This is a genomic window from Sedimentitalea nanhaiensis DSM 24252 (genome assembly GCF_000473225.1).
In the GTDB taxonomy this organism is placed as follows: domain Bacteria; phylum Pseudomonadota; class Alphaproteobacteria; order Rhodobacterales; family Rhodobacteraceae; genus Sedimentitalea; species Sedimentitalea nanhaiensis.
The window spans coordinates 2,028,409-2,074,433 of record NZ_KI421509.1 but is presented as its reverse complement, the minus strand read 5'-3'; the positions used below and the strand labels follow the sequence as shown (position 1 = coordinate 2,074,433).

Here is a 46,025-nt window from a genome sequence, read left to right as displayed (position 1 = left end):
CCGCGCTACTCGACCGCCTTACCCACCGCTGCCACATCCTGGAGACCGGCAATGACAGCTATCGGTTCAAGGCCAGCTCGGAGACAGCGAAAAAGAAACGAAAGGAGACAGCAGCATTGACGCCATCATGACGCAAAGAACATAACAGCTGGGTGGGTCAAGTCTCGGTGACAATGCCGGGTCAGTTCTCAGCGACAATCAACAGCCGGAAGATCTGTCTGTTGCAATCATCATGGAAGCCTTTGCGGTTCAAGCGATTGCTTGCCAGCAAGGCGCCGGAATTCCAAAAAACATCGTAAATCCAATGGGGGGTGCACTAGCGCGGGGTCATCCGATTGGCGCGTCTGGGGCACTGATAGCGGTAGATCTCATCAGAGCATTGGATACCAAACCTGGATACGGGCTTGCGGCGATTGCTGCTGCGGGGGGGGGTGGGAAGTGCCCTCATTTTGAGATCTGATCCTGCCCCCATTTGACCGGACGCTCAGGCGGTACCAATCGCGCGGTTATCCTCCATTTTCCGGACGGCGCGATTGTTTGTGACGTCATCGTCTCCCGACACGGCCACGGCTCCTCCTTCCAGCATCACACGCCGCCAACGATACAGCAGGTTCGGCGCCACGCCATTGCGACGCGCCACGACCGAGATGCTGGCAGTCTCGTCCAGCATCTCCTCTGCGATCCGCAGCGTCGCGGACGACGACCGGCGACGCCTGCGGCCGCCATCGGTGATGATTTCATAGTCAGACATGAGCACGTGCTCAGGATGACCAGCCCCTGAACTTTGATCCAGCCGCGACCGGAGCCCGTTTGGTGTTTATGCCGGTTGGCGCAGTTTGAGCAATCGCCTGGCGCGCGGAGCTTTCATTTCGCGCAGCGGGGTCGGGCGATTGCGGTGGTCAGTGTCCGCGCGTAGTAGGCCGGGGTCCGGTCATTCAAGGCCGAATGCGGGCGCTCGGTGTTGTAGTCGTTGGCCCAGGCGGTGATCACAATCCGCGCATGGGCCAGGTTTCGAAACATGGTTTCGTTGAGCAACTCATCGCGCATCCGCCCGTTGAAACTTTCCACGAAGCCGTTCTGCATCGGCTTGCCCGGTGCGATGTAGTGCCACTGGACCCGATGCGCGGCAGCGAAGGTTAAGATTGCGTTACAGGTCAGTTCGGCGCCGTTGTCGCTGACAATCATGCCGGGCTTTCCGCGGCACGCGATCAGGGCCGTCAGTTCACGCACCACACGGCGCCCCGAGATCGAGGTATCCGGGATCGCCGCGAGACATTCCCGAGTGACATCATCAACCACGTTGAGAACCCGAAAGCGCTGGCCGTTGGCGAACTGGTCGTGAACGAAATCCAGCGACCAACGCGCATTGGGCCGCGCCTCGACCGGGATCGGGGCACGCGTCCCGATAGCCTTGCGCCGTGCCTTTCGTTTGCGGACCGTCAGACCTTCCTCTCGGTAGAGCCGATAGATCCGGTTAATGCCGGACGGCTCGCCCTCGCGGCGCAGCAGCACGAAGAGCCGCCGGTAGCCGAACCTTCGACGCTCGTTGGCCAACTCACGCAACCGCCCGCGCAGTTCCGTTTCCGGCGCGCGTTGAGACGGGTAGCGGACCATCTTGCGATCCGCTCCGACAATCCGGCAGGCCCGCCGCTCCGACAGACCGTGATCGGCCCGAAGGTATGCGACCGCTTCGCGCTTCACGGCGGGCCCTACCATTTTTTGAGACCAGATCCTTCATGGCAGCCAGATCAGGCATCTGTTCGGCCAGGAGCTTCTTCAGCCTGGCATTCTCATCTTCGAGCGTCTTCAGCCGCTTCGCCTCCGACACAGTCATGCCGCCGAACCTGGCTTTCCAGTTGTAAAAGGTGCCTTCCGACATGCCGTGTTTGCGGCACAGGTCCGCGCACTGCACGCCTGCCTCGTGCTCGGCCAAGATGCCGATGATATGTTCGTCCGTGAAACTCGTTCGCTTCATTGTCCGTCCTCAAGTTGGGGCGGACTCTCATCGACGGTGGAGAAAAAATCCCGTGGCAGGTCAAGGGCTATCCCAAGGCCTCCATGGCTATGCCTGAGTGTGCGGTCGAAAACGGGGCCAGTTCAAGACCGTTCCATATCAGAACAACCACAGCCACGATCTAAATCAGCACACCAATCAGGCCATTTGTATTATCGCGTTCCATCGTTTTTCCTCTCCCCCAATGGCCGGTTTCAAGCGTCAGCCCCCTGCGCATCCCGATCTTGGCGGCCTTCGGGAAACGCCAATTGAGGGGATGGAAACGAGTGTCTGCGTCAGCACCAATGGGACAGTCCAGGGCGGTTCGATGTTGTCACAGGCAACCGATCCATTCGATCCATCCTAGACATTGACGTGTTCGTGACGTCTAAAATGCACCTATGAAACAGAAACAAAACTCAGCCTACACGGCTCCTGCTTTGGAAAAGGGACTCGATATTCTCGAGCTACTTTCAGAGCGCGATACCGGTCTGACCCAATCCGAGATCGCGAGGGCACTCGGGCGCTCAGTTGGCGAGATCTTTCGAATGCTGATGGTGTTGCAGGACCGTGGATATGTTTCGCAAGACCCGCTCTCCGACCGTTACAGTCTGACGACGTTTATCTTTGAAGTCGCTCATAGAATTCCGATCGTAGGCAGGATGACCGCCATCGCCGGTCCGGCAATGCGAGAACTGTCGGGCAAGATAAATCAATCGGCACATCTTGCGATTTTAAGCGAGGGGGCGGTGTTGGTTGTTGGGCAGACCACCTCGCCGGGGAACAACGTCTTGTCCGTTCGGCTGGGCGCCCGAATTGATCTGTGGCGGGCCTCATCGGGACGCGTCATTCTGGCATTTCAGCCTGAAAAAGAGGTCAAGCGGTTGATGAAGGATGTGCCGGTGCCGCCGGGCACATCGGCCAGCCAAATTCTTGATGAATTGAGCGCAATCAGGGCCGCTGGCATCGAGGTGCGTGACAGTTTCGTTGTCAAAGGGGTCGTCAATATTTCAGCACCGATTATCGACCATTCAGGTCTAGCAATCGGTGCGTTGACGGTGCCGCATATTGAACGGTTTGACGAAACGATCACCTTTGAGAAATGCAAAGCGGAAGTGATCGTGACGGCTGTCCGGCTCAGCAAAAGCCTTGGCGGGCAGCTTCCCGAGATCAACTGAGGTCCAGCGGTGTGGCGGGTGCCTTCATGCTGTCAAAGCACGCTTCGACAAGCGCCATGGTCTGATAGGCATCCTCGACACCTGAAAACAGGTGATCATCCTCGCCCGCATCGAATCGCTGCACATTGCGCATCGTGCCCATGAAGCTTTCAATGAACCAACTGCCCTCGAGCGGGATCTGCTCCCATTTGCCACCGTTTTTGCAATACCAAAGCTCGTCATCCTCGCCATTGGGATAGTCGAAACAGACGCCGAGCTTGATCATCATCACGCCCTCGGTGCCCTCGATCCGGAACCATGCGGATTGAAATTTGCGCCCGGCCTGATGGTTATGATTGATCGACATAACACTGCGCAGCGTGTCGCCATAGTCCAGAATGACCGAGGTGCGTGTCTGGGCAAAATCGGCTGCACGCGGGTCACGCATCGAGCGGGCAAACACGCCTACAGGGTTGCCTGCCAGCGCACGAATTGTGTCGAGATAGTGGATTGAATGGACGGCGATTTCGACCCGCTCCATCGGAATCAGGAAGGGAAAGAGCGTCCACGGGGTGAAGATGTTCAGGTGAACCTCGATTTCCAGAAGTTCGCCGATCTGTCCGGTTTCAATTGCCTGCCGCGCGGCCATCATCATGGGAGAAAACCGAAGCTGAAAGTTCACGGCTGCTTTCAGTCCTTTCTTGCGGCAAATTTTCCCGATTTCGCGGGCCTGTTCCAGATCAGTACCCATAGGCTTTTGAATCAGCGTAGCGGTCCCGTCGGGCATGCCGCGCAGGATACCGGCAATGGCGTGCGGCGGCACGGCGATGTCATAGATCACATCTGTCCCATTGGCGGCTACTGCATCAGCAACGCTGTCATAAACGGTTGCAATGTCATGATCTTCGGCAAGCCTCTGCGCCTTTGCACTGTCCAGATCGGTGACACCGGATACGCTGAGACCCGCCTTGGCATAGGCGGGCATATGGGCGTCACGGACGATACCGCCAGCGCCGATAACTACGATCGGTTTTGGGGCAGTTGGCGCGGGCCAGCTTTGGGTTAGGTCTTCCATGTCGAAGACTCCTTCATTTCGACCATCAGGATGTGTTCGCAGTACATGACCGTGCTGCCATCCTGCTTTTTGGTCTCGGTGATTTCCACGATTTTCCCATACCCTTTACGTTTGGGATCGGGGGCCATTTCGCCAATGGTAACAACGGTGTGGATCGTATCACCGATATGCACGGGCTTAGGGAAGCGCAGGCGCTCATACCCATAGGTAAAGGCGCGCGGGTTGATCTGGGTTGCGGTCAGCCCAACCCCAATAGCAAAGGTCATGGTGCCATGTGCAATGCGTTGGCCAAAAGGCTGCGTGGCACAGAATTCCGCATCCATATGGTGCGGGAAAAAGTCCCCGGTATGCCCGGCATGCACAACAAAATCGGTTTCTGTGATCGTGCGTCCCGCCGTCACGCGTCGGTCTCCAGGTGAGTAATCCTCGTAAAATTGTTCTTTTTCCATAAGTTACGCGCCTTCGGATGTGCTTGTATTTTAAATATACAAAATATTTTGACATATGAAAAGAGATAGTGCTACGATTTCCGCACGGGGATGGGGAGTTACGTGGCAGATATCGGAACACATAAACGCGCACTTGCTGGCTTGCCTGATGAGCATGCAGAGGTTCCTGTCTGGAATGCCGAGAACTGGTACTTCGAAGACTTCCCGGTCGGAGATAAAATCCGTTCGGTTCGGCGCACGATTTCCGAAGGGGAGGCGATGTTGTTCAACAGCCTCGTCATGGACCACCATCCTTATGTGAGTGACGAGACCTTTGCGACCGAAGAAAGTGTCTTTGGCAAACGGTTGGTGGCCGGTGCAATGGTGTTCTCCTATGGGCTCGGCCTCGTGGCCACAAATTGCCTGAATTCGTTTTCCTATGGCTATGACCGGCTGCGTTTCATCAAGCCGGTGTTCATTGGGGATACGATCTACACGATCCGCGAGAACCTGGCGAAAGAACCCAAAGACGAAAAGATGGGAAAAGTGCGTGTCAGCTATTCCGTCTACAAGGGCGAGGGTGAGCTGGTTCTTTATTGCGAACATCTGATGACCGCACTGTTGCGCGATGCAGAGAAAGCCTGACATGACCGAGAAAATCACCTTGCGTGGAATGACATGGAACCACAGCCGAGGCGTTGATCCGATGTTGGCGACATCTGCGAAATTCGTCAGGGATCACCCAAGTGTAGAGATCATTTGGGACAGGCGTTCGCTACAGGCTTTTGCAGACCGGCCCATTGGTGAAATGGCTGCTGAATACGATCTGATGGTCATTGATCACCCCCATGTTGGTGAGGTCGCCGGGGCTGGCCAACTGGTGGCGCTGGATCAACTTGGGCGCACGGAGGAGTTGGCAAGCCTGGCTGAGCAATCTGTCGGGGCGTCGCATCCGTCATATAATTTCAATGGTCACCAGTGGGCACTGGCAATTGATGCGGCCACACCGGTAGCGTCGTTCCGACCCGATCTGCTGGAAGCCGCCCCGAGCCGTTGGAGCGAGGTGATGGAACTTGCCTTATCCGGCAAGGTTGCGCTGGCACTGATCCCGATCAACGCGTTGATGACTTTCTTTGGGCTGGCCCGCAATCAGGGCATGCCGGTGGCCGAGGGGCCCGATGCGCTGATGGATCGTGATGAGGCTACAGCGGTACTGGACATGTTCATGGAGCTGTCCGCACATGTTGATCCCCGATGCCTTGAGCTTGATCCGATCGGTGTGCTGGAGTGGATGGGGCGCACAGCGGATGCCCCGGCCTATTGTCCCTTTGGATATGGCTATACCAACTACAGTCGGGATGGGTATTGTCGCTTTCCGATCACTTTTGCAGATGCGCCCGGAGTGGGTGACAACGGCCCCCGCGGCACTGTGATCGGTGGCACGGGCATTGCGATATCGAGCCAATGCAATCGTATCGACATCGCTGCCGACTATGCGTTCTGGATTGCGGGCGACGCCTGTCAGACCGGTCTGTTCTTTGAAAGCGGTGGTCAGCCCGGTAATGCGGTGGCCTGGGAGGCCGACAGCACAAATGCGGCCTGCCGCAATTTCTTTCGCAACACCCGTGAGACGCTTGAAACCGCGTGGGTTCGTCCGCGCTATGATGGATATATGGGGTTTCAGGACCGCGGCGGAGACATCCTGCATACCTGCCTGCGCGGAGAGTCGACGATTTCAGATACGTTGGACACCCTTGATGAAGCCTATCGCGAGAGTCGATCATGAATGTTCTACCTCAGTCCGAACGCCCTCTTGACGGGCTCGTTGTCGTTGATTTCAGCCAATTCCTGTCTGGCCCTCTGTGTGGGTTGAAGCTGGCTGATCTGGGCGCACGTGTCATCAAGGTCGAGCGGCCCGGTGTGGGCGATCTGTGTCGCAGCCTTTATCTGTCCGATACGGATATCGACGGAACCAATTCGCTGTTCCATGCGATCAATCGCAACAAGGAAAGCGTCACCGCCGATCTGCGTGATGCCGATGACCGGGCGGTACTTGTCGAGCTGATCAAGAGCGCGGATGTCTTCATTCAAAACTTCCGCCCCGGTGTGATCGAGCGTCAGGGGTTTGGCTATGATGATGTGCAAAAGATCAATCCCCTTATCATTTATGGCAGCATCTCCGGTTATGGCGAGGAAGGCCCGTGGAAGGATCTGCCCGGTCAGGATCTTCTGGCGCAGGCGCGCTCGGGGCTGCTTTGGCTGACAGGAAATGCGGATCATGCCCCGATGCCAATGGGATTGGCGGTGGCAGATATGCTGGCCGGAAATGCGCTGACACAGGGTATTCTGGCGGCCCTTGTCGGGCGTGGCATTCATGGGCGGGGGGCTTTGATTCAGACCAGCCTTTTGGAAGCGATGATCGACTTTCAGTTCGAAGTCCTCTCCACGCATCTTAACGATGGTCAGCGTCTGCCCCAGCGCAGCGGCATCAATGGCGCTCATGCCTATCTGGGGGCACCTTACGGAGTTTACGAAACGAAGGACGGCTTCATGGCACTAGCCATGACCCCCTCGCTTAAGGTGTTGGCGGACCTCCTGGAGATTTCTGACCTCGAACCCTATTTCGACGACCCAAAACTGATGATGACCAAACGGGATGAGATCAAGTCGATCCTTGCCGCGCAGTTGGTCGCGCGCACGACCGCCGAATGGCTGTCGGTCCTTCAGCCGGCGGACATCTGGTGCTCAGAGGTTCTCGACTGGGTCAGCCTGCGCGAGACCGAGGCTTACAAACGCCTTGATCTGGAACAGACGATTTTACGAAACGGGTCTGTTCCTCTCGAGACCCTTCGCGCCCCGATCCGCTACAACGGCGCGACCCTGAAATCCGAGCGCGCTGCACCGGGGCTTGGTGCAAATCGAGATGCGATCTTCAGCGAATTGATCGCATCTCAAAAGCCGGACCACGAAAACGAGAGCCCGATCAGCACGCCTGGCGCAGAGGAAGCACGCACGTAGTTGCGCAAGATATACAATGAGGATGATGATGAAATGACGAAGTTATCAGCGTGGTTGGTCGCCGGTGTTGTGCAGGCGGGCCTTGTCCTTCCGGCATTAGCCGCGGATATCGAACTGCGCCTGGCGCATGTGACGAGCGAATCCAGCCCCATCCAGGCCGCCGCGCTGGAATATGCCAGGCGCGTTAGCGAGCGCACAAACGGCGCGGTGGAAATCTCGGTGTTCGCGGGCGCACAGCTTGGATCGAACGCGGAAGTCTATGAACAGGTTAATTTGGGTGCACCTATCATCCAAATTGCTGATCCAGGATATTTGTCTGACTATGCGCCGGATTTCGGCGTTTTGGCTGGCCCCTATCTGATGAGCGATCCCAATGATTTCAGCAAACTGCTGGAGTCTGATCTGTACGCAGGGATGAAAGACAAAGTTCGCGAAAGCGGTAACTTCGAAGTTCTCACCATGAATTGGCTCTACGGCGCGCGCCACATTATTTCAAACCGGCCGGTGAAGGATATGAACTCGACAGATGGTCTGGCCATCCGGGTTCCGCCAAACACGATGTGGATCGAAACCTTCAAGGCAATGGGCGCAGACGGCATCCAGATTGCGTGGTCTGAAGTCTACACCGGGCTTTCATCGGGAGTTGTCGATGCTGCTGAAGCCCCGCTTTCTGCCATCGTGGGCGCGAAACTGTATGAAAATGCCAAGCACATCTCTCTGACCGGACATTTCAACGCCTTTATCGGACCGATCATGAATGCGGAGCTCTTCGCGTCCTATCCGGAAAACGTTCAGGCAGCCCTGATCGAAGAGTCAGTGGCCGCAGGCGAGTTCATGACCAAGATGGTTATGGAAAGCGATGGCGAGTATCGGGACCAGCTCGAGGCCGAAGGGGTCGCATTTCACGAAGATGTCGACATTGCCGGCTTCCAGGCCGCAACCACAAGCGTTTACGAGCAATTCCCGGGCTGGACTCCAGGTCTTTATGACCAAGTGCGTGCGATCCTAGACAAGTAGTCCCGAAAACCGGTGCAAGCGATTGTGGTTCTAGCGTCGCGTCAGCCTTCAGACAATTGAGATCCCAGATGACCCGAGCACAACTTGCAAAAACCCTGGCGAGCACAGAAGACCTAACCGCTTGCGTTGCCCTTTTGGTTGTGCTTGCCAGTGTTATCTGGGGTATCGTTTCACGCCTGTTGCCCATTGAATCGGCAGTCTGGTCAACCGAGCTTTCCGGGCTGGCGTTTTCATGGGTTGCCTTCATTGGCGCATCTGCTGCGTTTCGGCGCGGTATGCATGTCAGCGTTCCCGTGCTGACCGATCTATTGCCCGAAAAACAGCGTCGCGGGTTGTCAGTTCTGATGAAATGCGTGCTGGTGATCTTTCTGGCCTACGCGACGTTTCTTTCGCTGACGATGGTCGGAAAGTCCTTCAATCGTCCATCGCCAGTTCTGCGCATCCCGTTTTCCTACGTTTATCTCGCACCTGCACTTTGTTTTCTTTCGATGTCCCTGACTTTGATCACTCAGATCATGCGGGACTTCGGCTTTATTGGTTCGAGCACCGCGGCGGATGAGAGCGAAAACCTGTGATGGAGTGGTTCCCGATCATCGTTTTTCTGGTGCTTCTTGCGCTTAACCTTCAGGTGGCATTTGCCATTGCGATCGCAAGCCTGTCCTTCTTCATGATGTCGTCGGGCGTACCGCAAGAGCTGTTCATTCAGCGTTTTGTGGCTGTTACCCACTCTTTCCCGCTTTTGGCCGTACCGTTTTTCATCCTGGCCGGTGTTATCATGAATGCGAGCGGTATCACCAATCGCCTGATGCTGCTGGCGGATGCCTTTGTCGGCCATATGGTCGGAGGGCTCGCGCAAGTGAACATCATGCTCAGCACCCTCATGGGCGGGATGAGCGGATCGGCCAATGCCGATGCGGCCATGCAAAGCAAAATCTTAGTGCCGGAAATGACAAAACGAGGCTATGAGGCACCGTTTTCGGCTGCGGTGACCGCCTGTTCCTCGATCATATCTGTGATCATACCGCCCGGGATCGGACTGATCCTGTACGGCTTTCTGGGAAACGTCTCTATCGGCAGGCTGTTCGCGGCGGGCTTTCTACCGGGATTTGTACTCTGCGTTGGGTTGATGCTTGTCGCGGGCCGTATTTCTACTCTGCGGGGCTACCGCCCCATGCGCGACCAACGGGCAAGCTGGCCCGAGCGCGGGTCGGCTTTCGTACACGCCTTCTGGGCGCTCCTCATGCCGATTGGAATCATTGGCGGCATTCGTTTTGGCTTTTTTACCCCAACCGAAGCCGGAGCCGCTGCTGTTATCTACGCGACAATTGTTGGAATTGCCTACCGTGAACTCAAGCTGCGGGAGAGCGCAAAAATCCTGCTGGAGGCTGCGATGGCCACCGCAGTGGTTATGCTCGTGATCGCTGCAGCCGCCTCGCTGGGCTACTACTTCGCGTGGCACCAGATCCCGGACAAGATTTCCAAAGGCTTGCTTGCGATCACTGAGAACCCGATTCTTTTGCTGCTGGTGATCAATCTGCTGCTTCTGGTCCTGGGAGCATTTATTGAGGGGGGGGGCCGCGCTGATCATCCTGACGCCGATCCTTGTTCCGGCGATCAGTGCGGTTGGCATCGACCCAGTCCATTTCGGGATCGTCATGGTCCTTAACCTGACCATCGCGGGGCTAACGCCACCACTGGGTACGCTGATGTTCATCACATGCGGTATTACCGGCGTTTCGATCAGTGACTTCACGAAAGCACTCCTCCCGTTTCTTGCAATGATCGTCGCGGTTCTGCTGCTGCTAACCTACCTACCGTTTCTATCACTGGCTCTGCCAAACCTGATTTTTGGAGTTCAGTGAGATGAGAAATGCAATTGCCATCCCACACAGTCATTCCAAACCATCTGATGGGACTCGATCTATAGCCGGATATCCTTGGGTAAAATATTCATACGATACCGGAGTTTCATCCAACACAATCAAAAAAGGGAGTTACCTATGAAGTCCTCAATTCTTAGATATCTGGCAATGGGTGCGGGGCTGCACCTCGCAATGACCAGTGCGCCCGCAACGGCTGGTGAATTCGATGGTTACACGCTGCGCGTGAAGTTGATCGGCGGCGCGCAGTATGAGCCGCTCTATTCGCGCATTGCAGAGTGGGAAGCGATGACGGGCGCAGAAGTGGACGTGCTGTCGCGCAAGAACCACTTCGAGCTGGATCGCGAGATTAAACAGGACATTGCTGCGGGCACCCTGGATTGGTGCGTGGGGTCCAATCACACCAGCTTTGCACCACAATATGGGTCGATCTACATAGACCTCAATGGTGTTATCAGTGAAGATGTGCTGGCTGAGTTTCAGGAACTGGCGCTGAAAAATTCAACCATAAATGGCCGTCTGCTGCAACTGCCGCGCCACTCCGACATCTCAAACCTGTACTACATCAAGTCGCTCTATGAAGATGAAGACAAAAAGGCAGCCTTCAAGGCAGAGTACGGCTATGATCTGGTGCCGCCCGAAACCTGGGACCAGGTCAAGGATCAGGCGATCTTTTTTGCCAATGCGCCAACCTTCTATGGCACGCAGTTTGTGGGCAAGGACGAGGCGATCACCGGTCGCTTCTATGAACTGCTTGTCGCCAATGGCGGCGCGCTGTTTGATGACGACTGGAACCCCATTTTCAACTCAGAAGCTGGCGTCGAGGCTGTGAATTTTTTCAAGGATCTCTATGATGCCAAAGCGGTTCCTGCTGGCGCGTTGAACTATCTCTGGGATGACACCGGGCTTGGCTTTGCTTCTGGCACGGTGGCAATGGACCTTGATTGGGCCGGCTGGGCTTCGTTTTTCAACGACCCCGAGAATTCCAAAGTTGCCGGCGACGTCGGTCTGATCCGTGCGCCAAAAGGCTCGGCAGGCATCCGCACCGGTTGGTCCGGAAGCCACACGTTCTCTATCACCGAAACATGTGACAACAAAGATGCCGCCGCATCTTTCATCACCTTCCTGACCAACCACGACAGCCAGATGATCGAGGCCACAGCCGGTCTTCTTCCTACACGAACCAAGGTCTGGGATGATGCCAAAGCGAAATTTGCCGCGGGCGGCAATGATTTCCTGGTTCAGGTATTTGAAACCTATGCGGTTTCGATGAGCGAAGATGCCTTCACACCGCCGCTGATCACGCCGTGGATTGAGGTCTCTAACGAGATCTGGCCGCAGCTTCAGGCTGCGATCCTGGGTGAGAAGACACCACAAGAAGCTCTTGATGAGGCTGCTGAAGCCGCGCGGATCGTCATGGAAGACGCGGGCTATCTCTAGGAACCTTCCTGGGCTGGCGTGGGCTGCAAGGCCTGCGCCAGTTCTGAAGCTATAATAAAGGCTGCCACATCATGGCCACCAATCGCCCACCGTTTTGGCAACGGGAACAATACACGCCATATCTGCTGCTGCTTCCGGCATTGCTGACGCTAGCCTTTGTCGTCGTGCTGCCATTGCTGTTCTCGCTCTACACCAGCTTTACGGGCTACCGGTTAATCCGGCCAGAAAGCCTTTGGCAATGGGTCGGGTTGCGCAACTACAAACGCATCTTTGCCGACGGTGATTTCTGGATCGCCTTCGGTCGTACGATCGTCTTTCTGACCATTGCGCTGAACCTTGAATTTCTGCTGGGTCTGGGCATTGCGCTTCTGATCAACAGGATCACATGGGGCCAGCGCACGCTGCGCACGATCATGATGTTCCCGATGATGTTTTCTCCGATCCTCGTTGGCTATCAGTTCAAATTCGTTTTCAATGACAATATCGGCATTCTGAACAATGCCCTTCAGTCTCTTGGGCTTAGCGACGGTGCCATTCCCTGGCTGGTCGACAAGTATCTTGCCAATTTCTCGATCATCTTCGCCGAAGTCTGGATGAGCACATCGGTGTTCGCCATTCTCCTTCTCGCTGGCCTGTTTGCCATGCCTCGCGATCCGCTTGAGGCCGCAAAGGTCGACGGCTGCAACCCGTGGCAAGTGTTTCGCCACATAACGCTGCCGTTCCTGATGCCCTTTGTGTTCATCGCGATGACAATCCGCTCGCTGGATGTGGCGCGAGCCTATGACATCGTGGATGTGATGACCGGGGGCGGTCCAGCCGGCCGCACCGAACTGCTATGGACCATGATTGCGCGCACTGGCTACGACAACGCCCGTATGGGACAGGCCAATGCGATGGCTTATGTGTCGATCCTGCTGTCCATCGCTTTCACCTATTATTTCTTCACCAAGCTGCTCGCAGCTCGCAAATACATGGGAGGGGCCGATTGATGGATGGATCCTTGCGCAAAAAAATCGGCTCGGTTGCCACATGGGGGCTGACCTTCATTCTGATGGTGGTCATTTGCGTGCCGGGCCTGTGGGTCGTGCTGACCGCCTTCCGCCCCAATGGCGAGGTGCTGGCCAAGCCCCCGGTCTGGATCCCCGAGGATCCGAACTTGAACAATTTTGCCAAGATCTTTGGGTTTGGAGCCGATCAGGTCGCCATTCCGGTCCCGGCTTATTTCACAAACTCGCTGATCATCGCTTTGACCAGTACGGCGATTGCCCTTTTGATCGGCATGTCCGGTGGGTACGCTTTTGCCCGTTACCGCTTCAGTTTCAAGAATGGCTTGTTTCTGGGGCTGATGTTGTCGCGCACCGTGCCGGGCATCGCCCTGTCTCTGCCCATTTTCATGATCTGGAGCCGCATAGGGTTGATCGACACCAAGCTGGGTCTGATCATTGTCTATGTCGCGCTGAACGTGCCCTTTACCATCTGGTTGATCGACGGCTTCTTTCGGCAAATCCCCAAAGAGATGTCTGAAGCCGCTCAGGTCGATGGCTGCACACGTTGGCAGGCATTTTGGAAGATTGAATTTCCTCTGGCCAAATCCGGGATCGCCAGTGCGGGTATCTTTGCCTTCCTGACGTCGTGGAATGAATACGCGCTGGCGTCGAACCTCACGCGGTCCACGGACAGCAAAACTCTTCCGGTAGGTCTGATGGACTTTACCGCACAATTTACAATCGACTGGGCAGGTATGTCAGCCATGGCGGTGATCATCATCATCCCCGCGTTGATCCTTACTTTCCTCGTTCAGAAACACCTCATCGCCGGCCTTACATTTGGCGGCGTCAAAGGATAAGACATGGCTGAAATTTCCTTAAAAAATGTCGTAAAGCGCTATGGCAAGGTCGAGGTGGTGCATGGCATCAATCTGGACATCGAGCATAACGAATTTGTGGTGCTGGTCGGGCCTTCGGGCTGTGGCAAGTCGACCACCCTTCGTATGATTGCGGGGCTTGAGGATATTTCGGACGGGACCGTTTCGATCGGCCCCGAGGTGGTCAATGATCTGCCGCCGCGCAAACGCAACATCTCGATGGTGTTTCAGAATTACGCGCTTTATCCGCACATGTCGGTGCGTGAAAATTTGGGCTTTGGGCTGAAGATCGCGAAGCATCCAGATGACATCGTTGCCGAACGGGTAAACGAAGCCGCCGAGATCCTTGGGCTGGGCGAGTTGATGGAGCGCGCACCAGCCGAACTGTCTGGCGGACAGCGCCAGCGGGTTGCGATGGGGCGCGCCATCGTCCGCCACCCCGAGGCCTTCTTGTTTGATGAACCCCTGTCAAATCTGGACGCTAAACTGCGCGTGCAGATGCGCACCGAGATCAAGAAGCTGCACCAAAAGGTTAAAACCACTGTCGTCTATGTGACCCACGATCAGGTTGAAGCCATGACACTGGCCGACCGGATTGTCGTTATGAAAGATGGCTACATCGAACAGGTCGGCACCCCGATGGAAGTGTTCAATCACCCGGTGAATACCTTTGTCGCCAGCTTCATCGGCTCTCCGCCGATGAACTTGTTGAACGCGACGATTAAGGGCGATCAGGTTGTCTTTTCTGATGGAACGGCGCTGCCAGTTCCGACCCGTCTTGCCGATCTGGTCCGAGACGGGCAAGAGGTCGTTTTTGGCCTGCGTCCTGATGACTTGACACCCGTTGGGCACGGAATTGCAGAGAGTGGCAAGAACGCAAAACTGACCCTTAAAATTGCGCTGTCAGAACTGCTTGGAACCGAAACCATTCTTTACACAAGCATCTCAGGCCAAGAAGCGCAGGGCAAGATGTTTGGCCCCCGCAATGTCGAACCCGGCGAGGTGCTGGAGTTCGAGGTCGCCATTGAAAAAGTGCATCTGTTTGACGCCGTCACCGGCAAGTCCGTGCGGAAACAGTGATGGCCGAGATCGTCAAAGCCGAGGTGTTGATGGTCGACCTTGTTCCCAAGGTCATGCGTTCCGATGCGATTCAGTCTTTTGTGTCGCAAGAAACGCCCATAGTCAGATTGACGGATGCCGACGGGCATGCCGGAACCGGATATTCCTACACCATCGGCTCGGGTGGTCCTGCGGTTGTCAGCCTTTTGCGTGACACCCTGCTGCCGCAGATCATTGGCTGCAACGCCGATGAAATCGAGAGTATTTGGCGCGATCTTCTTTTTACCACTCACGCAACGGCGGTCGGGGCAATCACATCACTCGCCCTGGCCGCAATTGATACCGCGCTATGGGATTTGCGCAGCTTGCGGGTTGGGCTTCCGTTGTGGCAGCTGGCCGGGGGCGCAAAGCCGTCGGTCCCGCTTTATTCCACCGAGGGGGGGTGGTTGCATATTACGACGGATGCTTTGGTGGCAGACGCGCTTGCGATGCAGGAAACGGGCTTTGCCGGGTCCAAAATCAAGATCGGCAAACCGTCATTGGCTGAAGATCGTGCGCGAATAAAGGCTGTGCGCGCGGCTGTTGGCCCGGACTATCAGATCCTTGTCGATGCCAACCAGTCTTTCACCCTGTCCGAAGCACGGCGACGCGCGGACATGCTGGCCGAGTTTGATGTCGGCTGGTTCGAAGAACCCATGCCCGCAGACGATATCGGTGCACACCGTCAGTTGACTGCAACCTCTCGCGTGCCGATCGCGGTGGGCGAAAGCATGTATTCCCTCGGTCAATTCAAAGACTATCTGGCGATGGGCGCTTGCACCATTGTGCAGGCCGATGTGGCGCGTGTGGGCGGGATCACCCCATGGCTCAAGATCGCGCATCTGGCCGAGGCATTCAACGTCTCGATCTGCCCGCATTTCTTGATGGAGCTGCATGTCAGCCTCACTTGCGCCGTCCCCAATGCGCCGATGCTGGAATACATCCCGCAACTGGATGACATCACAACTTCACGGCTTGATATCCGGAATGGGCGCGCGCATGCGCCGATGGTCCCGGGGTTGGGCATCGCCTGGGACTGGGACGCGATCACTGCGCGCACGATCGCAGGCCTAAGCGCAACAATCGAAGGATAGATCATGGAGCGCATGGCAATGGTCATTGGGATCAAACCCGAGCATATCCCGGAATATAAGCGGCTTCATGCAAACACCTGGCCCGAGATACTTGACGGGATCACTGCCAGCAATATCCGCAACTATTCAATTTATCTGCGCGAGCCAGAAAACCTGCTTTTCGGCTATTGGGAGTACCACGGCGAGGATTTCGAAGCGGATGCCGCCAAGATGGCCGCCGACCCTAAAACCCAGGCTTGGTGGGCTATTTGTATGCCTATGCAATCCCCGCTGGGCACCCGAAAAGAGGGTGAATGGTGGGCAATGATGGAAGAGGTGTTTCACCATGACGGATAATCGGTTGCCACAACTTAAAAGCTGTTACACAGGCGTCATACACGACGTTTTACGGGCCATGGGGCGCAAGAATTTTACCCTGCCGCCACGCATCACGCCGCTGCAACCCGACATGACGCTATGCGGCCCCGCATGGACCATCGAGGGGCGCGTCGATGAAATGGCTGACCCCCACGAGACGCTGCTGGCGTGGACCGGGCTGTTGTCCAAGGCGAAACCCGACCATATCTGGACTGCCCAACCGCACACCCATTTGATGGCCCAGATGGGCGAGCTGTCCGCCGAAACGCTGCAGTCCAAGGGCATCTTGGGGTGTGTTCTCGACGGCGCATTGCGGGATGCGAATTTCATCTTGAATCTTGGGTTTCCATGTTGGCGCACCCATCACACGCCGCGTGACGTCGTTGGGGTCTGGCTGCCCACGGCAACTGAGGTCGACATCATGATCGGCGATGTTCTGATCCGCTCTGGAGATTGGCTACATGGAGACCGTGATGGAATGGTGTGCATCCCTTCGGAAATCCTTGAGGATGTCATCGACCAGTCCCTGATTGCCATGCAAACCGAAAACCTTGTGCGCAAAGCCATCCTTGAAGGGATGGACCCGCAGAAGGCCTATCTTAAATACGGGAAATTCTGATCCATGCCCGCAATTGATCCTCGCCTGATCGTTCTGAACACCGAAGATACAGTCGCCGTTGCGCGCTGCGCGATTGCGGCGGGCGAGGTGCTGCAAATCGGGACCGAAACGATCACGCTCGGGCAGGCGGTTACGATGGGTCACAAGCTGGCGCGCGCACCAATGCAGGCCGGTGATAAAGTGCTGAAATACGGTGTGCCGATTGGCTCTGCGACACAAGCGATTGCCGTCGGAGAGCACGTTCATCTGCATAATATTAAAAGTGACTACACACCGACCTATGCGCTGACGGATACGGGGGAAATCGCATGAGCATGCAAGGATTTATACGCTCGGACGGGCGCAAAGGCATTCGCAATCAGGTGGTCGTCGCCTATCTGGTGGAATGCGCCCATCATGTCGCGCGGGAAATTGCGTGGCCCAATCGCGATCAGGCGCATGTCATTGGCTTTCCCGGCTGTTTTCCCAATGAATACGCCCAAAAAATGATGGAACGGCTATGCACCCATCCCAATGTGGGCGCGGTGCTGTTGGTGTCTTTGGGCTGTGAAAGCTTCAATCGGATGCAGCTTGAAAAAATCGTACGAGACAGCGGCCGCCCGGTCGAGACGCTGGTGATCCAGAAAACCGGCGGCACGTTGAGCGCGATCAAACGCGGGCAGGCTTTTGTGATGCAAGCGATAGCCGATCTTGCGGACACCCCCCGTGTTCCGTTGGACCTGTCCGATCTGATCGTCGGCACAGTGTGTGGCGGATCTGACGGGACCAGCGGCATCTCGGGCAACCCGGCCACCGGGCGGGCATTCGACCGGCTTGTCGCCGCCGGGGCCACATGCATCTTTGAGGAAACAGGCGAGTTGATCGGTTGTGAGGACATCATGTCCAGCCGTGCGGCCACCCCTGAACTGTCGGTAGAGTTGCGCGCTTCGGTCGAGAAGGCCGCGCGTTACTACGCCGCGCTAGGTTTTGGCAGTTTCGCCTCGGGCAATGCCGATGGCGGGCTGTCCACGATCGAGGAAAAGTCGATGGGTGCATATGCCAAATCCGGTGCATCTCCCATATCCGGGCTAATCAAGCCGGGGGATATTCCAACGAAGGGCGGGCTTTACCTGATGGATGTGGTCCCCGACGGCCCCGTGCAATTCGGCTTTCCCAACATCTCGGACAATGCCGAGATCGTCGAGATGATGGCCTCGGGGGCGCATATGACGATCTTCGTCACCGGGCGTGGGTCGGTGGTCGGTTCGGCCATCTCACCGGTCATCAAAGTTGCGGCCAACCCCGAGATGTATGACCGCCTGCACGAGGACATGGATATCAACGCAGGCCGGATCATTTCTGGTGACGCCGATATTGACGCGGTTGGCAATGAGATCGTGGCGATGGTTGAAAGTGTCGCTGCAGGCCAGCCTACAAAATCCGAACAGCTTGGGCATCAGGAGTTCATTCTGACTTACAAGACATTTGAACCGATTGGTCCGGCATGTTTGCCGGCCTGAAGAAGGATACGAAATGGGACGACTTGAAGGAAAAACCTGCCTTGTAACCGCTGCCGGTCAGGGGATCGGGCGCGCCTCAGCGCTGGCAATGCAATCCGAGGGCGCAAAGGTATTTGCAAGCGATGTGAACGAAACCGCACTGGGCGAACTGGCAGAGCTGGGTTGTCAGACACTGAAGCTTGATGTAACCGATCCGACCTCGATCGGGGACGCTCTTAAGGCCACTGGGGGTGTTGATGTGCTTTTCAACTGCGCTGGGTTTGTGGCCAATGGCACAATTCTGGACTGCGACGAGGATCAATGGGCCTTTTCAAACGATCTAAATGTCACCGCCATGTACCGGATGTGCCGGGCGTTTTTACCGGCCATGTTAGAGCGCGGCGAAGGCTCGATCATCAACATGTCCTCGGTGGCGTCCTCTGTCATCGCAGCGCCAAACCGGTTCGTCTATGGCACGACCAAGGCGGCGGTGATTGGCATGACGAAAGCAATTGCCGCGGACTTCGTTACGCAGGGCGTGCGCTGCAATGCGATCTGTCCTGGGACAGTGGAAAGCCCGTCGCTTGAACAGCGTTTGAAAGATACCGGTGACTATGAAGTAGCCCGCGCGGCCTTTATAGCGCGACAGCCCATCGGACGTATCGGAAAAGCCGAAGAGATCGCAGCCCTAGCGGTCTATCTGGCGTCAAACGAAAGTGCATACACAACCGGTCAGGCCCATGTCATCGATGGCGGTTGGGCCAATACATAAGGACTAAAACAATGAAACTTCTTCGATTTGGCCCTGAAGGCGCCGAAAAACCCGGTATTCTGGATGCCAAAGGTGTGATCCGGGATCTGTCATCTGTGGTAGATGATATTGCGGGCGATACACTCTCGGATCAGGGACTGGCCGCTATTGCAGCGGCTGATCTGACCCGGTTGCCCCAAGTGCCCGCAGACACACGTCTGGGGCCCTGTGTCTCCGGCACCGGAAAATTCATCTGTATCGGTCTGAACTATGCCGATCACGCCGCTGAAAGCGGTATGGATGTGCCACCCGAGCCAGTGATGTTCATGAAAGCCACCAGCGCAATCTGCGGTCCGGACGATCCGATCATCATCCCGCGCGGATCCGAGAAAACCGACTGGGAGGTTGAGCTGGCAGTTATCATCGGAAAGCGCGCGAAATATGTCTCAGAGGCGGACGCGCTGGATTATGTGGCCGGATATGCCGTGACCAACGATGTGTCGGAACGCGCCTTTCAAATCGAGCGTGAGGGCCAGTGGACCAAAGGAAAAAGTTGCGACAACTACGGTCAGATCGGCCCGTGGCTGGTCACCAAAGACGAGGTCGCGGATCCTCAGAACCTGTCGATGTGGCTGACCGTGAACGGCAAAAAAATGCAGGACGGGTCCACCGCAACCATGGTCTATGGCGTCGCGCATCTGGTGAGTTACCTCAGCCAGTTCATGTCCTTGCAGCCAGGCGATGTGATCTCGACCGGTACGCCTCCGGGTGTTGGCATGGGGCAGACCCCGCCGCAATACCTGCGTCCTGGTGACGTCGTTGAACTGGGCATTGAGGGGCTTGGTCGACAGAAACAACAGGCGATTACCGACCCGGAATAGGAGCCAACCTGATGGTCAGACTTATCGACACGCATCAGCATCTTATCTATCCCGATATTGCCGGATATGGCTGGACCGCTGATATTCCCCCCTTGGCGAACAAGACATTTTCGCTGGAACGTTACGCCGAATTGACGGTCGGCCGCGACGTCGCGGGCGCATTGTTCATGGAAACGGGTGTTGATGATGCTGACTATCAGGCCGAGACCCGCCATGTTGCCGATCTCGCCAGCCAAGAGGGCAGCGGTATCCTCGGCCTGATCGCCTCGTGCCGACCGGAAGAAGATGTCGGGTTTTCCGACTGGCTGGATGAATGCGAGGAACTGGGGGTCGTGGGTTACCGCCGTATCCTGCATGTCATGCCCGATGAATTGTCAACGGCAGCCACCTTCCGCGCCAATATTCGCAAGTTGGGTGATCACGGTAAGCCATTTGACCTGTGTATGCTGCCCAAGCAACTCCAGCTTGGTGCAGATCTGGCGCGCGCCTGTGACAATACCACGATTGTCCTGAACCACTGCGGTGTGCCCGATATTGCCGGCGGAGGGCTGGACCCATGGCGTGAGGATATCGCGGCACTGGCCGAACTCCCAAACGTCTATTGCAAGCTGTCAGGGCTACTGGCCTATTGTGCGCCGGGCGAGGCCACACAGGTGGCAATTCAGCCCTATGTCGATCACGTGCTCGACACCTTCGGCCCGTCACGCATGGTCTGGGGCAGCGACTGGCCGGTTGTCGAACTGGCCAATGGCTTGCCGGACTGGCTGGATGTGACACAATCACTGCTCGGCACATTGTCAGCAGACGAAGCCAGCGCCATCGGGAATGGCAACGCAAGCGAACTTTTCGGAGTGCCTGTTAGCTGAATACCCAGCTTTGAAGCCAATCAAGTTTGCGCCATTTGACCGGTTAGCATATTCATAAGGCGTCAAGCCAGCGTGGCTTCAGGACCTGTACCCCTTGGGGTGCGATGTGCTGGGTGCCGCATGGGGGTCAAAATACTTGGGGAGGATCGGTGTCTGCAGAGGTCTCGTCGGCTGGTGGTGGCGCGCCGGGATCGTCGGCATCGAATGGCGCCGCCGTGCAGTCTCTGGGCTGCGAGCCGTTCATGGCAGCCCACGCCTTGACCAGCGTCCCGCCGACCGGGAAGTGTTCGCGGTCTGATGAATGGGCGGTGTCGCGACTGTTGCGGATCGGGTGGCGGAATCGACCGGTTGCAAGCATTCTGCGCGACAAGGCCGCGATGTGTGGGGCGGATTTGACGGCGCTCGAGTCTGTGACTGTCAGCATCGGTCAGGCCGACCCCGCGCCGTGACATCTGCCGCGTCGGTGATCTCGTCCAGCGCTGCCTGAAGGTGCAGACGCAGTGCTTCGATTTCGTCTTCGGATGCCTTGCGCGGCACCGGCTGTTTCCATTCGCGGCACATCAAAACGCCTTTGGTGAAAGGTGCCGGCAGTGTGAGGCGGTCCCAAGTCGGCAAGGTGATTTGGCGGCGGGCAGAATAGCTGACAACAAAAATGCGCTTTCCAGAGGCGCGCGCCCAGACCAACGGGACAGTCGACGCAATGCGGGCCGGGCCTCGGGGTCCATCGGTGGCGATGCCGATGGAATAGCCGTCACGGATTTTGCCCAGCACCTGACGTGATAGGGCAACGTGGCGTTTGTGACTGGACATTGGCACAGTATCGAACCCAAAGCGGCCCAGTAGCCGCCCCACCATGCTACCGGCCCGTGCCGAGGACGTCAGCGAGCAGAAGGGGCCGAGGGTGCTGTCAAACATGTAGGGCGACATCATCAGACGCTGATGCCAAAGGGCCATGATGACTGGTTCGCCGGTCCGTACGGCATCGTCCATGTCCTCAAAACCGATGCGCTCCCAAGTCGAGCTGCGGTGGGCAAAGCGGATATAGGCGGCAAAGACGCCTTCGATGGTATTGTTGAACCACGCACTGTCGGCGATCTTTTTGCGCAAACTCACCCAGATTACTCCTGTCGATTTCGCAACTCATACGCAATTGAACCGTGAACGGGAATGGGCCGGGATATTTTCCTGCCGGCTTCACCGGGGCTGGTCGTCGCAAGGAGCCAGATTCCCTCTTGCCCCGCCGCCTGCGCTGGCTTAGGAAAGCCCCGGTCCTAGGGGTATAGCTCAGCTGGTAGAGCGGCGGTCTCCAAAACCGTAGGTCGCGGGTTCGAACCCTGCTGCCCCTGCCAGGACCGATACAGACGTGATCGGTCTGGCCAAGTGGCGCTTGCCGGGCTTGAATTCACCCGCAGGGACCGTTATGTGCCAGCCATCCGCAAGCAGAAAGAATGTGCGCATGGCCACAACCAACCCGATACAGTTCATCCAGCAGGTCCGCGGCGAAGTCGCGAAAGTCGTCTGGCCGACCCGTCGCGAGGTGTTTCTGACCACGGTGATGGTCTTTGTCATGGCGGCCTTGACCGGACTGTTCTTTGCGCTGGTGGACATCCTGATTCGCAGCGGATTGCAGGGCGTGCTGACTCTGTTCGGCTAACCGGAGCGCAAGTGGGCCGCCACAATTCGGCGTGAGGCCCCTTGCACAATTGGCGATTGGCGGTTAGGTGACGCCCAACCTTGGATAATGGCGTGCGGCGATTCGTGTTGCGCGCCGATTTTTATTACGGGGTAGGCGGGACAACCGTTTGAAAGATTTAGAGATATCGGCGAACGCGTAGTGGCGGGCCGGGCAGGACAAGGACGGCAAGCTTCATGGCGAAACGGTGGTACTCGGTCAGTGTTCTCTCGAACTTCGAGAAAAAGATCGCCGAACAAATCCGTACTTCGGCCGCCGAGCACGGTCTCGAGGACGAGATAGACGAAGTTCTGGTGCCGACCGAAGAGGTGATTGAGGTCCGTCGGGGCAAGAAGGTTACGACCGAGCGCCGGTTCATGCCGGGGTACGTTCTGGTGCATATGGAAATGTCGGATCAGGGCTATCACCTGATCAACTCGATCAATCGGGTCACCGGCTTTCTGGGGCCGCAGGGTCGGCCGATGCCGATGCGGGATGCTGAACTGAACGCGATTATGAATCGTGTGCAGGAAGGCGAAGAGGCACCGCGCACCCTGGTCCACTATGAAGTGGGCGAGAAGGTCAAGGTCAACGATGGCCCGTTTGAAGATTTCGACGGCATGATCGAGCAAGTGGACGACGACAACCAGCGCCTGAAGGTGTCGGTGTCGATCTTCGGCCGCGAAACCCCGGTCGAACTGGAATTCACTCAGGTCACCAAGCAGATCTGAGTGTACGGCGGGCCTTGCCCGTCGGCGGCAGGCAACTGCCGCTTTACTGTGGGAGGCGAGGGCGTCGCGATGCCCGAACCGGACCACAACGACAAAAACCTGATGGGCGCGCCCTGACGGTGTTGGAAAAAGGAGAAGGCCAATGGCCAAGAAACTCGTTGGCAGCATGAAGCTGCAGGTGCCCGCCGGGCAAGCGAACCCGTCGCCCCCCGTTGGGCCGGCTCTGGGTCAGCGCGGCATCAACATCATGGAATTCTGCAAGGCGTTCAACGCCAAGACCGCAGACATGGAGCCGGGTGCCCCTTGCCCGACCGTGATCACCTACTATCAGGACAAGTCCTTTACCATGGACATCAAGACGCCCCCGGCGTCCTTTTACCTGAAGAAGGCGGCCAAGCTGAAATCCGGTGCCAAGACGCCGTCGCGCGAAATCGTCGGCTCGGTGACTGCTGCGCAGGTCAAGGAAATCGCCGAAGCGAAAATGAAGGATCTGAACGCCAACGATATCGAAGGCGCTATGCAGATCATCCTGGGCTCTGCCCGGTCCATGGGCATTGAGGTGAAGTAAGATGGCAAAGCTTGGAAAACGCACCCGCGCTGCGCGCGAAGCTTTCGCCGGCAAGGACAATCTGTCGGTTGAAGAGGCCGTTGCCCTGGTCAAAAGCAATGCCAACGCGAAATTCGACGAAACCGTCGAGCTGGCCATGAATCTGGGTGTTGATCCGCGTCACGCTGACCAGATGGTTCGCGGCGTAGTCGGTTTGCCCAATGGCACCGGAAAGACCGTGCGCGTTGCCGTGTTTGCCCGTGGCCCCAAGGCCGAAGAAGCGCAGGCTGCCGGTGCCGACATCGTCGGTGCTGAAGATCTGATGGAGATCGTGCAGGGTGGCAAGATCGAGTTCGATCGCTGTATTGCGACCCCCGACATGATGCCGGTCGTTGGCCGTCTGGGCAAGGTTCTGGGCCCGCGTAACCTGATGCCGAACCCCAAGGTTGGTACGGTGACCATGGACGTGGCTGCCGCCGTCGCGGCCGCCAAAGGCGGGGAAGTTCAGTTCAAGGCCGAAAAAGCCGGTGTGGTTCATGCGGGTGTCGGCAAGGCCTCGTTTGACGAAGCCAAGCTGGTCGAAAATGTCCGCGCCTTTATCGGTGCTGTCGCCAGGGCCAAGCCGGCCGGTGCCAAGGGGACGTATATGAAGAAGATCTTCATCACCTCGACCATGGGCCCGGGCGTCAGCATCGACGTGGGCAATGCAACCGGCGAATAAGGCCGGCATACAGAATTTGGGGCTTTGGCCTCAGATGGCAGGGCCAGTTTATCGGCCCTGTTCTGTCCGAGACGGAGGGTTCGGGGCTCGCCCTGAATAATTCCTTCCCGAGATGGGAAACGAGACATTCTGCACCTTCGGGTGGTTTTGGCTCGGGACCCTGAAATTGGACCCGATGCCCCGGTATCGCCGGGGTGAAGTGAGAGCCGGGGGGAAACCCCCATACTTGGAGTGAAACTGTGGATAGAGCCCAGAAAGAGAAAGTGGTCGAGGAACTCGGCCAGATCTTTGAAAGCTCTGGCGTCGTCGTGGTAAGCCACTACGTCGGACTGACAGTTGCTGAGATGCAGGACCTGCGCGCGCGTGCACGCGAAGCGGGTGGGTCTGTGCGTGTTGCCAAGAACAGGCTCGCCAAGATCGCCCTTGAGGGTAAGCCGTGTGAATCCATCACATCGCTCCTGACGGGCATGACCGTTCTGACCTATTCCGAGGACCCAGTGGCAGCAGCCAAGGTGGCCGAGGATTTCGCCAAGGAAAACAAGAAGTTTGAGATTCTTGGCGGCGCAATGGGTGAGAATGCGTTGGACCGGGCCGGTGTTCAGGCCGTGTCGAAAATGCCGTCGCGCGAGGAGCTTATCGCTACCATCGCAGGCATGATCGGTGCGCCCGCAAGCAACATCGCCGGTGCCATTGGCGCACCTGCAAGCAACATCGCGTCCATCTTGTCCACCATCGAGGACAAGGCGGCCGCCTGAGCAACGTAAAGTCCGGCACGTGATTGACACGCGTCGTTGGAACACACGAACTGTAAACGGAAAGAGCTGATACAATGGCTGATCTGAAGAAACTGGCAGAAGAGATCGTTGGTCTGACCCTGCTTGAAGCACAAGAACTGAAAACCATCCTCAAGGATGAATACGGCATCGAGCCCGCTGCTGGCGGCGCTGTCATGATGGCCGGTCCTGCTGACGCCGGTGGCGCAGCCGAGGAAGAGCAAACCGAATTCGACGTCGTTCTGAAGAACGCCGGCGGTTCGAAAATCAACGTGATCAAAGAAGTTCGCGGTCTCACCGGTCTGGGCCTGAAAGAAGCCAAGGACCTGGTCGAAGCCGGCGGCAAGATCAAAGAAGGCGTCTCGAAAGAAGAAGCCGAAGACGTCAAAGCCAAGCTGGAAGCAGCTGGCGCAGAAGTCGAAGTGGCCTAAGCCGCTCGGTGGGTTTTCCCACCATGCAAATTTGGCTGGACCTGGAGAAATCCGGGTCCAGCCGAACCTGTCTTAGAAAGGGCTTTGATAGACAAAGCGTTTTCTAAGGCGTGGTTCACGGGATCGGGAGGCTGCCATTCGGGACGGCGGCCATGAATTGATCCGAACGCGCTGTCTCGTATGGGCAGGGAGCCGAGGCCCGACGGCATCCTTGACCGGTGAGAAATTCGAAAGGTGACACCTGACATGGCTCAATCGTTCCTTGGCCAGAAACGTCTGCGTAAATATTATGGCAAAATCCGCGAAGTGCTGGAAATGCCGAATCTGATCGAGGTTCAGAAATCCTCGTATGATTTGTTCCTGCGCTCCGGCGATTCCCCTCAGCCGCTGGACGGTGAGGGTATCAAAGGCGTGTTCCAATCGGTCTTTCCGATCAAGGACTTCAACGAAACCAGCGTGCTGGAATTCGTGAGCTACGACTTGGAAAAGCCCAAGTATGACGTCGAAGAGTGCATGCAGCGCGACATGACCTACAGCGCGCCGCTCAAGGTGACGCTGCGGCTGATTGTGTTTGATATCGACGAAGATACCGGTGCCAAATCGGTCAAGGACATCAAGGAACAGGACGTTTTCATGGGCGACATGCCCCTGATGACACCGAACGGCACCTTTGTTGTCAATGGCACCGAACGTGTGATCGTGTCCCAGATGCACCGTTCGCCGGGCGTTTTCTTCGATCACGACAAGGGCAAGACCCACAGTTCGGGTAAGCTGCTGTTTGCCTGTCGCATCATCCCGTATCGCGGCAGCTGGCTGGATTTCGAGTTCGACGCCAAAGACATCGTCTTTGCCCGTATCGATCGCCGCCGCAAGCTGCCGGTGACGACGCTGCTGTATGCGCTGGGGCTGGACCAGGAAGGCATCATGGATGCCTATTACGAAACCATTTCCTACAAGCTGGAAAAGAACAAGGGCTGGGTCACCCCGTTCTTCCCTCAGCGTGCGCGCGGTACGCGTCCGACCTATGATCTGGTGGATGCCAAGACCGGCGAGATCATCGCCGAAGCGGGCAAGAAGGTAACACCGCGGGCGGTGAAAAAGCTGATCGACGAGGGCGCGGTCACCGAACTGCTGGTGCCGTTCGAGCACATCGTCGGCAAGTTTGTCGCCAAGGATATCATCAACGAGGAAACCGGCGCGATCTATGTCGAGGCCGGCGACGAGCTGACGCTGGAATATGACAAGGACGGCGACCTGATCGGCGGCACCGCGAAAGAGCTGATCGACGCGGGCATCACCGATATCCCGGTTCTGGACATCGACAACATCAACGTCGGTCCCTATATGCGCAACACGATGGCGATGGACAAGAACATGAACCGCGACACCGCGCTCATGGATATCTATCGCGTGATGCGTCCGGGCGAGCCACCCACGGTCGAAGCCGCGAGCGCGTTATTTGACACGCTGTTCTTTGACAGCGAGCGCTATGATCTGTCCGCGGTTGGCCGGGTCAAGATGAACATGCGCCTGGCTCTGGATGCCGAGGACACCCAGCGCACGCTGCGCCGCGAAGACATCGTTGCCTGTATCAAGGCGCTGGTGGGATTGCGCGACGGCAAGGGCGACATCGACGATATCGACCATTTGGGCAACCGCCGCGTGCGTTCTGTCGGCGAGCTGATGGAGAACCAGTATCGCGTTGGCCTGCTGCGCATGGAGCGCGCCATCAAAGAGCGCATGTCCAGTGTCGAGATCGACACCGTAATGCCGCAGGATCTGATCAACGCCAAACCGGCCGCTGCCGCTGTGCGCGAGTTCTTTGGGTCCAGCCAGCTGAGCCAGTTCATGGACCAGACCAACCCGCTCTCCGAAGTGACGCACAAACGCCGCCTTTCGGCGCTTGGGCCAGGCGGTCTGACCCGCGAACGGGCGGGTTTTGAGGTGCGTGACGTGCACCCGACCCACTATGGCCGGATGTGCCCGATCGAAACGCCGGAAGGACCCAACATCGGCCTGATCAACTCGCTGGCCACCTTTGCGCGCGTCAACAAATATGGCTTTATCGAAACGCCATATCGTGTGGTCAAAAACGCCCATGTCACGGACGAAGTGCACTACATGTCCGCGACCGAGGAAATGCGCCACACCGTTGCGCAGGCCAATGCGACGTTGGACGAGAACGGCGATTTCATCAACGATCTGGTCAGCACGCGCCAGTCGGGCGACTATACGCTCGCACCGCGTGAAAACGTGGATCTGATCGACGTCAGCCCGAAACAGCTGGTCTCGGTCGCGGCCTCGCTGATTCCGTTCCTGGAAAACGACGACGCCAACCGCGCCCTGATGGGATCGAACATGCAACGTCAGGCGGTTCCGCTGTTGCGGGCCGAGGCACCGCTGGTCGGCACCGGCATCGAGGAAGTGGTCGCGCGCGACTCTGGCGCTGCGATCATGGCGAAACGCGCGGGCATCATCGACCAGGTCGACGCTCAGCGGATCGTGATCCGCGCCACCGAGGATCTGGAGTTGGGCGACGCGGGTGTGGACATCTACCGCATGCGCAAGTTCCAGCGGTCGAACCAGAACACCTGCATCAACCAACGTCCACTGATCAAGGTGGGCGATACGGTGATGAAGGGTGAGGTGATCGCCGATGGTCCGTCCACTGACATCGGTGAACTGGCCCTGGGCAAGAACGTGGTCGTCGCCTTCATGCCGTGGAACGGCTATAACTATGAAGACTCGATCCTGATTTCCGAGCGGATCGCGCAGGACGATGTGTTTACCTCGATCCATATCGAGGAATTCGAAGTCGCGGCGCGCGACACCAAGCTGGGTCCGGAGGAAATCACCCGCGATATCCCGAACGTCGGCGAAGAAGCCCTGCGTAATCTCGACGAAGCTGGCATCGTCTATATCGGTGCGGACGTCGAACCGGGCGATATTCTGGTGGGCAAGATCACCCCCAAGGGCGAGAGCCCGATGACGCCGGAAGAAAAGCTGCTGCGCGCCATCTTCGGTGAAAAGGCCAGCGACGTGCGCGATACATCGCTGCGGGTCAAACCGGGCGATTTCGGTACCGTGGTCGAAGTGCGTGTGTTCAACCGCCATGGTGTGGAAAAGGACGAACGTGCGCTGCAGATCGAGCGCGAAGAGGTCGAAAGCCTGGCCCGTGACCGCGACGACGAACTGGCGATCCTGGACCGCAACATCTATGCCCGTCTCAAGACGATGATCCTGGGAAAGACCGCGGTAAAGGGTCCCAAGGGCATCAAGGCGGGATCGGAGATCACCGAGGACCTGCTGGCGACGCTGACCCGTGGGCAGTGGTGGCAACTGGCCCTGGGCGAAGAGTCCGATGCGCAGATTGTCGAGGCCCTGCACGAACAGTACGAGGCGCAGAAACGTGCCCTGGATGCCCGTTTCGAGGACAAGGTCGAAAAAGTTCGCCGCGGCGACGACCTGCCGCCGGGCGTGATGAAGATGGTCAAGGTGTTCGTGGCGGTCAAGCGCAAGCTGCAGCCGGGCGACAAGATGGCCGGACGTCACGGCAACAAGGGGGTGATTTCCAAGGTTGTACCGATGGAGGACATGCCTTTCCTTGCGGATGGTACGCCAGTCGATTTCTGCCTGAACCCGCTGGGTGTGCCGAGCCGGATGAACGTTGGTCAGATTCTGGAAACCCATATGGGCTGGGCCGCGCGCGGTCTGGGCGTCAATATCGACGAGGCGTTGCAGGACTATCGCCGCTCGGGCGACCTCACTCCGGTGCGCGAGGCGATGAAACTGGCCTATGGCGATGATGTCTATGACGAGGGCATCAGCACCATGGATGAGGATCTGCTGGTCGAAGCGGCGGGCAATGTCACCCGCGGTGTGCCGATCGCAACGCCGGTGTTTGACGGTGCCAAAGAGGCGGATGTCAACAACGCGCTGACCCGCGCCGGGTTTGACACCTCGGGTCAGTCGGTGCTGTACGATGGCCGCACCGGCGAGCAGTTTGCGCGCCCAGTGACCGTCGGTGTCAAGTACCTGCTGAAGCTGCACCACCTGGTGGACGACAAGATCCACGCGCGTTCGACCGGACCATACAGCCTGGTGACCCAGCAACCGCTGGGCGGCAAGGCGCAGTTCGGTGGACAGCGGTTTGGGGAAATGGAGGTCTGGGCGCTGGAAGCCTATGGTGCCGCCTATACCCTGCAGGAAATGCTGACCGTGAAATCGGACGACGTTGCCGGACGGACCAAGGTCTATGAAAGCATCGTCAAGGGCGAGGACAACTTTGAAGCCGGCGTGCCGGAAAGCTTCAACGTTCTGGTCAAAGAAGTCCGGGGCCTCGGCCTGAACATGGAACTCCTGGATGCGGAGGAAGAGTAGGGGCGGTCTCGCCCCACACTCATCCCATCCCAATTTGTAAGGACGCAAAATGAACCAGGAACTGACAAACAACCCGTTTAATCCCGTGGCGCCGGTCAAGACCTTTGACGAGATCAAGGTGTCGCTGGCCAGCCCCGAGCGCATCCTGTCTTGGTCGTATGGCGAGATCAAGAAACCGGAAACCATCAACTACCGTACGTTCAAGCCCGAGCGTGACGGTCTGTTCTGCGCGCGTATCTTCGGTCCGATCAAGGACTACGAATGCCTGTGCGGCAAATACAAGCGCATGAAGTATCGCGGCGTCGTCTGCGAGAAATGCGGTGTCGAAGTCACGCTGCAAAAGGTGCGCCGCGAGCGCATGGGCCATATCGAACTGGCCAGCCCGGTTGCACATATCTGGTTCCTGAAATCGCTGCCGTCGCGCATCGGTCTGATGCTGGACATGACCCTGCGCGATCTCGAGCGGGTGCTGTATTTCGAAAACTATGTGGTGATCGAACCCGGTCTGACCGATCTGACCTATGGCCAGATGATGACCGAAGAAGAATTCATGGATGCCCAGGACGCCTATGGCATGGACGCTTTCACAGCCAATATCGGTGCTGAAGCGATCCGCGAAATGCTGGCGGCCATCGATCTTGAGCAAGAGGCCGAAACCCTGCGCGCCGATCTGAAAGAGGCGACAGGCGAGCTGAAGCCCAAGAAGATCATCAAGCGTCTGAAAGTGGTGGAATCCTTCCTGGAATCCGGCAACCGTCCGGAATGGATGGTGCTGACCGTGATTCCGGTCATTCCGCCGGAACTGCGCCCGCTGGTGCCGCTGGACGGTGGCCGGTTCGCGACCTCGGATCTGAACGATCTGTATCGCCGCGTAATCAACCGGAACAACCGCCTGAAACGCCTGATCGAGCTGCGCGCGCCTGACATCATCGTGCGCAACGAAAAGCGGATGTTGCAGGAATCCGTCGATGCGCTGTTTGACAACGGCCGCCGCGGCCGCGTGATCACCGGCGCCAACAAACGCCCGCTGAAATCGCTGTCGGACATGCTGAAAGGCAAGCAGGGCCGCTTCCGTCAGAACCTTTTGGGCAAGCGCGTCGATTTCTCGGGTCGTTCGGTCATCGTGACCGGTCCGGAACTGAAGCTGCATCAATGCGGGCTGCCGAAAAAGATGGCGCTCGAACTGTTCAAGCCGTTCATCTACAGCCGGCTCGAGGCCAAGGGCCTGTCCAGCACCGTGAAGCAGGCCAAGAAACTGGTCGAAAAGGAACGTCCCGAGGTCTGGGATATCCTGGATGAGGTGATCCGCGAACACCCCGTCATGCTGAACCGGGCACCGACGCTGCACCGTCTGGGCATTCAGGCGTTCGAACCCGTTCTGATCGAAGGCAAGGCGATTCAGCTGCACCCGCTGGTCTGTTCCGCCTTCAACGCCGACTTTGACGGCGACCAGATGGCCGTGCACGTCCCGCTGAGCCTTGAGGCACAGCTGGAAGCGCGGGTTCTGATGATGTCGACCAACAACGTTCTATCGCCCGCCAACGGGGCGCCGATCATCGTGCCGTCGCAGGATATGATCCTGGGGCTGTACTATGTGACGCTGGCTCGCGAGGGCATGAAGGGCGAAGGCAAGGTCTTTGGCTCCATCGACGAGGTCCAGCATGCGCTGGACGCGGGCGAGGTGCATCTGCACACCAAGATCACCGCACGCATCACCCAGATCGACGACGAAGGCAACGAGGTTCTCAAGCGCTTTGAAACCACGCCGGGCCGGGTGCGTCTGGGGGCATTGCTGCCGCTGAACGCCAAAGCTCCGTTTGAGCTGGTCAACCGTCTGCTGCGCAAGAAAGAGGTGCAGCAGGTGATCGACACCGTCTATCGCTATTGCGGTCAGAAAGAGTCGGTTATCTTCTGCGACCAGATCATGACCATGGGCTTCCGCGAGGCATTCAAGGCCGGGATATCCTTTGGCAAGGACGACATGGTGATTCCGGACAGCAAATGGCCCATCGTCGAGGAAACCCGTGGGCAGGTGAAGGATTTCGAACAACAGTACATGGATGGCCTGATTACCCAGGGCGAAAAGTACAACAAGGTTGTCGATGCATGGTCCAAGTGTAACGACCGCGTCACCGAAGCGATGATGAGCAATATCTCTGACAGTGGCCGCGACGAGGCGGGCACGGAACGAGAACCCAACAGTGTCTACATGATGGCGCACTCCGGTGCGCGGGGCTCGGTCACGCAGATGAAACAGCTGGGCGGGATGCGCGGCCTGATGGCCAAGCCGAACGGCGACATCATCGAGACGCCGATCATCTCGAACTTCAAGGAAGGCCTGACCGTTCTTGAATACTTTAACTCGACCCACGGTGCCCGTAAGGGTCTGTCCGACACCGCTCTTAAGACCGCGAACTCGGGTTACTTGACCCGCCGCCTGGTGGACGTGGCGCAGGACTGTATCGTGCGCATGAAAGATTGCGGCACGGACACCGCAATCACGGCGGAACCTGCGGTGAACGATGGCGAGGTGGTTGCCACACTTGGCGAGCGTGTGCTGGGCCGTGTTGCAGCCGAGGATATCCTCCGCCCCGGTACCGAAGAGGTGCTGGTGGGGCTTGGCGATCTGATCGACGAGCGCATGGCCGATGCCATCGAAGAGGCCGGCGTGACCTCGGCACGTATCCGCAGCCCGCTGACCTGCGAGGCTGAAGAAGGCGTCTGTGCCATGTGTTATGGTCGTGACCTGGCGCGCGGTACGTTGGTCAACCAGGGCGAAGCGGTGGGCATCATAGCCGCGCAGTCGATCGGTGAACCCGGCACGCAGTTGACGATGCGGACCTTCCACATCGGCGGCGTTGCGCAGGGTGGTCAACAGTCGTTCATGGAAGCCAGCCAGGAAGGCAAGGTTTCCTTCGACAACGAGCAGACCCTGGAAAATTCGGCCGGTGAAGTGCTGGTGGTTGGGCGAAACATGAAGCTGATCATCCAGGATGCCAACGGCGACGAGCGCGCCAGCCACAAGCTGGCGTACGGCTCCAAGCTGTTCGTCAAGACGGGTGCCATGGTCAAGTTCGGCGACAAGCTGTTCGAATGGGATCCTTACACTCTTCCGATCATCGCGGAAAAGTCCGGTACCGCCAAATTCGTCGACCTGGTGTCCGGCATCGCAGTCAAGGACGAAACCGACGATGCCACCGGTATGACCCAGAAGATCGTGGTCGACTGGCGCGCCGCTCCCAAGGGCAACGACCTGAAGCCCGAAATCATCCTGGTGGGTGCCGATGGCGAACCGGTGCGCAACGATGCGGGCAACCCGGTGACCTATCCGATGTCCGTGGACGCGGTCCTGTCCGTCGAGGAAGGGGCCGAGGTTCAGACCGGCGACGTTGTTGCGCGTATCCCGCGCGAAGGGTCCAAGACCAAGGATATCACCGGTGGTCTGCCGCGTGTGGCGGAACTGTTCGAAGCCCGTCGCCCCAAGGATCATGCGATCATCGCCGAAATCGATGGTTATGTGCGCTTTGGCCGCGACTACAAGAACAAGCGCCGCATCAGCATCGAACCTGCGGACGATGCGCTGGAACCGTCAGAATACATGGTGCCCAAGGGCAAGCATATTCCGGTGCAAGAAGGCGACTTTATCCAGAAGGGCGATTACATCATGGACGGCAACCCGGCGCCGCATGACATCCTGGCGATCATGGGTGTCGAGGCGCTGGCCGATTACATGATTAACGAGGTGCAAGAGGTCTATCGTCTGCAAGGCGTAAAGATCAACGACAAGCACATCGAGGTGATCGTGCGCCAGATGCTGCAGAAGTGGGAGATCCAGGACAGCGGCGACACCACGCTGCTCAAGGGGGAACACGTTGACAAGCAGGAGTTTGACCACGCCAACGAAAAGGCGCTGGCCAAGAACGGTCGTCCGGCACAGGGCGAACCGATCCTGCTGGGTATTACCAAGGCGTCGCTGCAAACCCGTAGCTTCATCTCGGCGGCGTCGTTCCAGGAGACCACACGGGTTCTGACCGAGGCATCGGTGCAGGGCAAGAAAGACAAGCTGGTCGGCCTAAAAGAGAACGTCATCGTCGGCCGTCTGATCCCGGCCGGAACCGGTGGGGCCACCCAGCAGGTCCGCCGTGTGGCTACCGAGCGCGATAATGTGGTGATCGAAGCGCGCCGCGAAGAGGCCGAGGCCGCTGCGGCCCTGGCTGCGCCCACCGAAGAAGATATCATCGGTGGTGATGTGTTCAGCGATATGGCGGAAACACCGGAAAGCCGCGACTGAGCCTGTTAGCTTATGTCGGGCGGCCTTTGCCCCGCGCCGAAAGGCGCGGGGTTTTCTTGTTTTCGGGTGTTCGGAGGCGGTTGAAGCCCCTTGGGAGATCGCCGAAGAATGCCTTGCACACAGCACGGGCGGCACAGTGGAACGATCCTACAAGCGAACGGATTTTCTGGAGCGGCGGCGTGAACTGATGCAACGCTGGGCTGATTTCGCGGAGCTAAATTGAAAACGCCGAGGCACTGGGATCGGGCAATTGAATCGGAAGCTAAATCTTACCAGGCAACTGTGAAGTTGGCGTTGGAGGGTAAATCTTATGAAGAAATCGTCTGCTATTTCAAGAGCTTGAAGCGAAACAAAAAGAAGATCTTGCAACGAACCTCCCCGTATGTCGATCCCGCCAGATTGCTATGTAACTGGATCGAAAGACAAGAAAGCAGCGAGGATACACTGAAACCGGGCGCGACGGGTAACGCCGTGGCGGGTCTTTGGCGACTGGCCCGATAAACCGACCCCGCTGGGAGCGGCTATCGTGGCCTGCACAGGGGGCTCTTTTACGCCTGTGCCGCGGACACCGGGCGGTGCGGTGCTTACAATGGGGCTGAGAAGACACGGCGGACATGGTCCGTGTCGATGCCATAGGTCATTTGAAACAGCAGCTCCCCATCGGCATCCAAAGGGGTCAGGCGCACTGGTTTGATCCCCGGCCCCTGCCGCGAATCGTTATAGTCGTTGTGTCCACGCAGCATCATGTCTTCGCCGGTGAAGGTAACGGTGGGCATGGATTTGCAGACCGAGTGGTGGCCGAAATTCATCACGCTCATCGATACGTTGGGCCGGAACATCAGTGCGAGTCCTGCGGTCCAATAGGGGGTCTGAATCGGTTTCGCGGCGATGCCTGCCGGGCCGGGGCGCGCGATGTAACCCTGATTGAAGTCGATGGCGATATGCCGGTTCTCACGCAGTAGTCCGGCAACGTCGTTCGCGGCCCTGCGCAGCTTGTGCACATAGGAAAACGCCACCGCGTCATCGTCGTCCAACCGGAATTGCAGGCAGGGTTCGGAGCCTTTCTGGCGCACCGAGTTGATCGCGTCCTGCATTACAACCCGGTGCCGCCCGGGCGGATGCGACTGAATCACCACCTGTGGAATGTCCGCAACCAGCGCCTGCAGTCTTTCCCGGTGATTGCGTGGCAGACTCTCACCAATAACGACGAGGAAGGTGAAATCGGGATCAAACTGGGCACGGATGCCGGGCAGGGTGATACATTCAAAGAACCTGAACCGCTCTTCCAGCCGTTCAGGCGCATAGAGATAATCGATACGATCCTGCAGGCTGTCATGCTGGATCTGAAATCCGCCCAATCCGGGATAGGAAAACCGGCAAATTCCGATGACCTGCATGCTTGTTTCCGTTTCCTTGCACGAGTCGCCGGGACCCGATGATGCCTGCGCGACAGTCGCAGCGCCGCTGGCCGGATGCAAGATCGCCTTTTCCGGTGGACCGGGCAAATAGTCATCGGGGGATTTGAAGCGACAGGTGACTGGCATTGACAGTTCCGGGTTTCAATCTAGCTTGAAAGTTGTTTTCAACTTGGGATTTATTTATCATGAGATGTTCAACTCTAACTCTTTCGACGGTGGCATTCTGTGCGCTTGCAATGCCTGCCGCTGCGGAAGTGGACGCCGATGTTATTCGCGGGCTTTCCGCCCCGGACAGCATTGAGACGCGGATCGGAACGTTGGAGTTCAACAGGGGTGCGCCCACCGAGGCCACGGTTTCCGCGGCACGCGACGCCGTGGATTTTGCCCGCGCGCTGGAAGTCTACAATAACAGTTTCCGCGGTGCTTCGGCACTGGCGATCAAGAAGGGCCTTCAGGACGTCGGCGCCGAAAGCGGCGATATCGTCATTTTTTCCGAGTTGATGGATTCAGGCTCGCTGTTTCTGACCGCCAATGCGGATACCGTCTATTATCTGGGCTGGATCGATCTGTCGAAAGGACCGGTGGTTATCGACCAGCCAAGGGACGGGTTGGGTGCGCTGAATGACATGTGGTTCCAATGGGTCATAGACATTGGCAAACCGGGTCCGGATCGCGGTTTGGGTGGAAAATATCTAGTGGTCGGGCCGGATTATGACGGGCCTCTGCCAGAAGGTGGATATTTCGTCGCGCATGCCAAGACAAACCATGTCCTCTATGCCTTGCGCGCCTTTATCAAAGACGGCAACGATCCCAATCCGGCGGTTGCCAATATCAAGGACAACCTGAAGATCTATCCCTATGGCGAAGGCAGCTATGGCACGTCCATCGCGGAAGCCCTGAAAGGCAAGGTTCGCCTGGGCGCAGAGCCGCAAATTCCCGAAATGAAATTCATCGAGGGCAGCGGCGTTTCGTTCAACACGATCCCGCCCAGCGATTACGGGTTCTATGAACTTCTGAACGAAAACGTCCAGAACGAGCCGGCAACGAGCTATGATATGGAGTTGGCCGGACAGTATGCGGCCATCGGCATCGTTCATGGCAAGGCGTTCGCACCTGATGACCGGATGAAGAAAATCCTGACCGATGCCGCCGCAGCCGGGCAGGCCTATGGTCGCGCGCTGCAATGGGACTTTGCAACGCTTCATCCCGAGTGGGCCTATTACGAAGGCTCTGCATGGGGCAACATGTTGTTCGAAGGCGGGGCGCTGTTTGAAACACCTCCTCCGCTGTTTGAGAAGGGCATGTTCAAGCCGCTACCCGCAACCGGTGCCCGGACGCTGGATAGCCGTGCTGCGTTTTATTATGCCTACACGCTGGATAGTCCGGCCATGGTCATGCGTATCCCCGGGGTCGGATCGCAGTATCTGATGGGGTTCCTCGATTCCGAGATGCAACCGTTCGACGGGGCAAAAACCTACAAGGTGACCCTGCCCAAGGGGATCCCGGCGGCGGCGTTCTGGTCTTTTACGCTTTATGACACCCAGACACGATCGATGTTGCAAACACCGCAGAAATACCCACGCGCAGGCTCTCAGAGCTATCCATCTCCGGTAGCGACAGAGGCCGAAGACGGTTCCACAACGGTCTGGTTCAGCCCCCAGCAGCCGACCGGCGTGGACCGTGGCAATTGGATTCAGACCGATCCCGAGAAGGGCTGGTTCACGATTCTGCGCCTGTATAGCCCGCTGCCGTCGTTCTTTGACAAGTCCTGGCGACCTGGTGAAATCGAACCGGCTGAATAGGCTGAACCAGCCCGCCACCGGTGTTCCGCGAGATTCCCGGACATCGGTGGCGGGCTGTTGACACTGCCTGCGACTCCGCCTATACGCCCGCTATCTCGACAGTGGGGGTCGCCCCGTTTGTCGATTCCATACTGTAGTGGTCACGATCCGGGCACCTGACGCTCCGATCCTCTGGATACCCACCGCGACGTTCACCTCGGAATGGGAACGTTTGCGGTTTTTGCGCTTGCGGACGCGTAAGTTGCGATGAATTTGAACCGCACGCACATGCGTGCAGACACATGTGTTGATGAGACGGGGAAAGAACCTGAATGCCAACGATCCAACAGCTGATCCGCAAGCCGCGGCAGCCCAAAGTTAAGCGCTCGAAATCCATGCACCTGCAAGAATGCCCGCAAAAGCGCGGCGTCTGTACACGGGTTTACACCACCACGCCGAAAAAGCCGAACTCGGCCATGCGTAAGGTCGCCAAGGTGCGCCTGACCAACGGGTTCGAAGTGATTTCGTACATCCCGGGTGAAAGCCACAACCTTCAGGAACACTCGGTGGTTCTGATCCGCGGCGGTCGTGTAAAAGACCTTCCCGGTGTGCGTTACCACATCCTGCGTGGCGTTCTGGATACGCAAGGCGTCAAAGACCGTAAGCAACGCCGTTCGAAATATGGCGCCAAGCGTCCCAAATAAGGAGAGAGTGACATGTCACGTCGTCACGCCGCTGAAAAACGCGAAGTCCTGCCCGACGCCAAATTTGGCGACACGGTTCTGACCAAGTTCATGAACAACCTGATGATCGACGGCAAGAAATCTGTCGCCGAACGGATCGTCTATAACGCGATGGATCGCGTCGAGAGCAAGATCAAGCGCTCGCCGATCGAGGTGTTCCACGAAGCCCTGGATAACATCCAGCCCAGCGTCGAAGTCCGTTCGCGCCGCGTTGGTGGTGCCACCTATCAGGTGCCGGTCGAAGTCCGCCCCGAGCGCCGCGAAGCTCTGGCGATCCGCTGGCTGATCAAAGCCAGCCGCGCCCGCAACGAGAACACGATGGAAGAGCGCCTGGCCGGTGAACTGCTGGACGCGGTTCAATCGCGCGGCTCTGCCGTCAAGAAACGCGAAGACACCCACAAGATGGCCGAGGCGAACAAAGCCTTCAGCCATTACCGCTGGTAAACCCACAGAGGCTCAGACCCATGGCACGCGACTATCCGCTCGACCGCTACCGCAACTTTGGCATCATGGCCCATATCGATGCAGGCAAGACCACCTGCAGCGAACGGATCCTGTTTTACACCGGCAAATCCCACAACCTCGGTGAGGTGCACGACGGTGCCGCCACCATGGACTGGATGGAGCAGGAGCAGGAACGCGGCATCACCATCACGTCGGCTGCGACAACCACGTTCTGGGAACGCACCGAAGACGGCGTCACGCCCGACACCCCCAAGCACCGGATGAACATCATTGACACCCCCGGTCACGTGGACTTCACCATCGAAGTCGAACGTTCGCTGGCGGTTCTGGATGGCGCGGTTGCCGTGCTGGACGCCAATGCCGGTGTCGAGCCTCAGACGGAAACCGTCTGGCGTCAGGCCGATCGTTACAAGGTGCCGCGCATCGTGTTCGTCAACAAGATGGACAAGATCGGCGCTGACTTCTTCAACTGCGTCAAGATGATCAAGGACCGCACCGGTGCGATTCCCTGCCCGATCCAGATTCCGATCGGCGCAGAAACCGAACTGGAAGGCATGGTCGATCTGGTCACCATGGAAGAATGGGTCTGGGCCGGCGAAGATCTGGGTGCCTCCTGGGAAAAACGCCCGATCCGTGACAGCCTGAAGGATCAGGCTGAAGAATGGCGCGCCAATATGATCGAAGTCGCTGTCGAAATGGACGACGATGCGATGGAGGCCTATCTGGAGGGTGAAGAACCTGACGTGCCAACGTTGCGCCGCCTGATCCGCGCCGGAACGCTGGGGATCAAGTTCATCCCCGTGCTGTGTGGTTCGGCCTTCAAAAACAAGGGCGTTCAGCCGCTGTTGAACGCTGTGATCGACTATTTGCCCAGCCCGATGGACGTTGTCGACTACATGGGCTTTAAGCCCGGCGACGAAACCGAAACCCGCAACATCCCACGTCGCGCGGATGATGACATGGCGTTCTCGGGCCTTGCGTTCAAGATCATGAACGACCCGTTCGTTGGCTCGTTGACGTTCACGCGCATCTATTCCGGCAAGCTGAACAAGGGTGACACGCTGCTCAACTCGACCAAGGGCAAGAAAGAGCGCGTTGGCCGGATGATGATGATGCACTCCAACAACCGCGAGGAAATCACCGAAGCGTTTGCGGGCGACATCATCGCGCTGGCCGGTCTGAAGGATACCACAACCGGGGACACGCTCTGTGCGGTCAACGATCCTGTGGTGCTGGAAACCATGACCTTTCCGGATCCCGTTATCGAGATCGCGGTCGAGCCAAAGACCAAGGCCGACCAGGAGAAGATGTCTCAGGGTCTGGCCCGCCTGGCCGCCGAGGATCCTTCGTTCCGCGTCGAAACCGACATCGAGTCCGGTCAGACCATCATGAAGGGCATGGGCGAACTGCACCTGGACATTCTGGTGGATCGCCTGAAGCGCGAGTTCAAGGTCGAAGCCAACATCGGTGCACCGCAGGTGGCGTATCGCGAAACCATCGGTCACGAAGTCGAACATACCTATACCCACAAGAAACAGTCGGGTGGGTCGGGCCAGTTTGCCGAGGTGAAACTGATCATCTCGCCGACAGAGCCGGGCGAAGGCTATTCGTTCGAATCCAAGATTGTTGGTGGTGCGGTACCCAAGGAATACATTCCGGGTGTTGAAAAGGGCATCAAGTCCGTCATGGACAGCGGTCCCCTGGCTGGCTTCCCCGTGATCGACTTCAAGGTCGCTCTGATCGACGGCAAGTTCCACGACGTTGACTCCTCTGTGCTTGCGTTCGAAATCGCAGCGCGGATGGGTATGCGCGAAGGGATGCGCAAGGCCGGTGCCAAGATGCTGGAACCGATCATGAAGGTCGAAGTGATCACGCCTGAGGAATATACCGGTGGTATCATCGGCGACCTGACCAGCCGTCGCGGTCAGGTGACCGGGCAGGAAACCCGTGGCAATGCCATCGCGATCGACGCGATGGTGCCTCTGGCAAACATGTTCGGCTACATCAATACCCTGCGGTCGATGTCTTCGGGACGGGCGAACTTCTCGATGCAGTTCGATCACTATGATCCGGTTCCGCAGAATATCAGCGACGAGATCCAGGCCAAATTCGCATAACCGGGTGGCGGGGATATCCCCGCCCTACCCACCAACTGTAGGGCGGGGTCTCCCCGCCATCCGAAAGACAAAAGGAGACCTGTCATGGGTAAGGAAAAGTTTGAGCGTAACAAGCCGCACGTCAATATTGGCACGATTGGCCATGTTGACCACGGCAAGACGACGCTGACGGCTGCGATCACGAAGTATTTCGGCGATTTCAAGGCGTATGACCAGATCGACGGCGCGCCCGAAGAGAAGGCCCGCGGGATCACCATCTCGACCGCGCATGTGGAATACGAGACCGAGAACCGTCACTATGCGCATGTGGACTGCCCCGGCCACGCGGACTATGTGAAGAACATGATTACCGGTGCGGCGCAGATGGACGGTGCGATCCTGGTGGTGAACGCCGCAGACGGCCCGATGCCCCAGACCCGCGAGCACATCCTGCTGGGCCGCCAGGTCGGCATCCCGACCATGGTGGTCTACATGAACAAGGTCGATCAGGTCGACGACGAGGAACTGCTGGAACTGGTCGAGATGGAGATCCGCGAGCTGCTGAGCAGCTACGAGTATCCCGGCGACGACATCCCGGTCATCCCCGGCTCGGCTCTGGCGGCGATGAACGGCACCGACGATGAAATCGGCGAGCAGTCGATCCGCAAGCTGATGGCCGCCGTCGACGAGTGGATCCCGACCCCCGAGCGGGCCGTGGACCAGCCGTTCCTGATGCCGATCGAGGACGTGTTCTCGATCTCGGGTCGCGGTACGGTTGTGACGGGGCGTGTCGAACGTGGCGTGATCAACGTGGGCGACAGCATCGAGATTGTCGGCATCCGCGACACCAAGACCACCACCTGCACCGGTGTCGAAATGTTCCGCAAGCTGCTGGACCGGGGCGAAGCCGGCGACAACATCGGCGCGCTGCTGCGCGGTGTCGACCGCGAAGGTGTCGAGCGCGGCCAGGTGCTGTGCAAGCCGGGTTCGGTCAAGCCGCACACCAAGTTCGAAGCCGAAGCCTATATCCTGACCAAGGAAGAAGGTGGCCGTCACACGCCGTTCTTCGCCAACTACCGCCCGCAGTTCTACTTCCGCACCACGGACGTGACCGGCACGGTTGAACTGGCCGAGGGCACCGAGATGGTGATGCCGGGCGACAACGTCAGCTTTGGCGTCGAACTGATCGCGCCGATCGCGATGGAACAGGGCCTGCGCTTTGCCATCCGCGAAGGCGGCCGCACCGTCGGCGCGGGCGTCGTCTCCAAAATCCTCGACTAAGCTCTTGAGGATTGGTTCCGGGCGCGTTATGCGCCCCGGATCACACTTACGATTTGACCTATGGGCGGGAGTCGATCCCGCCCTTCGGGTTCGAAGAGGGCTGGTGGAATGAGCCACCGGTCGTCCTATCAACTCCAAAGCCTTGAAAGGCTGACGAAATGCAAAGCCAAAACATTCGCATTCGGCTGAAAGCTTTCGATTACCGTGTCCTGGATGCCAGCACGCAGGAAATCGTGAACACAGCCAAGCGGACGGGTGCCAACGTACGTGGCCCGATCCCGCTGCCCAACAAGATCGAGAAATTCACCGTTCTGCGTGGTCCCCACGTCGACAAGAAATCCCGTGACCAGTTTGAAATCCGCACGCATAAGCGCCTGCTGGATATCGTTGATCCGACTCCCCAGACCGTGGACGCGCTGATGAAGCTCGACCTGGCCGCTGGTGTGGACGTCGAGATCAAGCTGCAATCGTAATCGGAGGGTAATGAATATGCGCTCTGGTATTATCGCAAAGAAAGTCGGCATGACCCGGCTGTTCATGGAAGACGGCAAGCAGATCCCTGTGACCGTATTGCAATTGGACGGTCTGCAGGTCGTGGCGCAACGCACCGCCGACAAGGACGGGTACACCGCTGTTCAGCTGGGTGCCGGTTCGGCCAAGGTCAAACGCACCAGCCAGGCCATGCGCGGGCACTTTGCTGCGGCAAAGGTGGAACCCAAGCGCAAAGTCGCCGAGTTCCGCGTATCCGAAGACAACCTGATTGGTGTCGGCGAGGAAATCTCGGCAGAACATTTCCTGGAAGGCCAGAAGGTCGACGTGTCCGGCACCTCGATCGGTAAGGGCTTTCAGGGTGCGATGAAGCGCCACAACTTTGGCGGTCTGCGGGCCAGCCACGGTGTGTCGATCAGCCACCGTAGCCACGGTTCGACCGGTCAGTGTCAGGATCCGGGCAAGGTCTTCAAAGGTAAGAAGATGGCCGGCCACATGGGCGCAGCCCGCGTGACCACTCAGAACCTGGAAGTCGTCAAGACCGACGCTGACCGTGGTCTGGTTTTCATCAAGGGCGCCGTTCCCGGCTCCAAGGGTGGCTGGGTCACTGTCAAGGACGCGGTCAAGAAAAAGCTGCCTGATGGCGTGCCGTTTCCGGCAGGTTTGAAAGCAGCCGCAACCGAAGCACCCGCGGCAGAAGCGCCTGCGGAAGGTGGTGAAGCATGAAACTTGATGTAATCAAACTGGACGGCGGCAAGGCCGGCGACATCGAGCTGAACGCCGAACTGTTCGGGCTGGAGCCGCGCGCGGATATCCTGCACCGTTTGGTCCGCTGGCAGCGCAACAATGCGCAGGCCGGAACCCACAAGGTCAAGACCCGTTCCGAAGTGAGCTACTCGACCAAGAAGATCTATCGTCAGAAGGGCACCGGTGGCGCACGCCACGGCGCGCGTTCGGCTCCGATCTTCCGAGGCGGTGGTGTGTACAAGGGTCCGACCCCGCGCAGCCATGGCCACGAGTTGACCAAAAAGTTCCGCAAACTGGGCCTGCGCCATGCGCTGTCGGCCAAGGCAAAAGCGGGTGAACTGGTCATCATCGAGGACGCAACCGCCGAAGGCAAAACCGCCGCTCTGGCCAAGCAGATCAAGAATCTGGGCTGGAAACGCGCGCTGATCATTGACGGTGTTGCCGTCAACGAAGGCTTTGCCAAGGCCGCCCGCAACATCGAAGGTCTGGATATCCTGCCGACGATGGGCGCAAACGTCTATGACATCCTCAAGCGTGACACCCTGGTGATCACCAAGGCGGGGATCGAAGCACTGGAGGCTCGGTTGAAATGAGCGCGAAGGCAGAACATTACGACGTGATCCGCAAGCCGATCATCACCGAAAAGGCCACAATGGCGTCTGAAAATGGCGCGGTGGTGTTTGAAGTGGCGATCGACAGCAACAAGCCGCAGATCAAAGAAGCCGTTGAATCCCTGTTCGGCGTCAAGGTCAAGGCGGTCAACACCACGATCACCAAAGGCAAGGCGAAACGGTTCCGTGGCCAGTTGGGCAAGCGCAAAGACGTCAAGAAGGCGTATGTGACCCTGGAAGAGGGAAACACTATCGACGTGACCACCGGTCTCTGATAGGACGCCACGAATCTGGTCCGGCCCCGGTTTTTCCGGGGCCATGGCCTTTTTAGAACGGGGACCTTCGGGGCCCTATACCATGGGCACCTGCGGGGGCCTGAACACAGAGGCGGAGAAATCCGCCGTAGCTTAACGGAAGACAGAAAGCATGGCACTCAAGTCGTATAAACCGACGACGCCAGGCCAGCGTGGGCTGGTGCTGATCGACCGTTCGGAGCTTTGGAAAGGACGTCCGGTCAAATCGCTCACTGAGGGTTTGACCAAGCATGGCGGCCGGAACAACACCGGACGGATTACAATGCGTCGCAAAGGCGGTGGGGCAAAGCGCCTTTACCGTATTGTGGATTTCAAACGGAACAAGCTGGATATGTCCGCTGTCGTGGCGCGTATCGAATATGACCCGAACCGGACCGCATTTATCGCGCTGATCCAGTACGAAGACGGCGAGCAGGCCTATATCCTGGCACCGCAGCGTCTGGCTGTGGGCGACAAGGTGATCGCATCGACCAAGGCCGATATCAAGCCGGGCAACGCGATGCCGTTCTCAGGCATGCCCATCGGTACCATTGTCCACAACATCGAGATGAAGCCCGGCAAGGGCGGTCAGATCGCGCGCGCTGCAGGCACCTATGCCCAGTTCGTCGGTCGCGATGGTGGCTACGCTCAGGTCCGCCTGTCCTCGGGCGAGCTGCGTCTGGTGCGTCAGGAGTGCATGGCCACCGTCGGTGCCGTGTCCAACCCCGACAACAGCAACCAGAACTTTGGTAAAGCTGGCCGCATGCGTCACAAGGGCATTCGTCCGTCCGTGCGTGGCGTGGTCATGAACCCGATCGATCACCCGCATGGCGGTGGTGAGGGTCGGACCTCGGGTGGCCGTCATCCGGTGACCCCATGGGGCAAGCCGACAAAGGGTGCCCGCACCCGGAACAAGAACAAAGCGTCCAGCAAGCTGATCATCCGCTCGCGGCACGCCAAGAAGAAGGGACGCTGATAGATGTCTCGCTCTGTTTGGAAAGGTCCTTTTGTCGACGCATATGTGTTGAAAAAGGCCGAGGCGGCCCGCGAAAGCGGCCGCAGCGAAGTTATCAAGATCTGGTCGCGCCGCTCGACGATCCTGCCCCAGTTCGTGGGCCTGACGTTTGGCGTCTACAACGGCAAGAAACATATCCCCGTCAACGTCTCGGAAGACATGATCGGTCAGAAGTTCGGTGAGTATTCGCCGACCCGCACCTATTATGGTCACGCTGCGGACAAGAAAGCGAAGCGGAAGTAAGTCATGGGCAAGGAAAAGAACCCCCGCCGCGTGGCAGATAACGAAGCAATGGCAAAACTGCGCATGCTCCGGACCTCGCCGCAGAAACTGAACCTGGTTGCCGCACTGATCCGTGGTAAGAAAGTCGATCGTGCTCTGACCGATCTGACCTTCAGCAATAAGCGGATCGCCGAGGATGTGAAGAAGTGTCTTCAGTCCGCGATTGCCAATGCCGAGAACAACCACAACCTGGACGTCGATGAACTGATCGTCGCCGAGGCTTATGTGGGCAAGAACATGAC

Annotated in this window: 46 protein-coding genes, 1 tRNA gene and 3 pseudogenes (1 of these 50 running past the window's edge); 43 read left to right on the top strand and 7 right to left on the bottom strand. The window is 58.0% G+C overall.

Annotated features, from left to right (window positions below; genetic code table 11):
* A partial coding sequence (locus tag NANH_RS28525) for an ATP-binding protein (protein ID WP_245601518.1) occupies positions 1-131 on the top strand: 131 nt, incomplete at its 5' end.
* Positions 132-232: 101 nt separating this feature from the next.
* A complete protein-coding gene (locus tag NANH_RS27945; protein ID WP_154665572.1) occupies positions 233-460 on the top strand; it encodes a hypothetical protein in 228 nt (75 codons plus the stop codon).
* A 48-nt stretch (positions 461-508) separates the two neighbouring features.
* On the opposite strand, the pseudogene NANH_RS26120 reads toward NANH_RS27945, so the two are convergent.
* A pseudogene (locus NANH_RS26120) lies at positions 509-751 on the bottom strand (transposase); the annotation flags it as partial.
* A 10-nt stretch (positions 752-761) separates the two neighbouring features.
* Positions 762-1,975 (bottom strand): annotated as a pseudogene (locus NANH_RS26115) (IS3 family transposase).
* A 419-nt stretch (positions 1,976-2,394) separates the two neighbouring features.
* Here NANH_RS26115 and NANH_RS0111910 point away from each other — a divergent pair.
* A complete protein-coding gene (locus NANH_RS0111910; RefSeq protein WP_027262247.1) occupies positions 2,395-3,171 on the top strand; it encodes an IclR family transcriptional regulator in 777 nt (258 codons plus the stop codon).
* Here NANH_RS0111910 and NANH_RS0111905 read toward each other — a convergent pair.
* Together NANH_RS0111905 and NANH_RS0111900 are read right to left on the bottom strand one after the other, a co-directional pair.
* A complete protein-coding gene (locus NANH_RS0111905) occupies positions 3,164-4,225 on the bottom strand; it encodes a Gfo/Idh/MocA family protein (protein WP_027262246.1) in 1,062 nt (353 codons plus the stop codon). The genes NANH_RS0111910 and NANH_RS0111905 overlap by 8 nt on opposite strands.
* Positions 4,213-4,674 (bottom strand): MaoC family dehydratase, encoded by a 462-nt coding sequence (locus NANH_RS0111900; protein ID WP_027262245.1) that lies wholly within the window; start codon positions 4,672-4,674, stop codon positions 4,213-4,215. Before NANH_RS0111900 ends, NANH_RS0111905 begins: the two co-directional genes overlap by 13 nt.
* Positions 4,675-4,776: 102 nt before the next feature.
* On the opposite strand from NANH_RS0111900, the gene NANH_RS0111895 reads away from it, so the two are divergent.
* The 19 genes from NANH_RS0111895 to NANH_RS0111810 all read left to right on the top strand — a co-directional run bounded on the left by NANH_RS0111895 (position 4,777) and on the right by NANH_RS0111810 (position 21,016).
* On the top strand, positions 4,777-5,298 hold the full coding sequence (locus NANH_RS0111895; protein ID WP_211237091.1) for a MaoC family dehydratase: 522 nt from the start codon (positions 4,777-4,779) through the stop codon (positions 5,296-5,298).
* 1 nt (position 5,299) lies between these two features.
* Positions 5,300-6,439 (top strand): type 2 periplasmic-binding domain-containing protein, encoded by a 1,140-nt coding sequence (locus NANH_RS26110; protein ID WP_036049784.1) that lies wholly within the window; start codon positions 5,300-5,302, stop codon positions 6,437-6,439.
* Entirely contained in the window at positions 6,436-7,671 is a 1,236-nt protein-coding gene (locus NANH_RS26105; protein ID WP_074920759.1) for a CaiB/BaiF CoA transferase family protein, read from the top strand. Before NANH_RS26110 ends, NANH_RS26105 begins: the two co-directional genes overlap by 4 nt.
* A 33-nt stretch (positions 7,672-7,704) precedes the next feature.
* Positions 7,705-8,688 carry a C4-dicarboxylate TRAP transporter substrate-binding protein gene (locus NANH_RS0111880; RefSeq protein WP_027262243.1) on the top strand — a complete coding sequence of 328 codons (984 nt, stop codon included), beginning with the start codon at positions 7,705-7,707 and terminating at the stop codon, positions 8,686-8,688.
* Positions 8,689-8,756: 68 nt separating this feature from the next.
* The gene (locus NANH_RS0111875) at positions 8,757-9,263 is read left to right on the top strand and encodes a TRAP transporter small permease (RefSeq protein WP_027262242.1); all 507 of its coding nucleotides are present in this window, start codon (positions 8,757-8,759) and stop codon (positions 9,261-9,263) included.
* Complete coding sequence (locus tag NANH_RS26100; RefSeq protein ID WP_245601527.1) at positions 9,263-10,354, top strand: TRAP transporter large permease; 1,092 nt, start codon at positions 9,263-9,265, stop codon at positions 10,352-10,354. Before NANH_RS0111875 ends, NANH_RS26100 begins: the two co-directional genes overlap by 1 nt.
* A complete protein-coding gene (locus NANH_RS29330; protein ID WP_245601452.1) occupies positions 10,251-10,550 on the top strand; it encodes a TRAP transporter large permease subunit in 300 nt (99 codons plus the stop codon). The genes NANH_RS26100 and NANH_RS29330 overlap by 104 nt, the downstream gene beginning before the upstream one ends.
* Before the next feature lie 138 nt (positions 10,551-10,688).
* Positions 10,689-12,008, top strand: coding sequence for an extracellular solute-binding protein (locus tag NANH_RS0111865; RefSeq protein ID WP_027262241.1), 1,320 nt, complete (start codon positions 10,689-10,691; stop codon positions 12,006-12,008).
* A gap of 71 nt (positions 12,009-12,079) precedes the next feature.
* Positions 12,080-12,997 (top strand): carbohydrate ABC transporter permease, encoded by a 918-nt coding sequence (locus NANH_RS0111860; protein ID WP_051372391.1) that lies wholly within the window; start codon positions 12,080-12,082, stop codon positions 12,995-12,997.
* Positions 12,997-13,854 carry a carbohydrate ABC transporter permease gene (locus NANH_RS0111855; RefSeq protein WP_027262239.1) on the top strand — a complete coding sequence of 286 codons (858 nt, stop codon included), beginning with the start codon at positions 12,997-12,999 and terminating at the stop codon, positions 13,852-13,854. The genes NANH_RS0111860 and NANH_RS0111855 overlap by 1 nt, the downstream gene beginning before the upstream one ends.
* A 3-nt stretch (positions 13,855-13,857) precedes the next feature.
* Positions 13,858-14,952 (top strand): ABC transporter ATP-binding protein, encoded by a 1,095-nt coding sequence (locus NANH_RS0111850; RefSeq protein WP_027262238.1) that lies wholly within the window; start codon positions 13,858-13,860, stop codon positions 14,950-14,952.
* A complete protein-coding gene (locus tag NANH_RS0111845; RefSeq protein ID WP_027262237.1) occupies positions 14,952-16,064 on the top strand; it encodes a mandelate racemase/muconate lactonizing enzyme family protein in 1,113 nt (370 codons plus the stop codon). Before NANH_RS0111850 ends, NANH_RS0111845 begins: the two co-directional genes overlap by 1 nt.
* 3 nt (positions 16,065-16,067) lie before the next feature.
* The gene (locus tag NANH_RS0111840; protein ID WP_027262236.1) at positions 16,068-16,400 is read left to right on the top strand and encodes an L-rhamnose mutarotase; all 333 of its coding nucleotides are present in this window, start codon (positions 16,068-16,070) and stop codon (positions 16,398-16,400) included.
* On the top strand, positions 16,390-17,040 hold the full coding sequence (locus tag NANH_RS0111835) for an RraA family protein (protein ID WP_027262235.1): 651 nt from the start codon (positions 16,390-16,392) through the stop codon (positions 17,038-17,040). The genes NANH_RS0111840 and NANH_RS0111835 overlap by 11 nt, the downstream gene beginning before the upstream one ends.
* Before the next feature lie 3 nt (positions 17,041-17,043).
* A complete protein-coding gene (locus tag NANH_RS0111830) occupies positions 17,044-17,352 on the top strand; it encodes a UxaA family hydrolase (protein ID WP_027262234.1) in 309 nt (102 codons plus the stop codon).
* On the top strand, positions 17,349-18,539 hold the full coding sequence (locus NANH_RS0111825) for a UxaA family hydrolase (protein ID WP_211237090.1): 1,191 nt from the start codon (positions 17,349-17,351) through the stop codon (positions 18,537-18,539). Before NANH_RS0111830 ends, NANH_RS0111825 begins: the two co-directional genes overlap by 4 nt.
* Positions 18,540-18,552: 13 nt before the next feature.
* Positions 18,553-19,290, top strand: a complete 738-nt coding sequence (locus NANH_RS0111820) for an SDR family oxidoreductase (protein ID WP_027262232.1) — start codon at positions 18,553-18,555, stop codon at positions 19,288-19,290.
* Between the two features lie 11 nt (positions 19,291-19,301).
* Positions 19,302-20,150 (top strand): fumarylacetoacetate hydrolase family protein, encoded by an 849-nt coding sequence (locus NANH_RS0111815; protein ID WP_027262231.1) that lies wholly within the window; start codon positions 19,302-19,304, stop codon positions 20,148-20,150.
* A gap of 11 nt (positions 20,151-20,161) precedes the next feature.
* Complete coding sequence (locus tag NANH_RS0111810) at positions 20,162-21,016, top strand: amidohydrolase family protein (protein ID WP_027262230.1); 855 nt, start codon at positions 20,162-20,164, stop codon at positions 21,014-21,016.
* A 142-nt stretch (positions 21,017-21,158) separates the two neighbouring features.
* Here NANH_RS0111810 and NANH_RS29325 read toward each other — a convergent pair.
* Both NANH_RS29325 and NANH_RS0111800 read right to left on the bottom strand, forming a co-directional pair.
* Positions 21,159-21,305, bottom strand: a pseudogene (locus tag NANH_RS29325) (IS5/IS1182 family transposase); the annotation flags it as partial.
* A 128-nt stretch (positions 21,306-21,433) separates the two neighbouring features.
* The gene (locus NANH_RS0111800) at positions 21,434-22,129 is read right to left on the bottom strand and encodes a lysophospholipid acyltransferase family protein (RefSeq protein ID WP_027262228.1); all 696 of its coding nucleotides are present in this window, start codon (positions 22,127-22,129) and stop codon (positions 21,434-21,436) included.
* 160 nt (positions 22,130-22,289) lie between these two features.
* On the opposite strand from NANH_RS0111800, the gene NANH_RS0111795 reads away from it, so the two are divergent.
* The 9 genes from NANH_RS0111795 (at position 22,290) to rpoC (ending at position 34,562) form a co-directional block, all read left to right on the top strand.
* Positions 22,290-22,365 (top strand) — tRNA-Trp (locus tag NANH_RS0111795).
* A gap of 107 nt (positions 22,366-22,472) precedes the next feature.
* On the top strand, positions 22,473-22,670 hold the full coding sequence (gene secE / locus NANH_RS0111790) for a preprotein translocase subunit SecE (protein WP_027262227.1): 198 nt from the start codon (positions 22,473-22,475) through the stop codon (positions 22,668-22,670).
* Positions 22,671-22,885: 215 nt separating this feature from the next.
* Positions 22,886-23,419, top strand: coding sequence for a transcription termination/antitermination protein NusG (gene nusG / locus NANH_RS0111785; protein ID WP_027262226.1), 534 nt, complete (start codon positions 22,886-22,888; stop codon positions 23,417-23,419).
* Between the two features lie 142 nt (positions 23,420-23,561).
* Positions 23,562-23,987, top strand: coding sequence for a 50S ribosomal protein L11 (rplK, locus tag NANH_RS0111780; protein ID WP_027262225.1), 426 nt, complete (start codon positions 23,562-23,564; stop codon positions 23,985-23,987).
* A 1-nt stretch (position 23,988) separates the two neighbouring features.
* Entirely contained in the window at positions 23,989-24,687 is a 699-nt protein-coding gene (gene rplA, locus NANH_RS0111775; protein ID WP_027262224.1) for a 50S ribosomal protein L1, read from the top strand.
* Between the two features lie 239 nt (positions 24,688-24,926).
* On the top strand, positions 24,927-25,442 hold the full coding sequence (gene rplJ, locus NANH_RS0111770) for a 50S ribosomal protein L10 (protein WP_027262223.1): 516 nt from the start codon (positions 24,927-24,929) through the stop codon (positions 25,440-25,442).
* Positions 25,443-25,516: 74 nt separating this feature from the next.
* Positions 25,517-25,891 carry a 50S ribosomal protein L7/L12 gene (gene rplL, locus NANH_RS0111765; protein ID WP_027262222.1) on the top strand — a complete coding sequence of 125 codons (375 nt, stop codon included), beginning with the start codon at positions 25,517-25,519 and terminating at the stop codon, positions 25,889-25,891.
* 246 nt (positions 25,892-26,137) lie between these two features.
* On the top strand, positions 26,138-30,271 hold the full coding sequence (gene rpoB, locus NANH_RS0111760) for a DNA-directed RNA polymerase subunit beta (protein WP_027262221.1): 4,134 nt from the start codon (positions 26,138-26,140) through the stop codon (positions 30,269-30,271).
* 49 nt (positions 30,272-30,320) lie between these two features.
* Entirely contained in the window at positions 30,321-34,562 is a 4,242-nt protein-coding gene (gene rpoC / locus NANH_RS0111755) for a DNA-directed RNA polymerase subunit beta' (protein ID WP_027262220.1), read from the top strand.
* 584 nt (positions 34,563-35,146) lie between these two features.
* Here rpoC and NANH_RS0111750 read toward each other — a convergent pair.
* Entirely contained in the window at positions 35,147-36,106 is a 960-nt protein-coding gene (locus tag NANH_RS0111750) for a putative rhamnosyl transferase (RefSeq protein WP_322786802.1), read from the bottom strand.
* A gap of 110 nt (positions 36,107-36,216) precedes the next feature.
* Here NANH_RS0111750 and NANH_RS0111745 point away from each other — a divergent pair, with 110 nt between their 5' ends.
* The 12 genes from NANH_RS0111745 to rplV form a co-directional block, all read left to right on the top strand.
* Positions 36,217-37,782 (top strand): DUF1254 domain-containing protein, encoded by a 1,566-nt coding sequence (locus NANH_RS0111745; RefSeq protein ID WP_211237089.1) that lies wholly within the window; start codon positions 36,217-36,219, stop codon positions 37,780-37,782.
* Between the two features lie 311 nt (positions 37,783-38,093).
* On the top strand, positions 38,094-38,465 hold the full coding sequence (gene rpsL, locus NANH_RS0111740) for a 30S ribosomal protein S12 (protein ID WP_007118826.1): 372 nt from the start codon (positions 38,094-38,096) through the stop codon (positions 38,463-38,465).
* A gap of 12 nt (positions 38,466-38,477) precedes the next feature.
* Positions 38,478-38,948, top strand: a complete 471-nt coding sequence (gene rpsG / locus NANH_RS0111735; protein WP_027262217.1) for a 30S ribosomal protein S7 — start codon at positions 38,478-38,480, stop codon at positions 38,946-38,948.
* 20 nt (positions 38,949-38,968) lie between these two features.
* Complete coding sequence (fusA, locus tag NANH_RS0111730; protein ID WP_027262216.1) at positions 38,969-41,086, top strand: elongation factor G; 2,118 nt, start codon at positions 38,969-38,971, stop codon at positions 41,084-41,086.
* 84 nt (positions 41,087-41,170) lie between these two features.
* Positions 41,171-42,346 (top strand): elongation factor Tu, encoded by a 1,176-nt coding sequence (tuf, locus tag NANH_RS0111725; protein ID WP_027261828.1) that lies wholly within the window; start codon positions 41,171-41,173, stop codon positions 42,344-42,346.
* A 158-nt stretch (positions 42,347-42,504) separates the two neighbouring features.
* A complete protein-coding gene (rpsJ, locus tag NANH_RS0111720) occupies positions 42,505-42,819 on the top strand; it encodes a 30S ribosomal protein S10 (RefSeq protein ID WP_008756422.1) in 315 nt (104 codons plus the stop codon).
* Positions 42,820-42,835: 16 nt separating this feature from the next.
* Entirely contained in the window at positions 42,836-43,561 is a 726-nt protein-coding gene (rplC, locus tag NANH_RS0111715; RefSeq protein ID WP_027262215.1) for a 50S ribosomal protein L3, read from the top strand.
* Complete coding sequence (gene rplD, locus NANH_RS0111710; RefSeq protein WP_027262214.1) at positions 43,558-44,175, top strand: 50S ribosomal protein L4; 618 nt, start codon at positions 43,558-43,560, stop codon at positions 44,173-44,175. The genes rplC and rplD overlap by 4 nt, the downstream gene beginning before the upstream one ends.
* Positions 44,172-44,468, top strand: coding sequence for a 50S ribosomal protein L23 (locus tag NANH_RS0111705; RefSeq protein ID WP_027262213.1), 297 nt, complete (start codon positions 44,172-44,174; stop codon positions 44,466-44,468). The genes rplD and NANH_RS0111705 overlap by 4 nt, the downstream gene beginning before the upstream one ends.
* 151 nt (positions 44,469-44,619) lie before the next feature.
* The gene (gene rplB / locus NANH_RS0111700; RefSeq protein ID WP_027262212.1) at positions 44,620-45,462 is read left to right on the top strand and encodes a 50S ribosomal protein L2; all 843 of its coding nucleotides are present in this window, start codon (positions 44,620-44,622) and stop codon (positions 45,460-45,462) included.
* 3 nt (positions 45,463-45,465) lie between these two features.
* The gene (rpsS, locus tag NANH_RS0111695) at positions 45,466-45,744 is read left to right on the top strand and encodes a 30S ribosomal protein S19 (RefSeq protein ID WP_027262211.1); all 279 of its coding nucleotides are present in this window, start codon (positions 45,466-45,468) and stop codon (positions 45,742-45,744) included.
* A 3-nt stretch (positions 45,745-45,747) separates the two neighbouring features.
* Positions 45,748-46,025: the 5' portion of a 50S ribosomal protein L22 gene (gene rplV, locus NANH_RS0111690; protein WP_036049772.1), read on the top strand. 103 nt of this gene lie beyond the right edge of the window; only the first 278 of its 381 coding nucleotides appear in the window; it begins with the start codon at positions 45,748-45,750; the stop codon falls past the right edge of the window.

Coding starts and splice junctions, on each gene's coding strand:
- NANH_RS27945 (WP_154665572.1), top strand. CDS start 233: ATGGAAGCCTTTGCGGTTCAAGCGATTGCTTGCCAGCAAGGCGCCGGA.
- NANH_RS0111910 (WP_027262247.1), top strand. CDS start 2,395: ATGAAACAGAAACAAAACTCAGCCTACACGGCTCCTGCTTTGGAAAAG.
- NANH_RS0111905 (WP_027262246.1), bottom strand. CDS start 4,225: ATGGAAGACCTAACCCAAAGCTGGCCCGCGCCAACTGCCCCAAAACCG.
- NANH_RS0111900 (WP_027262245.1), bottom strand. CDS start 4,674: ATGGAAAAAGAACAATTTTACGAGGATTACTCACCTGGAGACCGACGC.
- NANH_RS26110 (WP_036049784.1), top strand. CDS start 5,300: ATGACCGAGAAAATCACCTTGCGTGGAATGACATGGAACCACAGCCGA.
- NANH_RS26105 (WP_074920759.1), top strand. CDS start 6,436: ATGAATGTTCTACCTCAGTCCGAACGCCCTCTTGACGGGCTCGTTGTC.
- NANH_RS0111880 (WP_027262243.1), top strand. CDS start 7,705: ATGACGAAGTTATCAGCGTGGTTGGTCGCCGGTGTTGTGCAGGCGGGC.
- NANH_RS0111875 (WP_027262242.1), top strand. CDS start 8,757: ATGACCCGAGCACAACTTGCAAAAACCCTGGCGAGCACAGAAGACCTA.
- NANH_RS26100 (WP_245601527.1), top strand. CDS start 9,263: ATGGAGTGGTTCCCGATCATCGTTTTTCTGGTGCTTCTTGCGCTTAAC.
- NANH_RS0111865 (WP_027262241.1), top strand. CDS start 10,689: ATGAAGTCCTCAATTCTTAGATATCTGGCAATGGGTGCGGGGCTGCAC.
- NANH_RS0111860 (WP_051372391.1), top strand. CDS start 12,080: ATGGCCACCAATCGCCCACCGTTTTGGCAACGGGAACAATACACGCCA.
- NANH_RS0111855 (WP_027262239.1), top strand. CDS start 12,997: ATGGATGGATCCTTGCGCAAAAAAATCGGCTCGGTTGCCACATGGGGG.
- NANH_RS0111850 (WP_027262238.1), top strand. CDS start 13,858: ATGGCTGAAATTTCCTTAAAAAATGTCGTAAAGCGCTATGGCAAGGTC.
- NANH_RS0111845 (WP_027262237.1), top strand. CDS start 14,952: ATGGCCGAGATCGTCAAAGCCGAGGTGTTGATGGTCGACCTTGTTCCC.
- NANH_RS0111840 (WP_027262236.1), top strand. CDS start 16,068: ATGGAGCGCATGGCAATGGTCATTGGGATCAAACCCGAGCATATCCCG.
- NANH_RS0111835 (WP_027262235.1), top strand. CDS start 16,390: ATGACGGATAATCGGTTGCCACAACTTAAAAGCTGTTACACAGGCGTC.
- NANH_RS0111830 (WP_027262234.1), top strand. CDS start 17,044: ATGCCCGCAATTGATCCTCGCCTGATCGTTCTGAACACCGAAGATACA.
- NANH_RS0111825 (WP_211237090.1), top strand. CDS start 17,349: ATGAGCATGCAAGGATTTATACGCTCGGACGGGCGCAAAGGCATTCGC.
- NANH_RS0111820 (WP_027262232.1), top strand. CDS start 18,553: ATGGGACGACTTGAAGGAAAAACCTGCCTTGTAACCGCTGCCGGTCAG.
- NANH_RS0111815 (WP_027262231.1), top strand. CDS start 19,302: ATGAAACTTCTTCGATTTGGCCCTGAAGGCGCCGAAAAACCCGGTATT.
- NANH_RS0111810 (WP_027262230.1), top strand. CDS start 20,162: ATGGTCAGACTTATCGACACGCATCAGCATCTTATCTATCCCGATATT.
- secE (WP_027262227.1), top strand. CDS start 22,473: ATGGCCACAACCAACCCGATACAGTTCATCCAGCAGGTCCGCGGCGAA.
- nusG (WP_027262226.1), top strand. CDS start 22,886: ATGGCGAAACGGTGGTACTCGGTCAGTGTTCTCTCGAACTTCGAGAAA.
- rplK (WP_027262225.1), top strand. CDS start 23,562: ATGGCCAAGAAACTCGTTGGCAGCATGAAGCTGCAGGTGCCCGCCGGG.
- rplA (WP_027262224.1), top strand. CDS start 23,989: ATGGCAAAGCTTGGAAAACGCACCCGCGCTGCGCGCGAAGCTTTCGCC.
- rplL (WP_027262222.1), top strand. CDS start 25,517: ATGGCTGATCTGAAGAAACTGGCAGAAGAGATCGTTGGTCTGACCCTG.
- rpoB (WP_027262221.1), top strand. CDS start 26,138: ATGGCTCAATCGTTCCTTGGCCAGAAACGTCTGCGTAAATATTATGGC.
- rpoC (WP_027262220.1), top strand. CDS start 30,321: ATGAACCAGGAACTGACAAACAACCCGTTTAATCCCGTGGCGCCGGTC.
- NANH_RS0111750 (WP_322786802.1), bottom strand. CDS start 36,106: ATGCCAGTCACCTGTCGCTTCAAATCCCCCGATGACTATTTGCCCGGT.
- NANH_RS0111745 (WP_211237089.1), top strand. CDS start 36,217: ATGCCTGCCGCTGCGGAAGTGGACGCCGATGTTATTCGCGGGCTTTCC.
- rpsL (WP_007118826.1), top strand. CDS start 38,094: ATGCCAACGATCCAACAGCTGATCCGCAAGCCGCGGCAGCCCAAAGTT.
- rpsG (WP_027262217.1), top strand. CDS start 38,478: ATGTCACGTCGTCACGCCGCTGAAAAACGCGAAGTCCTGCCCGACGCC.
- fusA (WP_027262216.1), top strand. CDS start 38,969: ATGGCACGCGACTATCCGCTCGACCGCTACCGCAACTTTGGCATCATG.
- tuf (WP_027261828.1), top strand. CDS start 41,171: ATGGGTAAGGAAAAGTTTGAGCGTAACAAGCCGCACGTCAATATTGGC.
- rpsJ (WP_008756422.1), top strand. CDS start 42,505: ATGCAAAGCCAAAACATTCGCATTCGGCTGAAAGCTTTCGATTACCGT.
- rplC (WP_027262215.1), top strand. CDS start 42,836: ATGCGCTCTGGTATTATCGCAAAGAAAGTCGGCATGACCCGGCTGTTC.
- rplD (WP_027262214.1), top strand. CDS start 43,558: ATGAAACTTGATGTAATCAAACTGGACGGCGGCAAGGCCGGCGACATC.
- NANH_RS0111705 (WP_027262213.1), top strand. CDS start 44,172: ATGAGCGCGAAGGCAGAACATTACGACGTGATCCGCAAGCCGATCATC.
- rplB (WP_027262212.1), top strand. CDS start 44,620: ATGGCACTCAAGTCGTATAAACCGACGACGCCAGGCCAGCGTGGGCTG.
- rpsS (WP_027262211.1), top strand. CDS start 45,466: ATGTCTCGCTCTGTTTGGAAAGGTCCTTTTGTCGACGCATATGTGTTG.